We start from the raw sequence: 57,671 nt of genomic DNA on the forward strand, positions 1-57,671 counted from the left end.
CGACCCGATCCCGGGACTGTTCCAGTCCGGCGTCGCTGCCGGATTCCGCAGCGTCGGTATCGAACACCCCGGCATCACCTTCCGGCACCTCGACCTGGCCGCGAACGAATCGCCCGCCGGACAGGCCGCGAAGGTCGTCGGTGCGGTGCACTCCAGCGGTGAATCCGAGCTGGCTTTGCGTTCGGGCAAGCTGTTCGTGAAGCGGCTGGTTGTCGATCTGACAGCCGAAATAGGTTCACTGGGAACAGGTCTGGATCACGTGGTGATCGTCGGCGGCACCGGACAGCTGGGTCTTCGGTTCGCCGATCACCTGGCACGCACGGGTGCAGGCCGAGTCACGCTGCTCAGTCGCAGTGGCGAAACTACCGCGCTGGCACCGGAACTCGCACGGTTGCGCGCTATCGGCGCGACCGAGATCGTGGTGCGGTCCTGCGATGTCAGCGATCCCGCTGCCGCGGCAGCCTTCGGTGCCCAGATCGCCGATCGCCCAGTCAATCTGGTGCTGCACGCAGCCGTCAACTACGTCGACGCCGAACTCGACCAGATCACCGCCGACGCCGTGCACACCGCCGCCGCCGCGAAACTGCGCGGCCTGGACAACCTGATCGACGCCGTCCCGCTGACCGTGGACTGCCGGGTGCTGCTGTGCTCGTCGATGGCGGCGACGCTGGGTGGGCGCGGGCAGGTTCTGTACGCGGTGACCAACCGCATGCTCGACGTGGCGGCCCGTCGCCTGCGCGCCCGTGGCATCGCCGCGGCGAGCCTGCAGTGGGGGCTGTGGAGTGTGGCCGGTCCGCTCGATGACGCCGGGTTCGCCCGGGTCGAAGAGGCGGGCGTGTTCCCGATGGTGCCCGCCGACGCGATCGCCGCCGGGCTCGCCGAGTCGGTACGTGACGGGATGATCATCGCCGCGGATTGGGATTTCCTGCGCGAGGTGCTCGGTGCGTTCGGGCAGGCCAGTGTGCTGACCGGGCTGGAATCGGACCGTGTGTCGAATGTCGCGGGTGGGTTCGGCTCCGTTGGCGGGGCGCAGTCAGGCTCCGGGAACGGGGCGCGGACGGGCTCCGGGCCCTCCTGGTCCGGTGTGCAGTCGGGCTCCGCGACTGGGGGGCAGGCGGGCTCCGCGACCATGGCACAGTCGAACTCGGGGTCTGTGGCGCATTCAGTCGGGATGACCCCGGGATTCCGCGACGCACAGTCGAACAACGGCACCGGCCCGGGCGGATCGGGCTCAGCCGACTCGTCCGCCGCCGACGACGTCCCACTCGACTTGCGCATGCGCATCGAACTACTCAAGGTGATCGGTGGCGACAGCGCCGAATCCATCGACGCCACAATGCCATTGGTCGCGCTCGGCCTGGATTCCTTGCAGGCCTTGGACTTCCGTAAGCGCGTCAAAGCGGAGCTCGATCGCGATCTGCCGGTAGCGGCGATTCTCGGCGGCGCATCGCTCGACGATGTCGTGCTGCTCATGGCACGCAACACCAACCAGGGCTGAGGGGCCGAAGAACATGTCTGACACCGAAGCCACCCTGTCCGTCGCGGACCGCCGCAAACTGCTGCTCCAGCAGAAGCTGCGCGAACGCGGCATGGCCGCAGCAGTCACCGAACCCGTTGCGGTACCGCGTATTCCGGCAGGGGAGCACCGCCCGCTGACCCCCGGCCAGCGCCGCATGTGGTTCCTGCAAACCCGCGACGCGCAAGACACCGCCCTCAACATCTGCGTCGCCTACCGCCTCACCGGCCCCCTCGACGCCGACCGCCTGCACGCCGCCTTCGATACCGTCGTCGCCCGCCACGACATCCTCCGCACCACCTACGGCGCGGACGCCGAAGGCACCCCGTTCCAGGTCTTCGCCGCCGACGCCAAGGCCAAGTGGTCGAACCACGACATCTCCGACCTCCCCGAACCCAGCCGCGCCCGCCGCGTCGAGGTCCTGGCCCAACGCGAATTCGGCCTCCCCTTCGCCTTGGCCACCGAGCTCCCGCTGCGCACCACCCTGATCCGCACCGCAGCCGACGAACACATCGTGCTGTTCACCATCCACCACATCTGCTGGGACGACGACTCCTGGGCAGTGTTCTTCACCGAACTCAACGCCGCCTACCGCCTCAGCACCCCCGCGCTCACGGCGCAGTCTCATGGCGAAGCCAACGCCGCCACCGCTGCCCGCGCGGCACAGTCTCCGGACGAAGCCAACGCCGCAGGCACGACCCCCTCGGAAACCGTCCAGTTCGCCGCGATCGCCCCCATCGCCGAGCCCGCCGACGCCGACATCGCCTACTGGCGCGAAGCCCTCCGCCCCCTCCCCGAACCCCTCGAACTCCCCGGTTCCGCCGCCGCCGCCCCCGGCCGCCAGGCCAAACGCCGCACCCACCGCCTGCCCGCCGACCTGGTCACCCGCACCGAACAGTTCGCCCGCGAGCAGTCCGCGACCCCGTTCATGGTCCTGCTGGCCGGCTTCGACGCCCTGATCCACCGCTACACCGCCGCCGCGGACTTCCTCGTCTCCATCCCCGTCACGGACCGCCCCGCGGGCACCGAACAGCTCATCGGCTACTTCGGCAACACCCTGCTGCTGCGCGCGGCCATCGGCAACAACGACGGTTTCGCCACCCTCGTCACCGCGGTCCGCGACACCTGCACCGGCGCCTTCGAACGTCGCAGCGTCGGCATCGATCGTGTTGTGCGCGAAGCGAACCCGAACCGCGTCGCCGGTCGCGACGGCCTCGACCAGCTGGTCCGCCTCGGCTTCTCGGTGCGCAAGAGCGCTGACGGTTTCGCCATCGACGGCGTCACCTCCACCCAGCTCGAACTCGGCGCCGCCAGCGCCCAGGTCCCGCTGGCGTTCGCGGTGGTCCTGGACAACGACGGCACCGCCGTGGTGGAAGCCGAATACCAGACCGACGTGCTGTCGCAACCCCTCGTCGACCAGCTGCTCGAGCACTTCGGCCGCCTCCTGGACAGCGCCCTGCGCGCCCCCCGGCGCCGACTGCGCGACCTCGACATGCTCGGCGCCGCCGACCGTGCGGCCCTGCTCGACCGCTCGCACGGCGTCCTCGTCGACCAGCCCGCGACAACCCTCGTAGCCCTGTTCGAAAAGGCCGCCGCCGCGACACCCGACGCCCTCGCACTGCTGTCCGACGACACCGAACTCACCTACGCGGCCCTGCACGCCCGCGCAAATCGCTTGGCGCACTGGCTGATCGACCAAGGCGTCGGCACCGAAGACATCGTCGGCCTGCGCCTGGGCACCTCGGTGGACTTCATCGTCGCCCTGCTCGCCGTGCTGAAGGCGGGCGGCGCCTACCTGCCGATCGACCCCGCCTACCCCGACGACCGCATCGAGTACCTCGTCGAAGACGCGAAGCCCCGATTACTGCTCGGCCCAGTCGAATTCGCGTCTGCGGAAGAAGCGGCCGCGAGCAAGTCCGCCACAGCGCCCACCGACGCCGAACGCCTGCGCCCCCTGCTCCCGTCGAACCTCGCGTACGTCATCTACACCTCCGGCTCCACCGGCAAGCCCAAGGGTGTTCCGGTGCCGCACAACGCGATTGCCGAACACATCGTCTGCTTCAACGCCGACTGGGACATGACCCCTGCCGACCGGATGATGCAGTCCGCATCGGTGAGTTTCGACGCCTCCCTGGCCGACATCGCCCTCCCGCTCACCGTCGGCGCGCAGCTGATTGTCCCCAAGCCCAACGCTTTCCGCGATATCCGCTACGTCGCCGACCTGATCTCCCGTCGCGAGGTGACGGTCCTGCAGATGGTGCCGTCGATGCTGAGCACCTTCCTGCTGCTGCCCGAGATCAGCGAATGGCAGTCGCTGCGCCAGATTCCCGTCGGCGGCGAAGCGCTGCCCGGCGAGGTCGCCGACCGCCTCGCCAACACCCTCGACGCCGAACTGCGCAACCACTACGGCCCGACCGAAGCGGTGGTCTGCTCGACATACATGCCGGTCGAAGGCCCGCAGGGCACCGGCGTGGTGCCGATCGGCATCCCCAACCGCAACGTGTTCACCTACGTCCTGGACGAGGCACTGCAGCTGGTGCCCGACGGCGTGGTCGGCGAGCTGTACCTGGGCGGCGACCAGCTCGCCCGCGGCTACCTCGACCGCGCCGGCCTGAGCGCCCAGCGGTTCGTAGCGGACCCGTTCGCAGGGCCGGCCGGTGCTCGCATGTACCGCTCCGGAGACCTGGTGCGCCGCAACACCTTCGGCGAACTCGAGTTCATCGGCCGCGCCGACGAGCAGGTCAAGGTGCGTGGTTTCCGCATCGAACTCGGCGAAGTCGAGGCCGCGATCGCCGCACACCCCGCCGTCGCCCAGTGCGTGGTCGTGGTCACCGAAGACCCCGCGATCGGCGCGATGCTGGCCGCGTACGTGGTCCCCGCGCAGGGCTCCATCGACCTCGAACAAATCCAGACCTTCGCCGCCAGCGGACTCCCGGAGTTCATGGTGCCCAGCGCTTTTGCGGTGATCGCGGAGATCCCGCTCACCGTCAACGGCAAACTCGACAAGCGCGCCCTGCCGACCGCGACCCCCGCCGTCGCGCGCATCCACCGCGCCCCGGCCACCGCCACCGAACGCAAGGTCTGCGCCCTGTTCGGCAACCTGTTCAGCCTCGACGAGGTCGGCGCCGAGGACTCCTTCTTCGAACTCGGCGGCCACTCCCTGCTCGCCGCCCGCCTGGTAGCCCAGGTCCGCGCCGAGTTCGGCATCGAACTCGACGTCCGCGTCGTCTTCGACAGCCCCACCCCCGCCGCGCTTGCCGCGAACCTGGTCGCCCGCTTCCTGGCCGAATTCGACATCGACCTCGACGCGGTCGACAACGATTTCGCCGAAGAACCAGCCCCCGACAACGCGCAGGCTGCCCAGGTGTCGCTCGCCACGGAAGCCCCGCACGCCGGGTCCTCCAGCCCTGCGATCGAAGGCCCGCACGCCGGTTCCACCCGCCCTGCGATGGAAGGCCCGCACACCGGATCCACCCGCCCCGCGATCGGCGGCCGCCCCCGCAGCGACCGCCTCCCACTGTCCTACTCCCAGCTCGCGATGTGGTTCCAATACCGCATGGAAGGCGCCGGTTCCGTCGGCAACCTCCCGCTGGCGATGCGTTTCGACGGCCACCTCGACATCGCCGCATTGCGCGCGGCGTTGGACGACGTGGTCGCCCGCCACGAGTCCCTGCGCAGCACCTTCCCCGAACACGCGGGCGCGCCGTACCAGGTCGTGCACCCCGCCGGCGAGGTCCCGCTGCCGATCCGCGAGGTCGCCGCCGACCACCTCGCCACCGAGCTGGCCCAGATCGCCGACTACCACTTCACCCTCGACGGCGAACCCCTGCTCCGCGCCGAACTGCTGGTCCTGGACGCGAACACCCATGTCCTCTCGCTGCTGGTGCACCACATCGTCGCCGATCACGCCTCTTTCGGCGTGCTACTGGACGACCTGACAACCGCCTACCGCGCCCGCGAACAGGGCACCGCCCCCGCCTGGGAGCCCCTGCCCATCCAGTTCGCCGACTACGCCCTGTGGCAGCAGGAACTGTTCGACCGCTCCGCCCCCAGCGAGTTCGCCCAGACCCAGATCGACTACTGGCGCACCGCCCTGGCCGGCGTGCCCGACGAGATCGCGGTCGCCCACGACCGTGCCCGCCCCCGCGAACTCGGCAAGCGCGGCGAAGTCGTCACCTTCACCCTGCCCGCCGAGGTCCGCTCCGGCCTCGAACAGCTGGCAATACGCAGCGGCGCAACGGAATTCATGGTCTGCGAAGCCGCCGTCGCAACGCTGCTGCACGTGCTCGGCGGTGGCGACGACATCACCCTTGGCACCCCGGTGGCAGCCCGCACCGACCAGGCCACCACGAACCTGATCGGCCTGTTCGCCAACATGGTGGTGCTGCGCAACGACCTGTCGAACGCACCGACCTTGCGCGACACCGTGATTCGCGCCCGCAACGTGGTCCTCGACGCCAACGCCCATCAGGACCTGCCGGTCGAGCGTCTGGTCGAAACCCTGAACCCGCGCCGCTCGCGCTCACGAAACCCGCTGTTCCAGAGCATGATCCACTTCCGTGGCGCGGACTGGGCACCCACCACCGTGCCGTTCTCCACCTCGGGCGGCAGCACCGTCACCGTGCTGCCCGCCGACTTCGACGTGTCGTTCCTGGATCTGAACCTGAGCCTGAACGTGACCGCCGAGGGTGGCATGGACGTGCGCGTGGTCGTCAACGCCGACCTCTACGACCCCGCCACCGCCGCCCTGATCGCCGACGCACTGGCCGCCACCCTGCGCGCCTTCGCCCAGACACCGGACCTGCCGGTCGCCGACCTGCGCGTGCTACCGGCCGCCGACCTGGACCGACTGCTGGCCCCACCGGCACCGGCCGCCCCGCCGGTCGCGGCCTCGGAATCGTCAGCCGACTCCGACACCGAACGCACCCTCATCACCCTGATCGAGGAACTGCTCGACACCGAAGACGTCACCGGCGAGGACAACTTCTTCGCCATCGGCGGCGACAGCGTCATCTCCATCCAGTGGTCGGCCCGCGCCGCGGAACTGGGCCTGGCACTGACCCCCCAACTGATCTTCGAATGCGCCACCATCACCGAATTGGCCGCCGCCGTCGACGCGGCCGCCGGGGCGCAAACCGAAGAGCCCGAACAGGTTTCGCACGCGCCGATGAGCGCATCGGGCCTGGAAGCCGATGCCTTGTCCGCACTGACAGCCGCTTGGTCCGCACAGTGATGGCCGAGCAACTAGGAAAGGATCCAGCATGAGTGCGCCGCAGATCGAGGACGTACTCGCGCTGAGCCCGCTGCAAGAGGGGCTGTTCTCCCTGTCGCGGCTGACCGGCACCGAAATCGACCTCTACACCATGCAATTCGTGGTCGACATCGACGGCCCGCTCGACACCGCCCTGCTGCGCCGCAGCGCCCAGGCCATGCTCGACCGCCACCCGAACCTGCGCGCCGCGTTCTGGGACACCGACGTACCCAAGCCGGTACAGATCATCCCGTCGCGCGCCGAACTCCCGTGGACCGAACGCGACGCGCGCGCAACGGAATTCGACTCGATCGCCGAATCCGAACGCCGCGTCCCGTTCGTGCTGAGCCGTGGCCCCGCGCTCCGTGTGCTGCTGCTCAACGTCACCGACGCCCCCGAACCGCGCAAGCGGATGATCCTCACCGCACACCACATCCTCATGGACGGCTGGGCAGTCGCGGTCTTCTTCCAAGAACTGCTGGCGGTCTATCGAGCAGGCGGCACCCTCGACGGCCTGCCCGCCCCGCGCCCCTACCGCGACTACATCGGCTGGCTCGGCGCCCAGGACCACGACGCCGCCGCCAAGCGCTGGGCCGAATACCTGCAGCAGGTCAGCGCCCCGCTGGTGCTGGCAGACGGCACCGGAACGGCGGGCGTTCCGCAGATCACGCGACTCCGCTTGTCCGCCAACGAAACCGAACAACTGCAACAGTGGGCACGCACCAACGGCATGACGCTGAACACCGCCGTGCAGTTCGCCTGGACCCTGCTGCTCGGCCGGATCACCGACCGCCGCGACGTCGTCTACGGCACCACCATCTCCGGCCGCCCCGAAAAGCTCGCGGGCGTAGAAGGCATGGTCGGCCTGTTCATCAACACCGTCCCGGTCGTGCACCGACTCGACCCCGACGAGCCGGTAGTCGCGCAATGCGCACGCCTGCAACGTGATTCGTCCACCATGCGCGACATCGGCTACCTCAGCCTGTCGACCCTGCAGCGTGCGGCAGGCCACGGCGCCCTCTTCGACACCCTGTTCGTGTTCGAGAACGCCCCCATCGACGACGCCATCCAAACGGTGACGGCCCCCGACGGCGCCCGCTTCCGCCCCATCGAGATGGAAAGCCTCGCCCACTACCCGCTCACGGTCGTCTCGCACCTGAGCGACGGCGAACTCCTCGTCCTGGTCGAAGCCATCCCCGCCCTGCTCGGCCACCTCGACCCCGCCGACCTCGGCACCCGCATGCTCACCATCCTGCGCACCCTGCCGACCCTCGACACGACCGCGACCACCGACGCGATCGACCTGCTCACCCCCGCCGAGCACGCCGAACTCACCAGCGCCGCAACGGATATCGCACCCGCGCCGACAGCCACCCCCTGGGAACTGTTCGAACAGCAGACCGCAACCACCCCCGACGCTATCGCCCTGACCACCACCGCCGGAGAAGTTTTCACCTACCGCGCCTTGCACGACGAGGCGTGCCGCATGGCCGCCGAATTCGCCACCCACGGCGTCGGCCCGGAAACCGTTGTCGCCCTGATGCTCCCGCGCAGCCCCCGCTCGATCATCGCCATCCTGGCCACCTTCGCAGCGGGCGCCGCCTACGTCCCAGTCGACATCTCACTCCCCGCCGCCCGCATCGAATCGATTCTGCGCCAATCGAACCCGACGCTCGCCGTGACCATCGCAGATGCCGCAGCCGACACGCAGTCGGTCCAGACATTGGTGCTCGACGAGCCTGCCGTCGCGGCGCGGATCGCCGGCCGCCCCGTGCAGGCACCGGCCGTCCGCCGCGAACTCGACCACGCCGCCTACATCATCTTCACCTCCGGCTCCACCGGCGAACCCAAGGGCGTAGTCGGCACCAACGCCGCCCTGACCGGCTACTTCGCCGACCACCTCGAACGCTTCTACCGCCCCGCCATGGCCGAACTGGGCCGCCCGCTGCGCATCGCCCACGCCTGGTCCCTGGGCTTCGACGCCTCCTGGCAGCCCATGGTCGGCTTCTTCGCAGGCCAATCCCTGCACCTGTTCGACGGCGACGAAATGCGCGACGCCCACCGAATCGTCTCCGGCATGGCCGATTTCGATATCGACATGATCGACACCACCCCGTCGATGCTCGCCCAACTGGCGGCCGCGGGCCTGCTCGACCGCAAACTCTCGGTTCTGGCACTGGGCGGCGAAGCCATCGACACCGCCCTGTGGGCGAAACTGCGCGCCCTGCCCGACACCGCTGTGTACAACTGCTACGGCCCCACCGAGACCACCGTCGAAGCCGTGGTCGCCCCTGTCGCCACCTCGGAGATCCCCACGATCGGCACCGCCAACGGCGGCATGGTCGGCTACGTCCTGGACTCGCGCCTGCGCCCGGTCCCGCAGGGCATCGTCGGCGAGCTGTACCTGTCCGGCGTGCAGCTGGCCCGCGGCTACCTGGGCAAACCCGCCATCACCGCCGACCGATTCCTCGCCGACCCCGCCCGCCCCGGCCAACGCATGTACCGCACCGGCGACCTCGTGCGCCGCCTGCCCGGCGGTCGTTTCGGCTACCTCGGCCGCGCCGACGCCCAGGTCAAGGTGCGCGGCTACCGCATCGAGGTCGGCGAGATCGAGACCGCGCTGCGCCGCTCCGCCGACATCGATACCGCCGCGGTCACCGTGGTGCGTCGCGCCGGTGGTGCGTCGCTGGTCGGCTTCGTCGTCGGCAAGGCGGGCCGCGCGGTGATCGTCAGCCGCGTGCGCGCGGACCTGGCACAACGACTGCCCGCGTACATGATTCCCGCGCGCATCATCGTCATGGACCAGCTGCCTGTGAACGTCAACGGCAAGCTCGACGCCCCCGCGCTGAACGCGATTGCCGAACAGTCACTTTCGGCCGTCGACAACAACGCCGCCCCCGAAACCCCCACCGAGATCGCCCTGAGCGAACTGTTCACCGAACTCTTCGACGGCCGCACCCCCGGCATCGACGCCGACTTCTACGAACTGGGCGTCGACAGCATCGTCGCGATCTCCCTGGTCAACAAGGCCCGCCGTCGAGGCATCGCCCTCAACCCGCGAATGGTGCTGGCCTGCCCCACTATTCGCGAACTAGCGGCAGCCGTCGACGATGCCCCTGTCGCCGCCGCCCAATCCGGCACCGACTCCTACGGCGCGGTCCCGCCGCTACCGGTGGTCTCCTGGATGTACGAATACGGCAACTACCGCCGTTTCACTCAATCCGCACTCCTGCGCCTGCCCGCCGGAATCGACCGCACCACAATCGAATCCACCCTCCAAGCCCTACTCGACGCGCACGACACCCTCCGCGCAACCCTCACCGATACACCGGACGGCCCCCGCATGGTCACCCGCGCCCCCGGCGCAGTGAACGCCGCCGACCTCGTGATCGAAGCACCCCGCAACCTGTCCGGCAGCGAACTCGACTCTGCCATCACCGAATTCGCCCGCTTCGCCAACGACGCCATCGACCCCCGCACGGGCGATATGGTCCGCGCGGTGTGGTTCCCGACCGCGGAAACCGGTAACATCCTCCTGCTCACCGTGCACCACCTCGCGGTCGACGTCGTCTCCTGGCATATCATGCTCGATGCCCTGGCCGCCGCCTGGCAGCAGATCCAAGCAGGCACGACCCCGAAAATGCTGCCCGAGTTCACCTCCTACCGGCAGTGGTCCGAAGCCATGTGGCAACGAGCCTCGTCCCCGGAAGTCCTTGCACAGCGCGATTACTGGGCCACCCAGGTCCGCGAACCCGACGCGGCACTGGGCACCCGCCACCCCGAACCCACCACCGACACCTGGTCGACCCTGCGCGTCACCACCGCGGCAACTCCGGTGGCAGTCACCGAACGCCTCCTCAACCGCGTAGGCAAAGACGAGGGCATCCGCGAATTCCTCCTCACCGCCCTCGCGATGACCATGGCGTCGATCCACACCGACAACGGAAACGACCCCACCGCTGGCGCTTTGATCGCCCTCGAAGGCCACGGCCGAGCTGACGCCGAACTGGGCACCGACACAGCCAACACCCTCGGCTGGTTCACCAGCGTCTTCCCGGTCCGCCTGGGTGTAGGCGATAACGCAGTGGATGTCGCACGCGCACAAGCAGATCCGACGTCCGCCCGCACCCTCCTCGACGCGGTAGCCACCTACGTACGCGAAATCCCCAACCAGGGCCTCGACTACGGCCTCCTCCGCTACGTCACCCGAGCCCTCGAACTCCGCACCGCCCCCGAACCCCAGGTCGAATTCAACTACCTGGGCCGAATCGACCTCAGCGGCAACGAATCCGACCCCTGGTCCCTACTGGTCGGCGCACACGACCACGCCCTCCCACTAGACCCCGAACCCGACCTCCCCCTCCGCTACGCCCTGGACGTCATCGCAGGCATCGGCACCACCCCCGAAGGCCCAGCCCTGACCACCAACTTCCGCTGGAGCACCGCCCTCTTCACCGAATCCGACGCCGCCCACATCGCCGACCTCTGGACCAAGGCGATCACCACCCTTGCCGACGCACTGGACAGTTGATCACCAGGCTCTCAGGTAAACATCCGCCCAGAGCGATTCTGCAGGAAAGCCTGGTGATCGAGCGTCCAGGTTGTCGACGTCGGCGGGCAGACGAGGTCCTCGATCAGGTGGGTCATCGTTCGTGCATCGGCGAGCTGGTCGGTGCCGACGATCGGCCCCTTACCCAGTGGGCACTGCGCTGAGCTGGACAAACCCTGCCAAACGCACAACCGCGGCAGCTATCGCCGTTCGGTGAACGTGGCGATGTGGTTGTCCACGCGGTGCTGGAGTTCGGCGGGTGGGCCGGGGATGACCGGTGATCGTGGACGCGACCGACGCAGATCCGGGTTGGGTGTTGCGCAGGCCGTCGGGGTCGACGTCGACCGAGCTCATCGCAGGTAGCTGCGGTTGCGAAAGTAGTCGCCTTCTTCGTCGTCGGAATCATCGATGAGAGTTTCCGGGGCCTCCACAACGGGTTCGGGCATCGGCGGCGGGGGCGGGGTCAGGCTGGCGATGAGGTTCTTCATGCTCGGAGCGCCGGGGACCAGGTCGGATAGGTCGGGCATCGACGCGGAAAGTGGTGCGAGAGCTTGTGTTTGGGCCTGTGTGGTTTGGCGGGTCAGTTCCGTGAGGGCTTCGGTGACCGAACGGCCCAATGATTCGGGTGTCGTGCGTTTGAACGCGTCGGCGGCGATGTGGACTTCCGAGACGCCCGCGATCGTGCCCGATGCGCGGACCAGGCCGTCCTGCGACCACACGCTCACCAGCGCCGAGGCTTGGGCTTGGGCGTCGAGCAGGGCGGACTTCTCGGAGTTGAAGGTGTCCAACATCGAATCGATCTGCGCGCGCAACGCGTCGTTTTCCGCCCGCGTGGGGGCCGACCAGTCGTTCATGAAGCCTCGATCCGATAGACAGCACGTTCACAAGGTTGGACGCGCCGACCCGGCTTTCGATTGCACTGTGTGAGGTAGATCTCGCACAATCTCGCGATATCCGGGTCGCTGGAACACCTTGTCGGCCGCCACGATACGCGCGCCCGGACGCCGAGCAAGAGCGTGCGGCGGCCGGTCGGATAGCGCCGACGTTCCGGTGGAGTGCCCTCACGGATTCGTCGGTGACGACCCCTCCTTCAGTAGAGCGAATTGCTCGATGAAGTGTGGATGTGCGCGTACTGCGAGCCCCCGCCGATCGGCAGTGCGACGCGCATTCAACGTTGGCTGGACGCGGTTGAAGAGGGTGACCAGCACGATCATGCCGGTCGGAATCCAACCCGGAAAGATGGCTATCGCGAAGTACTTGGCTAGGTCCATTCGGCCGGCTTGTTGCGCGGCAAGTGCGCCGATCACAGTGCAAATGGCCGCGAAAACCCCAGCCAGAAACGCAAAACTGTACAGGCTGGTACGAAGTCGGCACCAACGGCACATGGGTAGCCGCGCATGCAGGACGGAATCGGCGTCGGGTATCCGAGATACGGACTTGTTCAACCCTTTCGTCAGCAACCCCTCGTCGCCGACGTAGGACTCCTTCAGTCCGTACGAGGTGGTGTATTGCTGCGTTCCATCGAAGGTTATTGCGGTATCAGACCATTTGTCAGCAGAGCGGCCGTGCTGAATGCATATCGGCGGCAATTCGTCGGTCAGCGTGAAACGTGAAAAACGGTGGTCTGCAACATTTCCCGACTCCACGGCCCTGCCTGCACCTATTACTACCTCGTCACGCCGCACAATCAAACCAACCACCCACGGTCGCGTCGATCCTGGAAATAGAGATCATCGTCGTCCGGGTCGTCCGGTGTAACGACCTGTTCTCGGTTTGGCTTGCGGGTGCCGGGTATTACTCGATCGGTGGCGGATGTAGCGCCCGACGGCCCGGATGATTCCGGAGCTGCTTCGGATAACCGTCCTTCGGCTGTCTGCGAATCGTGGGATGGCACATTTCGCAGTCGCTCGAGTTCGGCGGCTTCGTCCGCCGCCAGCCTTGCTCGATCCGCATCCGATAACTCGGAAAACTTCTTCATCGCCGTCGGCACCACTGCATCAAGGATGCGATTGAAACCCTCGCCCTGTGCGAATTCGCGAACACCCTGACGGCCAGCGAGGACCTCCGCGATCTGCTGTTTGAACGCAGGATCGGGTGAGCTTGCCGAGAGCGCACGCAACGCCGCGCTGAGCTGTTTGGACACTGCAGGGTCACCGTGCGCTACATCGAGAATCGGTTCAGGCTTGCTCATCATGCCCCCTGATGATCGTACGTGGCGCCGGCCAACTGAGGAATCGACGTAGAACTGACAGATGCTGCACCACCGACGATTATCGCTGCGGCCGCCTCGCTTGCGAAGACCAGCTCGGTGAACTTGCCGAGCACCTTTTGCCATGATGCGATCATCTGGGCTACCTCGTAGGCTCCAGACGCCATAGTGAAAGCTGATCCGACTGCACCTACTCCTGTGCTTGCCATCGCGGCCGACGCTGCAGCCTTGATAGCCCAGATTATCGCAAAATCGTAGATATCCTGGATCTTCCCGCAGATAAACTGCGCCATATAGTACGACGAAAGTGCATACTCATCGATTGTTGCGCTGACGTCTTTCAATGCGACCGCGCTTTCCGTCAATGCAGTCGACAGGTTCTTGAAGTAATCCTGGGCAGATTCGGCGGCATTGCCGTTCCAGGACGAATCGACTGTGCGTGAAGCCTGCGAAATTGCTGCCGAATACTCGCGTATATAATCGGACATATTGCCAACTGCCGCGCCTGCGGTTTGTAAGGCCTGCCAGTCACCAGCAAATTTGTTCGTCGTGTCTTTCAGAATATCGATGCCGAAAGTAGCATTCAGGATGTAGTTCACCCAATAGCTGGGTGACACGATATTGCCGTTGATAATCAGTTCGACTAGATCTGGTATCGGATCATTTGGGGATGGTGCAGAAAGGGTCGAGATCGGCATTGCCGATGGTGATCCAGTCACTTTTCGGACCCCCCGTAAGTCTTGTCCAACGCCGCCGCCGTCGCGTAATCGGTGGTTCGGTACATAGTCGCGGATTTGTCGAGCTCGGACGCTGCGGTCGATGTGACCGTACCGAGAGTCGCGAAGTTTGCTTTCAGGTCTTGAAGCAATTGCTGCACGGTGCCGGAGACGCTCGGGAGGAATGCTCCACCCGCACTCTCATCGATGTTCAACCACTGCTGAGCATAGGGGGTTGCCTGTTCGTGGTCCGTGGCCAACGTTCGCAGTTTCGAAGCGAACTCCTCGAGTTGGCTTGGATCTACCTCGAGCTCATCTGTTGACATCCACTACCCCCCATTTCAGATCTGACTGCTGACTCACCTAGTTGGACGCAACGGAGCCCGATTCGTTCCATGCAGTGACGAATGTCACTCACGATGGGTTCGGTTGCGGTGCCTGTAGTCTCGGTGCCGATCGAGATTTGTACGGGTCGGAGGGAACCGATCGGGGGTGCGGTGCGTCCAAGGTCGTAGGGCCACTGTGGGGCCGTCGGAGAACAGGGAGTCTTGTGCGAAGCGCTGGTGTGATGCGGGCAGCTGTTGGCGCTGTCGTGGTTGTTGCTGTTGTCAGCGGGTGCGAGGGGGGTGGGGAGAAGGGGGCTGCGCAGCCGGCTGCGCGGGATTTGGATTCGATTGTTGTGTTCAATGTTTGTAGTGAGTTGGGGGATGAGGTGCTGCGGGGGGCCGGGTTGGATCCGGCGACCAAGGACGTCGTGACTGACCCGCCGAGTGGGCCGTCGACTTGGCGCGTGTGCAACTGGGAGCCGAGTGACGACCGATATGGCAGCGGCCGACGGAGTATCGGGGTGTACTCGACGAGCCACACGTTGGCCGACACCCGCGCCAAAGCTAGTCTGGTCGACCTCGAAGACATCAAGGTCGGCGCGCGCTCGGGCCTTACGTTCCGCGAGAAGAGCTCGCCAGACCGATGCTTCGTAGCGTTCGAGGCAGCACAAGGCATGTTCGAGGTCGACGTAGCCTGGTTGAGCAACGAGGGACCTCGCGTCGGAGACCCGTGTGACATGGCGGCCGATTATGCGGCCGGCCTCGAGCCGCATTTACCGAAGTAGGGGGCAGTTCGTGACGGATCAGACAACGTACTGGCGGAACCTGAAGCAGCAGGCGGTCGCCGGGGACTTTCGGATGGAAGAGGGGCTGGGCGAAGCACTTCGCGCTGCTTGCGAAACCTATGTTCACGACCTGGAGAAGCTGAAGGGTAAAACGCAGCAGCTCGCCCACCTCGACGGGTGGGGCGGCCTCGACACCGCCAAGGCCCTGAAGGCGAAGTTCGAGGAGAAGGCAGTCTCCGGCAGCGCGAGTGACCCGAACGATTCCGCAGACAAACGCCTCGCCTCGCACATCGAGATCGCGCAACTCATGCGCGACACCTTCGCCGCCGCGATCGGCAAGTTCCAGGCCGTCGACGGCCAGAACGCCGCCGGTATCGCCGCGACCGGACAGGGCCTCTGATGCCGGTACCTTTGATCGCGATCGCCGTGGTAGCCATCGTTGCCGTCGCCGCCGAAGGCGCAGCTGTGCACGACGGTCACAGCGATTCCTTCGACGCGGCGGCAGCTCGTGGCGAGCTCGGTGTCACCGCGAATGATCAATGGGGCGGCGATCGTTCGATCATCCAGTCCGAACGTAGTCGGCTGGAGTCCGGATTCGACGGCGAGTGGGCGAAGCCGATTCTGGACGGACGATTGCAAGACATCGGCAGTCTGTCGCACCTGGATATCTGGAATGCGTTGAACGGCGAGGGTGGTTGCCCGCCTGTGGCGGAAGGCTCGATCAATGCGGGCGCTGATGGTTGGCGGCGGCTGGTGACCGGGATGACCGACGCGGTGACCGACTTCCGCAGCCGGATCGATGCCGCGATCAACGAAGGCTGGTCGGGCACGACCGCCAATGCCGCCATCGACGGAGTGCGCGCGTATGCCACCGAGGCGGAGAAGCTGCCGACGACATTTCAGATGGTCGCCAATGGGATCGACCTGATGCAGGGCGCGTTGGCGCAAGCGAAGATGGCGATCGACAAGCCGAAAGAGGTTTCGTGGGACCAGGCGTTGGTCGCCGCGATCCCGGGCACTGACTTTCTCAAGTCCGATCAGCACCTGGCCGACGAGGCCGAACAGGCCGCGCGGGAAATCCTGGAACGCGTATACAAACCGCAAGCCGTGATCGCTGACGAACGAACGCCGATTCTCGCGGTGGCCAAGAACCCGTTGGGTGACGGCAACATCCCCGGCGGCGGCAACAACGGCGGCGGGCCCGGTGGTGGTTCGACCGGCGGCGGTTCCAACGGTGCCAACCCCGGCGGGGATCCGAGCACCCCGCAGGCGGCATCGCCGCAAGCCGCAGACCCAACATCGCAAACGCCGCAAGACAATACAGCCGGCAACGGCACCGATGATGCCGACGACGACACCACGCCCACGTCCGCGACCGACCCGACCGTGCCTGCCTCGACACCGCAGACCCCGGCGACCGCGCCCGGCGCCGGTTCACCTGGCGCCGGTTCACCTGGTGGCGGTTCACCTGGTGGCGGTGCGCCCAGTGGTGGTTCGCCAGGTGGCGGTGGTTCGCCGGGCGGTGGTTCGCCCGGTGGTGGTGCGGTGGCCGCCCCGATCGCTGGTCGTGGCGTGCCCGGTTCACCGTCGGCAGGGACTCCCGCCGCGGCTTCCGCTGGTAAGGGTGCCGGCGGTCGAGGCATGTCCGGGATGCCGGGGATGATGGGTGGCGGCGGTGGTCGCGGTGGCGGTAAAGACGATGACAGCGAACACAAGATCCCCGATTACTTGATCCAAGATCGCGAAAGCGAGCTCATCGGCCGGCTTCCGCCGACGTTGCCGCCGGGCGGTGTGATCGGCGCATGACACACCAAATGCGTTGGCAGCTCGACAGTCTCGGCTTCAACATCGCGGTCGAGGCCAACGGCCGCGACAGGTTGCCCTACCCGTTGCGCTACCGTGCCGAATTCCCGGAAACCGCTGACGAATTCGCGCGCAGACGTGCGGGTAGCGCGCAAAGGCTGCAGCAGGTCTACGACGATTCCCTGCATCGTTGCCTGGAGATTTTGCTGGAACCGCAAGCGCGGGTGGAGGTTCTGGGTTTCTACGGGCCGGGCCAGACGAAAATGGTCGGAATTCACGCTGGCATCATCGACTCCGAAGCTGTTGTGGCATTTCAGGTTTCCGAGCGGGACAATCGTGGTGGCGGTGACATCGTGATCAGTGGTCACCCTGTCGGGTCGCTGGCAGCCGAGATCGTCGCGTTGCTGCCGCGGTGCGTCGGCGGTGTCGAACCGCGTTTCGAGGGCAGGCGCAGCGACCTGAACACCGCGGTGCACGCTCGTCATCCGACCCGGCTGTCGCCGATCGAAAAGCTCCAGCGTTTCCTGAACCGCCAGCGTGTCGGCACCGGCGCGATCACGGTCTACCCGGGCTTCGAAATCGACGCCCGCCCCACCGACGACGGCGTCGCCTTCCAATGGCTGGACTACCCCGACGACGGCCGCTACCTGATGCAACACCACGACGCCGAGAACTTCACCGTCATCCCCGGCCCCGCCGACGAGATCACGCGCCGCCTGCAAACCCGGATCAACGCCATGGTCGACCGAGTCCGCCCCACCCGCTGACCGCGAGGAGCCCCATGCCCGCCGAAGACCTTCCCGCCCAGCAACATTCGACGCTGGACGAGGCCGCCGCCGAGATGTCGGGCATGTTCCAACAACTGGTCCACGACACCGACGCGTTCGGCGACCGCATCACCGACCTGTGGCGAAGGGCCCTACCGGTAGCCGAGGTCAGCGGCCTGAACCTGCTCGGCACAGCCACCGCGATGACAGCCCGCCTACACGCCCTGGGCCCCCACGGCGACCCCCTCGAACAAGCCATGATGCTGACCATCGCCTGGGCCGACCGAGCCAAAGCTCAACTCCAAGCCCAGGTCGACGACATCGAAGAATTCCGCACCCAACTCGGACTCGACACCGAATCACCCAACTGAGCTCGCCGGGAGCAGAGGCTCACGCGAGCTTGCGGAGATCGAGAATCGCAGATTTCGGCGATGTCCGACCACTTAGCCAGATATCCAGCTGGGCGAGAGTCTCCAATGTCGGCTTGTCCGTCGCATCGTGCCGCAGCCCTCGCGATGCCAGCCACTGGTTCACATCACGCCACAACCACAGACCACCTGCCGCCAGGTTCGTCGGCAGGGGGAAGGGTTGCGTTCCGCACCGCTGGCCGCGCACCCAGTTCCCGACTGCTTGCCGAGTGACTTCGGCGCGATCGGCGATATCTTGCCTGGTTACCAGGTCCGCGTAGGTGCGGACCACGTCGATACCAGCGGACTCGAGCACTCGCACGGCATGGACTCCCGCTGCGTGGGCCGACCCCCCGGCGGCGGTGACGGTGATCAGCGTCAGCCCGCTGTGCCGCTCGACGAGGCAATCGAGGCATCAGTCGGGCCGGTTCAATCAGACGAGCGGCTTCTTCGCTGGATCTCGGACTGGATCTCCTCCAACTCGGCGAGGCCGACGGCGTGATCTTCGATCTCGCGGCGTGCGTTCTCGAACCTTTCGTACCGTTCAGTCGAGATGCGGGTCGCTTCGTCGGCAGAGACGGTGCCCGCGTTGCGGAGAACGCTGCGCTCGTTGAAGTCGAGGAACTTGTCCGTCGTGGTGATCCAGTCGTTCATCCGGATCTGCTCTCGGCGTTCGGCGCGGTCTTCGGCGTAGTCGAGGAACATTGTCGTCAAGCGGTTGAGCTGCTTGATCTCACGCTCGTTGAGGTAGTTCTTCGCCACGTTGACATCACCCTTGCGCACACACGCGCCTTTCCACGTGGTGAGTCCCATGTTCGGCTGGCTGGCATCGCCGCGACTCACGACGAGCTCGGCCGCTGTATGCCCGCACACCGCGTACAACAGTTTGTTCTGGATCGTGGCGAAGAACGTCTGCGCCAGCTTGGATTTCGGGTCGTAATCGACGCTCGACGTTGCGAACACATCGCGCACCTTGACGTAAAACCGCTTCTCCGACGCACGGATCTCGCGGATACGCTCGAGAAGCTCGTCGAAGTAGTCCAGGCCCTGGGGGTCCTTCAGTCGGGCGTCGTTCATCGCAAAACCCTTGATCAGGTACTCCCGCAGAACGGTGGTCGCCCAGCGACGGAACTGCACACCTCGCGGTGACCGCACGCGGAAGCCGACCGCGAGGACCACGTCGAGGTTGTAGTGGTCGACCTCTCGGGTGACCTGGCGATCGCCTTCACGGGCAACTATTCGGAATTTCCGAACAGTTGCCCCCATCACACATTCGCCGTCGGCGTAAATCGTCTTGATGTGCTCATTGACCGTGGGCACGCCCTTGTCGAAGAGCTCGGCCATCTGGCGCTGGGTGAGCCACACCGTGCCGTCGACAGTGCGAAGCTGCACCTCAGCTCGGCCGTCCTCGGTGTTGTAGACGACGAAGTCGCCGACGCCGGCGGGGGCCGCAGCATGGAGCGCGTTCAGATCATCAGAGCTCGTCATCGAATTCCTCCTGCTTGATGTGTACCGGACGGTGCTGACAAGTGCGGTCGAGGACCGGGCTTCGCCCGCGCTGTGTTGGACCGAATGGAGCACCCAAGGGTGCCGGTGTCGTAACCATCCCTGCCCGCTTCCCCGCACCGAACCCCGATTTACGTTCTCGGCCAACACCATTGGCCCCACGCCTGTTTCGGCGTGTGGCGATGTCGGACCTGGGCGAAGGTGTGCACTCCCGAACCGGCCAGGTGCGTACGTGCGAGGCGTACGACGAAGGTTCTCGCAGGAGGCTGGGTGGCAGGGTTGTCTGTCCCTCGGTCGGGCTCTCCAGTAACGACCGACAGGAGCGGCCGGGCCCGGACACGACACAGGTAGCCCGCCGTCAGGGTGCGGATAGACCCCTGGAACGACGAAAGCCCGGCATCAAGAGACGCCGAGCCGTTGCATGTAGGATTTCGCCCTACGGTGCGAACAGCTAGTGACTGTTTCGTACCCAGGCCGTTCGGTGAGTTGGCGCTCGCCGGGCGGCCGTTCTTGTTCGTGTGACGCTACACACTGCGGGCCCGCGTAGCAACTGGCGAGTTTCCGCTCTGGCCAGCGACTTCCGCGAGAACACCCCGCACCGCGACCTCCCCGCTGACGTGCGCGCCCGCAAGCCGGTGTGCCGAAGGTAGCCTGGGGCACCGATTGTCAGTGCTGGTTCGAGGGGGACGTGGTGCGGGAACTCGCTGTCTTGGTGTCGCTGTGTCTGATGCTCACGTCATGCGGTTTCATCGCCGCGCGGAATGAACCGGATTGCCCGGTCGGGACCCTGGACGTGGATCCACGCGGGGAGGAGCTGGGCAATTTCGTCGCACTGCAGAACGAGGTGCGGGCGGTACTGGCGAACGGGCAGGCGCCGACGACTATGCGGGAGATCGGCGAGCGTGTCGGCTGGTCGATGGAGTGGGATCGAATGATCCCGCTCGAGCACACATCGACGCCGGCCTCGGTTCGTGCGGCCGCCGGCCTCGACGATCCAGCCCTGTGCATCGAAGGGATTCCGAGCCGGGATCCGTTCGCACACAAGGTGTCGTACCCGAATTCGCTGTTCCTGTCCGGCGGCCAGCCGGTCGAGCGCGTCGAATGGTTCAGGCCGAATCCGCTGATCAGGTACGGGGCACGCGGCTACCTCGAGCCGGATACCGAGTTGATCATCGTCGGAAGTCAGCTGGTGCCGGTCGAATGACCCATGCTCGGCACGCGGACATCGTGCCTGGCCAGGTCGAACGCGGTGGCGCGGCCGATCAAGAGAATCCTTGTACCTCCAGGTACCAGATCGTTTGGTCGCCGCCCATTCCCTTGGTTACTGCCGACTTCGGGCTCACGAGGGAGTCTGGAGTGGCGTAGGTCAGCCTCTTGACGATAGGGCCTCGATCCCTGTCGTCGTAGGCAAGAACAACCTTGCCCTCGTGTACGAACACCTGCGTCGTTGATTCGGAGTGGGTGTGCAACCCGGACCATTTCGCTCCGTCTGTCCCCAGCGCTCGGTTGAGCTTGTCGCTGGTGTTGGGGGAGCTGAAGCTGTACATGCGGTCCCATTGGCCGATCTGAATACCGGACGACGCGACGATGTCGCCCAATCGGGCCGTTCCTCGTTCTTCCAGGAGTCGAGCGAAAGCCGCCGTTAATGCGGGATTACCACCCTGAACGGAGATTTGTTCACCGCCCGACGAAGAACTGCATCCCGTTGCGGGGGCCAAAATTATCGTGGCTACCAACGCCGCCAGCAGACGGCCGCTCATCCGTTTCCGAGTACGCACGGCGATCTCGGCTGACGTGGTGTCGCGAGAGAGGATCGCGTCGCGGACGACGTCGGACTCCCTGCTTGTGCACAGGCCCCACTGATCTTCCGTTAGAGAAGTGATGTCGAGAAGCGATCCATGCGCCATGAACCGATAGTTTCATGCGGGCGACCGATAATTTAACTCAGATTGAAACTATCGGTCGCTCGAGGGAGGTTGTCGGTCGGCAGGTGGATGGTTCGTCAGCGGGCAGGCGAGCCCACGATGATGCTGCCGACGTTGCATTCCTCGAGTTCATCGATGCCAGTCGCGGCGGCGAAAGCGCTTGTGTCGCTGAAACCTTGGGCGACCACGCCGAGGTTCATGGCGGTGGCGGCGAGGTAGACGGTCTGCATGAGGACGCCGACGTGTTTGAGGATGTTGGCGTAGGCGACCTGTTCGTAGCTCCACATCACCCGGCCCGCGCGGGCCGAAACCAACAGCAGGACTTGGGGTTGCGCGCCGCCTGCGAGGGTAGCTGAGGTGGATTTGAGGAGTTTTTGGACTGCGGGGGAGTCGGTCGCGGCGACGGGGCGAAGGGCGTGGTCGGCTGAATCGTAGTGGTACATGCCGTTTTCCAGGCCTGCGACGTTGCGGACTACGGGGTAGATCTCCAGTTCGTAGGCTTCGCCGCCGGAGGGGTAGGGGCGGGAGCCGTCTTCGCGGGTGCGGGCGGTGCGGAACAGCAACTCGCCCAACTGGTTCGAGGTGATGGGGGCGGCGTCGTCGAAGGCGCGGGTGGAGATGCGGTCTTCGATGGTGGCGGCGAGGCTGGGGTCCGACAGGCGAAGGGAGACCAGGTCGGGCTTGGTCAGGGAGATCGGATCGCCGGCGAATGGTGTACGACGCGAAGGCAATTCGGGGAACTGGCCTTCGGCCCAGCGGGTGGGACCGAAGTCGTCCCAGGTGATGGTGCGTGCGCCCAGCGTGCTGCGGCGGTGGAACCACAGGTCGGGGGTGTTCCAGGAACGGGTGGTGAACTCGCGTTCCTCTTCTTCGCCGTCGACCAGGAAACCGCACCACTGCAGGTCCGCCATGAACTGGGTTTTCACCGCGGCGGGCACGGGGGAGTCGGCGGCCATGGGGCCGTCGAGCAGGGCAAGCAGGCGCGGGTCGTGGATGCGCAGGTCGCACCAGGACTGCGGGTGTTCGAGCACGAAACCCTGGCTATCGCGGTGCAGGACAGCGAATTTCGACAATGCCGCCGACCACGCGGGCAGCGCCGCTTCGGGGCGCGGGGCGGGGTCGGCGAAGGGGCGGATGCTGTAGAGGTCACGGCCGCCGTCGCGCACGGTGACCGACAGCCAGCCGCCGTCGGTGAGCTTGCGCATCAGGGCGGTGATGTCGTCGCCCGCCGCCGCGGTCGCCATTTCGGCGGCGGTCGCGGGACCCTGGTTGAGGGTTTTCAGTGCCTGCAGCGCACCCGCGCCCAGACCGGTCAGCTTCTCGTTGCGCGGCGGATTGAGCAGCACCGCGCCCGCAGGGGTCGTGAGGCAGGTGACGCCCGCGCGCAGGGCGAAGCGGGTCTGGGCGGGGTAAGCGGAGGCGAGCACGGTGAATCCTCGGGGTCGAACTTGGTTGGGGCAGAGCCTATTTCGCGGCGGCGGCGAACGCGGGCTCGAGCTTGTTCAGCATGTACGGCACCGACAGTGCGGTGGGCTGGTTGATCGCGCTGATCTCCTGCGTGGTCAGAAACACCACCGAACCCTTGCGCACCGACGGCAGGTCGGCGTAACCGGGCAGCTGCCGATACTTCTCGTCCAGGCCTGGGGAGTAGCCGGCCAGCAGCAGGTCGGCGGTCAGCTCGTCGACGCGCTCCGGCGACAACGCCAGACGACCCTGGGTGGCGGGCAGCGCGGCGAGGTTGGCGGGGATGCCAAGACCCAGCGCGGTGAACACCTTCGCCGAACCGTCGCTGGGGTCGGTCAGCACCATCAGCTGCGCGGGGCTCGCGAGCCAGGTGCTGGCGAAGGTCTTGCCCTTCAGGCCGGGGTTGGCGGTGGCGATGGCGGCGATCTTGTCGTCGACGTTCTTGATCACCGCGGTCGCGTCGGACTCCTTGTGCAGCACCTTGCCCAGCGCGCTGACCTGGTCCTGCCACGGGGTGACGGCGTCCTTGGTCAGCGCCGGCAGGGTCGGGGCGACCTTGGACAGGTCGTCGTAGGTCTTCTGATCGGCGATGAACGGATCGGCCAGGATCAGGTCCGGCTCCAGTGCCGCGACCTGCTCGGCGATGCTGCCGGTGGTGTTGAGCGGCTTGGACTGCTTCAGCGACTCCGGGGTCCACGGCGGGGTGCTCTTGGACACCGCGGAGACATTGTCGATGTAGCCGACGGGGACCACACCCAGGGCCAGGGTGCTGTCGAGCCACTGGTTGCCCAGGGCGACGATCTTCTTCGGGGTGCCGGGGACGGTGGTCTCGCCGCGGGCGTGCGTGATGGTCACCGCTTCGCCCGAGGTGGCCGTATCGTCGGTGGAACCGCAGGCCACCACGCCGAAGGTGAGGGCACCGGCGAGCGCGGCCACAGCGGCGCGCCGCCAGCCGCGCGAAGTCCGAACAGTCGTCATGGGGCATCCTCCGTCGAGCAGGTTTCTGCGTAAGTCAGCCTAGGCTAACCTACGTCGGTTTCCGGGGAGGAACCCTGTCCTAGAGGGCCACGCGTTGATCCTGCGGCATGAACAGCTTGTCGGTGTCCTTCACCTCGAACGTGGTGTAGAACTCGCTGATATTGCGCACCACCTGGTTGCAGCGGAACTCGTTGGGGGAGTGGGTGTCCTGCAGTGAAGCCAGCGTGGCCTCCTCGGTCTGCTTGTCGCGCCACTGCCGCGCCCAGGAGAAGAACATCGACCGGTAGTCGGGCTGCTCGCCGGATCGCTGCGCCACCTTCTGATAGGCGGCCAATGCGATCTGCAGGCCGCGCAGATCCGCCAGGTTCTCGCCGACGGTCAGTGGGCCGTTCACGTGCTGACCCGGCGGCGCACCCTCGGGAACGAGCACGTCGTACTGCGCGATGATCTGGTCGGTCTTGGCTTGGAAGGCCGCGAGATCCTCGGGCGTCCACCAGTCGCGCCGGTTGCCGTCGCCGTCGTACTTGGAGCCCTGGTCGTCGAAGCCGTGGCCGATCTCGTGACCGATCGTGGAACCCACCGCGCCGTAGTTGACCGCGTCCTGGGCGTCCTTGTCGAAGAACGGCGGCTGCAGGTAGGCGGCGGGGAAGACCATCTGGTTCATGGTGGGGCTGTAGTAGGCATTCACCGTCTGCGGCGACATGCTCCACTCCATCCTGTCCACCTCGGTGCCGAGGCGGGCGAACGCGCGCTTGGACTCGAAAGCGTTGATGGCCAACAGGGATTCGATCAAATGGCCGCGCGTGATCTTCACCGACGAATAGTCGACCCACTTGTCCGGGTAGCCGATCTGGGTGGACAGCTTGTCCAGCTTGGCGATCGAGGCCTCGCGGGTGGGCTTGGTCATCCAGGTCGAATTGGCGAAGTTGTCGCGGTAGGCGGCGGTGACGTCGGCCACCATCTCCAGCGCGCGATCCTTGGCCGCGGGCGGGAAGTGCTTGTCCACGTACAGCTTTCCCAGCGGTTCGCCGAGATTGCTGTCGACCACGCCCACCGCGGAGCGCCACATCTCCGGCTTCTCCTCGAGCCCGCTCATCACCCGGCCGAAGAACTCGAAGCGCGGGTCGGCGATGGATTTGGGAAGGAACCGCGCATACGAATCGGCCACATGCATCTTCAGGTACTCGCGCCACTGGGCGATATCGACCTCACCCCACAGCTGCGCGGCCGCGGTGACGAACGACGGCTGACCGACCACCATCTTGTCGAACAGCGACTTGGGTCGGTCGGTCATTCCGGCCAGCCACGGATCCCAGTCGAACTGCGGGCCCAGCGCCGTGAGCTCCTGCCAGCTCATCAGGTTGTAGGTGGCGTCGGTGTTGCGCAGGCGCACGCTGTCCCAGTGCGCGGCGGCGATGCGCTTCTCCAGATCGAGCATCCGCTGAGCCACCGCGGCCGGATCGGGCAGGCTCAGGCCGGCGGCGAGCTGCTCGAGATAGACCTGATAGCCCGCGAGCTGCTCGGCGAACTCGGGCTTGCGGTAGTACTGCTCGGTCAGGATGAGACCGGACTGGCCGACGCTGGGGATATAGGCCTTGGAATTCTTGCGGTCGACCCCGATGCCCATCCCGATCAGCCCGGCGATCGGCGCCTCGGCCATCACCTTCGCCAGCTCGGGCTTGCCGGGCGCCTGGTCGATCGCGGCGAAAATGGCCGCCAGCGGTGTGGTACCGAGGCGCTCGATCTCGTCGAGGTCGAGGCGCGCGTCGTACAGATCCTTGATCTGCTGCGCCTCGGTACCTTGCTTCGGGTCCTTGATGCCCTCGATGATCGCGCGCAGCTGATCCAGGGTGCGGTCGTTGGCGTCGGTGATCGCGCCGACCGAGGCCTTGTCCGGCGGGAGCTGGTAATCGCGCAGCCAGGTGCCGTTGACATGGCGATACAGGTCGTCTTGCGGACGGATGGCGGGATCGCCGCCGACCATGTCGACACCGGTAAGCTTAACCTCGGTAGCGTCGGACGAGCACGACGCCAGCGCGGCGGCCACGGGCACCAAGCCCATGGCGATCAGGAATGCGCGGCGATCCAGACCGGACGATGTCACAGATAGTTCCTTCCCCGATGCGATGCCGCACCCCGATGCTTGTTGCGATCCAGCTCGCACAGGCTACCGGCGCGGCGCCCTCTGGGCCGGGGTAGCGACCAGAAGTGACCCCGATTGGGTTCTTCCAGGCGGTTCGCCTACACTAGAACGGTTGCCTGCGGGAGCTCTGTTCTCGCAATCCGGCAGCGAACCCCCAGTGGAAGGTATTTCCGCTGGCAGGCGCGCGTCCGGTGGGCAACTGACCATGTGCGACGGGTCGGCAATCCGGCGTACGTATACATCCAGGTCCAGGAGGTGCTGAAGTGATTCAGCAGGAGTCGCGACTGCGCGTCGCCGACAACACCGGGGCGAAGGAAATCCTTTGCATCCGCGTGCTCGGTGGCTCGTCGCGTCGCTATGCCGGTATCGGTGACATCATTGTCGCCACCGTGAAGGACGCCATCCCCGGCGCCAACGTGAAGAAGGGCGACGTCGTCAAGGCTGTCGTCGTTCGCACCACCAAGGAACGTCGTCGTCCCGACGGTTCCTACATCAAGTTCGACGAGAACGCTGCCGTGCTGATCAAGCCGGACAACGATCCTCGCGGCACCCGCATCTTCGGCCCGGTCGGCCGTGAGCTGCGCGACAAGCGCTTCATGAAGATCGTTTCGCTGGCCCCGGAGGTGCTCTGACTATGAAGGTGCACAAGGGTGACACCGTGCTCGTCATTTCGGGCAAGGACAAGGGCGCGAAGGGCAAGGTCATTCAGGCTTTCCCCGCGACCGGCAAGGTTCTCGTCGAAGGCGTGAACCGGATCAAGAAGCACGTCGCTGATTCCGCGAACCAGCGTGGCGCCTCCTCGGGTGGCATCGTCACTCAGGAAGCCCCCATCCAGGTTTCGAACGTGATGATCGTCGACTCCGACGGTAACCCGACTCGCGTGGGCTACCGCACCGACGAAGAGTCCGGCAAGCGCGTCCGGATCTCCCGTAAAAACGGGAAGGACATCTGACATGACTACTTCTGAGCAGACTCAGCCCCGGCTGAAGGCGCGCTACCGCGCCGAGATCAAGGACGCGCTGAACGGCGAGTTCGAGTACGCCAACGTGATGCAGATCCCCGGCGTCGTCAAGGTCGTCGTGAACATGGGTGTCGGCGACGCCGCCCGTGACGCGAAGCTGATCAACGGTGCCGTCAAGGACCTCGAGCTGATCACCGGCCAGAAGCCCGAGATCCGCAAGGCCACCAAGTCCATCGCGCAGTTCAAGCTGCGTGAGGGCATGCCGATCGGCGCGAAGGTCACTCTTCGTGGCGACCGTATGTGGGAGTTCCTGGACCGTCTCGTGTCCATCGCGCTGCCCCGTATCCGCGACTTCCGCGGCCTGTCGCCGAAGCAGTTCGACGGCAACGGCAACTACACGTTCGGCCTCGCGGAGCAGTCCATGTTCCACGAGATCGACGTCGATTCCATCGACCGCCCGCGCGGTATGGACATCACGGTTGTCACCACGGCGACCAACAACGAAGAAGGCCGCGCGCTGCTGAAGCACCTCGGCTTCCCGTTCAAGGAGAACTGAGCACATGGCTAAGAAAGCACTGCGCATCAAGGCCGAGGCGAAGCCGAAGTTCGCGGTTCGCGCCTACACCCGCTGCCAGCGTTGCGGTCGCCCGCACGCGGTCTACCGCAAGTTCGGCCTGTGCCGTATCTGCGTCCGCGAAATGGCGCACCGCGGTGAGCTCCCGGGCGTGCACAAGAGCTCCTGGTGAGCTTGCGCTCCTCGTGAGTGCACCTGCCGCCTAGGCGAATATCGAACGAAGGCACGGACTTCCGACTCGGAGGTCCGTGCTTTCGTGCGTTGTAGGGGTTTGTGGGATGTCACCGACTTTGGATGAAATGTGGGCATTTCACTGCGTGGGGGTGGGTGGGTGTGTTCTTTGGGCGGATGAAGAAGTTCGTCGCAGTCGCAGCCGTTTCCGTCGCCCTGTTCGGGGCGCCCGCCGTCGCATCCGCCGCCCCTATCGCTGATTCCGGGTCGGGAGGGTCGGGGTCTTCGGAGGGGGAGTTGATCTGTTCGCCGTTGGCGGGGATCTTGTTCGCTACCGGAAGTGTGGAGAAGCCGCCGCTGTACGACATTCTCTGCATGCTCACCTGAACGGGGAGTGGTCGATTCCGCAGCTGGTGCCTGCCGGTGGGAGTTGGGCGGTGAACAGGTAGTCGCGTTTGAGGTGTTCGGCGCAGGTGCTCTGGATGTACATGGAGCTGTGGCCGGCACCTTCGATGACTACTAGCTGGGCCCGGTTCAGTTGGGCCGCACCGGCTTTCGCGCCGTGCAGGGGAGTGGCCGGGTCGTATCTGCTGTTGAGGACGAGGATCGGGGCGGCGGTTTCGCGGTTCCATGGACCGGTGTAGCGGTCCCGGTCCTCGGCCTGCCAGAACGCGCAGGGGGTGGCGTTGAAGACCGCGGTTCGCCCGAAGTAGCGGGAGTGCAGGTCTTCGGCTGCCGCTGTCGCGCTGTAGACGGCGGGGTCGCGCGGGACGGTGCTGTCGGCGCATTGGATTGTGTAGAAGGCTTCGACGCGGTTGGCGGGGTGGTCGGCGGCGAAGACGGAGTCGGGGACTCGGGTGGGGAGCACCGTGGTCGCGTCGAACAGGTTCTGCAGCAGGATCGCCAGGTCGGGGTAGGTTTCGGGGCGAGAAAGGCTGCCCGCCGCGCCGACCACTTCGGCGAACGACCATGACTTGCCGTCGATGACGATCGGGGCGAGGCGGGCGCGTTCGGCCAGGGCGATCCATTTGAGTTTGGGGTCGCCCGCGGCGAAAGCGCAGCGCTGTCCTGCGGCGGAGCAATCGCGCAGGAAGGTGTCGAAGGTTTCGGCGATGCCCGTGGCTACGCCTTGGCGGGTATCCAGCGGCAGGTTCGCGCCGTTGACATTGCCCTCGAAGTCCAGCGAACCGTCGAACGCCATCGCGCGGACCCGGCCGGGGAACATGTTGGCGTAGATCGCGCCGACCTGGGTGCCGTAGGAAATGCCGTGGTAGGTCAGGGTTTCGTCGCCGACCGCGCGGCGCAGCAGGTCCAGGTCGCGGGCGGTGTTCGCGCTGGAGGCGTGGTTCAGGATGGGGCCGGCGTTGCGTGCGCAGCGGGCGGCGATGTCGGCGGACGCGGCGAAGAACGCGGGTTCGTCGGCTGCAGTGGCGGGGGTGCCGGGGAACGCGTCGAGGTAGGCCGCCTGCTCGGCCGCGCCGGTGAAGCACTGGGTGCCCGCGCTGCGCGAGACCGAGCGCGGATCCCACGAGACAACGTCGAACCGGGCGCGCAATTCGTCGGAGAACAACCACGGCCAACGGGCTCGCTCACGCAGCCGATCCACGCCGGAGGGGCCGGGCCCGCCGAAGTTGACGAACAACGTGCCGATGCGGCGGGCCGGATCGGCGGCGGGCAATTTGATGACGGCCAGGTCGATCTGGGCGGCCTGTGGGCGGTTGTAGTCCAGCGGCACCCGCGCGGTGGCGCACTCGAAGCCGTCCGCGCAGCTCTCCCAGTGCAACGAGGGCGTGGCTGCCGCGTCGGCGAGCGGGTCGACGTAGGGATCGGCCGATGCGGGTGCGGCGAGCGCGCCGATCCCGAGTAATACGGCGAAGAAGAAGGCCGTGCCCCGACGACGTGCACGGTGGGAAGACAACGGCCGAGCCTCCTGCGCAGATCCGACGAACCTCGCGAAGTTACCACACACGTGAGCCGGGCTCACGAGCGCAAAGTCATTGTGATCGAACACAATTCGCGCCGATCGGCCGAACGGACGGTGCGATAGCCGCAGGTCACGCCGGACATATTCGGAATATATTGCGAATTGTTCGGTTACCGCAGCATTACCGGCATCTGATAATCCTGTGCATTTTCGGAGAATGTGATCCGCGTGGTGGCGAACAATGTGTTCCGTGGCTACGGTCGAGGTCGTTGCGTGCAGTGCAGCATAAAGATGGGCGTCAGCGTCGATCCCTTGCCGGACAATCGCAGAGGATGTGAGTTCGTGACCCTGATCACTGAAAACAAGCCCCGTGACGTGGCCCACCGGCCGCCCCTACGCGGGATTCCAGCAGGCGCGATGCCGATAGTGGCATTTCTTTCCATTCTCGCCGGATTCATCGGCGCGGCCGCGTATACGCATTCCGCCGGATATTTCGTGACATTTATGACCGGTAATACCGAACGTGCCGTTCTCGGCTGGTTCGACAATGATCACCTGCTCGCCACCGGCGCCATCACCCTGCTTTTCTCGTTCGGGCTCGGGGTGTTCGTCGCCTCGCTGCTGCGGCGCAAGGTGTGGCGCAGCGGTCACTACGGGGCATCGGTGGTGACCACCGTCGCGCTGGCCGTCGCCGCGGTGGTCGACTTCGCTCTCGATCGCACCGGTGGTCAGGAGGTCGGCTTCATTCCGATCGCGTTCGTCGCCTTCGCGGTCGGCGCGCTCAACACCGCGTTCGTCAACAACGGCGAGGTCAGTGTGCCGCTGAGCTATGTCACCGGAACCGTGGTGAAACTGGGCCAGGGCATCGAAAGCCATGTCAGCGGCGGCAGTTCGCGCGACTGGCTCGGCTACGGCATGCAGTACGCGGCCTTCGCGGTCGGCGCCCTGCTCGGCGGGCTGATGAGCCTGGTGGTGGGTGGTGAGATGATGTTGATCGTCGCCACGGGGGTCTCGGCGTCGGCGATCGCGATCACCTACAGGGCCACCGGGGCGGCTCACACCGCCGCGTGACCAACGTCGCCGCACCCCGGGTTTGGTCCTGACCACGGCATTGCCTACACTAGAGCAGTTGCCTGGGCAGATCTGTGTCCGCTCCACGTTCGGCGTGAGTGGACCCCCAGGCGCCGAGAGCTCGCAAGAGAACTCATCCGGTCGGTAAGTGCTGACCGGACCAGCCGAATTGTTGTAGGCCCACGGTCACCTGCGCGCAAGCGTCGGAGATGTTGCATGGGAACCGCAGCGAGAAAGGTGTCGAGGTCAAACCATGACCATGACTGATCCGATCGCAGACTTCTTGACGCGTCTGCGCAACGCCAACTCGGCGTACCACGATCAGGTGAAGGCTCCCCACTCGAAGATCAAGGTGAACATCGCCGAGATCCTCAAGCGTGAGGGTTACATCGCCGATTACCGCACCGAAGACGCGACCGTTGGCAAGGCCATCGTCGTCGATCTGAAGTACGGCCCCAGCCGTGAGCGCAGCCTGCAGGGCCTGCGTCGCGTGTCGAAGCCGGGTCTGCGTGTGTACGCGAAGTCCACCAACCTGCCCAAGGTCCTCGGCGGCCTCGGCGTGGCGATTATTTCCACGTCGACCGGTCTGCTCACAGACCGTCAGGCGGCCAAGCAGGGCGTCGGGGGCGAAGTCCTCGCCTACGTCTGGTAAGGGAGGTCAGGACTAATGTCGCGTATTGGTAAGAAGCCCATCGAGATTCCGGCCGGCGTCGACGTCACAATCGACGGCCAGGTTGTCACGGTCAAGGGGCCCAAGGGCACCCTCTCGCACACCGTGGCCGAGCCCATCGTCGTCACCAAGGGTGAAGGCAATGAGCTCGAGGTTGCTCGTCCCAACGACGAGCGCGCGAACCGTTCGCTGCACGGCCTTTCCCGCACCCTGATCGCGAACATGATCGAGGGTGTCACCAAGGGCTACGAGAAGAAGATGGAAATCTTCGGCGTCGGTTACCGCGTTCAGGCCAAGGGTTCGAACCTCGAGTTCGCCCTCGGTTACAGCCACCCGGTGCCGATCACGGCCCCGGCAGGCATCACCTTCGCGGTGGAATCGCCCACCAAGTTCTCGGTGTCCGGGATCGACAAGCAGGCGGTCGGTCAGATCTCCGCTGTCATCCACGGACTGCGTAAGCCCGACCCGTACAAGGGCAAGGGCATCCGCTACGCCGGCGAGGTCGTTCGCCGCAAGGTCGGAAAGACGGGTAAGTGATCATGGCGCAAACTGCTAACCAGAAGGCGAAGCGGATTCCGCTGGGCAAGGACGCTTCCACGAAGCGTCGTCTGTCCAAGACCCGTCGTCACTTCCGTCTTCGTAAGAAGGTCGAAGGCACCACCGCGCGTCCGCGCCTGGTGGTCAACCGCTCCGCGCGCCACCTGCACGCTCAGCTGATCGACGATTCGGTGGGCCGCACCATTGCCGCCGCCTCCTCGATCGAAGCCGACGTGCGTGCGCTCGAAGGTGACAAGTCCGCCAAGGGCGCGAAGGTCGGTCAGCTGATCGCCGAGCGTGCCAAGGCTGCCGGTATCGAGGCGGTCGTGTTCGACCGTGGTGGTCACGACTACCACGGCCGTATCGCGGCGCTGGCCGATGCCGCTCGTGAAGGTGGGCTGAAGTTCTGATGACTGAATTTGCGAACGAAGGGAACGTCTGATGCCGGGACGTCAGCGGCGCGATGGCGGCGGCGGACCCGCCGGACCGAACAACAACAACAACAGCAACGCCGGTGGCCCTGAGGGCAACCGTCGTGGCGGTGGCGATCGTCGCGGCGGTAACGACCGTGGCGGCAACGCTGCCGAGAAGAACCAGCTCGAGCGCGTCGTCGCGATCAACCGCGTCTCCAAGGTCGTGAAGGGTGGTCGTCGCTTCAGCTTCACCGCCCTCGTGATCGTCGGTGACGGCAACGGTCTGGTCGGCGTCGGCTACGGCAAGGCCAAGGAAGTTCCCGCGGCCATCCAGAAGGGTGTCGAGGAGGCTCGCAAGAGCTTCTTCCGCGTCCCGATGATCGGCTCGACCATCGTCCACCCGGTTCAGGGTGAGGCGGCGGCCGGTGTGGTCATGCTGCGTCCGGCTTCGCCCGGTACCGGTGTGATCGCCGGTGGTGCGTGCCGTGCCGTGCTCGAATGTGCCGGTATCCACGACATTCTGTCGAAGTCGCTCGGTAGCGACAACGCGATCAACGTCGTTCACGCGACGGTGGCCGCGCTCAAGATGCTGCAGCGTCCCGAAGAGGTTGCCGCTCGTCGCGGTCTGCCGATCGAGGATGTCGCTCCGGCGGGCATGCTGCGTGCGCGTGCGGGACAGGGAGCCTGACATGGCTGATCTCAAGGTAACTCAGATCAAGAGCACGATCGGTGCCAAGTCGAACCAGCGCGACAGCCTGCGGACGCTTGGTCTGCGGAAGATCCGCCAGTCGGTGGTTCGTGAGGACAATGCTCAGAACCGCGGTCTGATCAACGTCGTGCGCCACCTCGTAACAGTTGAGGAGGTCTAGACATGACCATCAAATTGCACCACCTGCGTCCTGCTCCGGGCTCCAACACCGCCAAGACTCGCGTCGGCCGTGGTGAAGGTTCCAAGGGTAAGACCGCCGGTCGCGGTACCAAGGGCACCAAGGCACGCAAGAACGTCCCCGCGGCGTTCGAGGGTGGCCAGATGCCGCTGCACATGCGTCTGCCGAAGCTTCGCGGCTTCACCAACCGCTTCCGGGTCGAGTACCAGGTTGTCAACGTTGGCCGCATCGCCGAACTGTTCCCGCAGGGCGGCACCATCGGTAAGGCCGAGCTCGTCGCGGCGGGCGCCGTTCGCAAGAACGAGCTCATCAAGGTTCTCGGCGACGGCGAGATCGGTGTCGCCATCCAGGTGACCGCCGACAAGGTGACCGGAGCCGCCAAGGCGAAGATCACCGCAGCCGGTGGCACTGCCACCGAACTGGCCTGACGGTACTGTAGTTATCAGTCGCACCGGACGAGCCTGTGAGCTCGTCCGGTGCCACTGTTAGAGTCACACAACGTATTGTCTGCCAAGACTCGTCATGTGCTTCCCGCATGGCATGACCATGTCGTTCGCCAGGAGGATTTGTGCTTTCCGCCTTCGTATCGGCCTTCCGGACTCCGGACTTACGGCGGAAGATTCTCTTCACGCTGGGGTTGATCGCGCTGTACCGGTTGGGTGCCGCGCTGCCGTCCCCCGGTGTTGATTACCGTGCGGTCCAGGACTGCGTGAAGATGGTGTCCGGCGGTGAATCCGCCGGTATCTACCAGCTCATCAACCTTTTCTCCGGTGGCGCGCTGTTGCAGCTGTCGGTGTTCGCGATCGGCATCATGCCGTACATCACCGCGAGCATCATCATCCAGCTGCTGACCGTCGTCATCCCGCGGTTCGAGGAACTCCGCAAGGAGGGCCAAGCCGGCCAGACCAAGATGACGCAGTACACCAGGTACCTGTCCGTCGCTTTGGCGGTGTTGCAGGCCACCGGTCTGGTCGCACTCGCCGCGCGCGGTCAGCTCCTACAGGGCTGCCAAGAGGACATTCTCGCCGACACCAGCGTCTTCGGCATGATCATCATCGTTTTGGTGATGACCGCCGGTGCCTGCCTGGTCATGTGGTTCGGCGAGCAGATCACCGAGCGCGGTGTCGGTAACGGCATGTCGCTGCTCATCTTCGCCGGTATCGCCGCGCGTATCCCGATCGACGGCAAGAACATCCTCGACACCCGCGGCGGCCTGGTCTTCGGCCTCGTGTGTGCCGCGGTGTTGGCCATCATCGTGGCCGTGATCTTCGTCGAGCAGGGTCAGCGCCGGATCCCGGTGCAGTACGCCAAGCGCGTGGTCGGCCGCAAGATGTACGGCGGTTCGTCGACGTACCTGCCGCTGAAGGTCAACCAGGCCGGTGTCATCCCGGTGATCTTCGCGTCCTCGCTGCTGTACCTGCCCAACCTGGTCGCCCAGCTCACCGGGTCGAGCACGGCGACGGAGCCGAGCTGGTGGCAGGAGATCATCCAGAAATACCTGGTGAATCCGTCCAACCCGGTCTACATCGCGATCTACTTCGGGTTGATCGTGTTCTTCACCTACTTCTACGTCGCGATCACCTTCAACCCGGAGGAACGCGCGGACGAGATGAAGAAGTTCGGCGGCTTCATCCCGGGCTACCGGCCCGGTAAGCCGACCGCGGACTACCTCAACTACGTCCTGAGCCGCATCACCCTGCCTGGCTCGATTTACCTCGGTCTGGTCGCCGTGCTCCCGAACCTGTTCCTCGACATGGGCAATTCGGGTGCGGTGGCGAACCTTCCGTTCGGCGGTACCGCGGTGCTCATCATGGTCAGCGTGGGTCTCGACACGGTCAAGCAGATCGAGAGCCAGCTGATGAATCGAAATTACGAAGGGTTCCTCAAGTGAGAGTTGTTCTGCTCGGTCCGCCGGGTGCCGGCAAAGGTACTCAGGCCGTCCTGCTGTCAGAGAAGCTGGGCGTTCCGCACATCTCCACCGGAGACCTCTTCCGCGCGAACATCAGCCAGCAGACCGCCCTCGGTCGCGAGGCGCAGAAGTACATGGACGCGGGCGACCTGGTCCCCAGCGACGTCACCAACCGCATGGTCGAAGCCCGCGTGGGCGAGCCCGATGCCGCGAACGGTTTCGTGCTCGACGGTTACCCGCGCACGGTCGACCAGGCCGACGCGCTGAAGAAGATCCTCGAGCACTTCGGCGCCGAACTCGACGCCGTGCTGTGCTTCGTGGTGCCCGAGGACACCGTGGTCGAGCGGATGCTCGCCCGTGGGCGCGCCGACGACACCGAGGACGTCATCCGCAACCGGCTGCGGGTCTACCGTGAGGAGACCGAGCCGCTGCTCGAGTACTACGACGGTCTGGTCGTGACCGTCGACGGTATCGGCGAGGTCGACGAAGTCAACGCCCGCGCGCTCAAAGCGCTCGGCAAGTAATTCTGGGATCGGAGTACTGAGGCCGCATGGTCTTCAACCGGAAGAAGAAGGTCGTGCCGTTCCGTTCGGCGGGCGAGCTCGATGCCATGCAGGCAGCGGGCGCGATCGTCGGCGCGACGCTGGTGGCCGTTCGCGCGGCCGCCAAGCCCGGCGTTTCGACGCTGGAACTGGACGCGGTCGCCGAGGCGACGATCCGGGACGCGGGCGCTGTCCCGTCGTTCAAGGGTTACCACGGCTTCCCCGGTTCGATCTGCTCCTCGGTCAACGATCGGGTGGTGCACGGGATCCCCTCGGCTTCGGAGATTCTCACCGAGGGTGATCTCGTGTCCATCGATTGCGGTGCCATCCTCGACGGTTGGCACGGCGACTCGGCCTGGACGTTCGGCGTGGGCAACATCATCGAGGCCGATCGGCTGCTCAGCGAGGCCACCAAGCTGTCGATGGAAGCCGGGATCGCGGCCATGCTGCCCGACAACCGGCTCACCGACGTCTCGCACGCCATCGAGTTGGGCACCCGCGCGGCCGAGCAGTTGCACGGTCGCAAGTACGGCATCGTCGACGGTTACGGTGGCCACGCCATCGGCCGCGAGATGCATATGGATCCGTTCCTGCCCAACGAAGGTGCGCCCGGCAAGGGCCCGCGCCTGGTGGTCGGGTCGGTGCTGGCGATCGAGCCGATGCTCACGCTGGGCACCGTCGACACCAAGACCCTCGAGGACGACTGGACCGTGGTGACCACCGACGGTTCGCGCGCGGCCCACTGGGAGCACAGCGTCGCGGTGACCGAGGACGGCCCGCGCATTCTCACGCTGCGCCCGGAATAGTTCGACTTTCTCGCGAGGTGGGCCTGCCAATCCGGGGTGTTGTCGGTGGTGTCCTGTATCTCTGAGTAATGAGATCTCGCATCGCGTTGATCGTCTGCGCTGCCACGGCGCTGCTGGCCGCCTGTGCCGAGCCGCCGTCGGACGCGCGCTATACCGGATCGGGTAACACCTACGGCACGGCCAACGCCGGTTTCGAGACCTGCATGGTCACCGATGCCGGCGGTGTCGACGACAAGTCGTTCAACGAATCCGGCTGGAACGGGGTCAAGGCCGCGATCGACGCCAATCCTGGCGTCTACGGTTCCTACCGTCAGTCCAACAGTTCTGCCGACTACGAACCCAACCTGCGGGCTTCAGCTGATGACGATTGCGATCTGGTGATCGGCGTCGGTGGGTTGATGGCGGAGTCGGTGGCGCAGGTGGCCAGCGAGTATCCCGATCAGCGGTTCGCGATCGTTGACTCACATGTCGACATGGGCAATGTGTACTCGATGGAGTTCAACGCGGCTCAATCCTCTTATCTCGCAGGGTATTTGGCGGCAGGCATGTCCAAGGCCGGCCGGGTGGCGACCTGGGGTGGCATGCAGATTCCCGCCGTGACGATCTTCATGGACGGGTTCGCGGCCGGGGTGGCCGGATACAACAAGGTGCACGGGACTGATGTCGCGGTGCTGGGCTGGGATGTCGCGGGTCAGAACGGGTCGTTCACCGGCAACTTCGACGATACGAGCGCGGGTCGCTCGCTTACCGAGAACTTCATCGCGCAGGGTGCCGATGTGATCCATCCGGTGGCGGGGCCGGTCGGGATGGGTGGGGCGTCGGCGGTGCAGGACGCGTCGGGGGTGAGCATGATCTGGGTGGATTCCGATGGGTACGAGGCGGTTCCGGAGTACAAGGACATTATGTTGTCCTCTTCGATGAAGGACATCTCCGCCGCTGTTCGGGTGGCCATCGACAATGCCTTCGCGGGGGGCGTCAAAGACGGTCGGTATGTGGGCACGTTGAGCAATAACGGGGTCGGACTCGCGCCGTTCCACGACTTCGACGCGAAGGTGCCCGAGTCGCTGAAACAGGAGCTAACCGATATTCGCCGCGACATCGTCGACGGCAAGATCGTGATCAATTCCCCTGCCGCGCCGAAGCTTTGAGGAGACTGCTATGCGACTCGAAGTTGTCGGGCTGACCAAGGCGTTCGGAACTTTTCTCGCCGACGACAATGTCGACCTGGTCGTGGAACCGGGGCAGGTGCACGCGATTCTCGGCGAGAACGGTGCCGGTAAATCGACGTTGATGAACATGCTCTACGGCATTCTCGAACCGACCAGCGGGCAGATCCTGATCGACGGTGTGCCGGTGCGATTGCGGTCGCCCAGTGACGCCATCGCGGCGGGAATCGGGATGGTGCACCAGCACTTCAAGCTGGTCGGGCCGTTCAGTGTCGCCGACAATGTGCAGTTGGGGCGCGAGCATGTGAGGCGTGGGAGTCTGGATCGGGCGACCGCGCGGCAGTCCGTGCGCGAGGTGTCCGAACGGTACGGGTTGGCGCTGGATCCGGATGCGATCTGTGCGGATCTGCCGGTGGGTGTGCAGCAGCGGGTGGAGATCGTGAAGGCGCTGTCGGGCAAGACCGACCTGCTGATTCTCGACGAACCCACTGCGGTGCTCACCCCGCCCGAGGTCGCCGAGTTGCTCGAGATCATCCGCAATCTCACCAGTGCGGGGATGTCGGTGATCTTCATCAGTCACAAGCTCAAAGAGGTCAAGGCGATCGCGGACACGATCACGGTGTTGCGGCGCGGCAAGGTGGTGGCGCAGGCGTCGCCGTCCGATTCCGAGGCGGAGCTGGCGGCGGCGATGGTCGGCCGGTCGGTGGTGCTGACTGTGGACCGGCCGCCCGCGCAGCCGGGGGAGGTGGCGCTGGACGTCAAGGATTTGACGGTGCTCGGTGAGCGCGGGACGGCGATGCTGGATGGGCTGAATCTGCAGGTGCGGTCGGGTGAGATCGTCGGGTTGGCCGGGGTCGAGGGGAACGGGCAGACCGAGCTGGCCAGGGCGGTGCTGGGAACCGTTGCACCCGACAGTGGTTCGGTGGAGATGGGCGGGGTGCCGGTGACCGGGTGGGATCCGTATCGGCGGATCGTCGCCGGGCTGGGGTACATCCCGGAGGATCGGGGACTCGACGGGCTGGCGGGCGATTTCACCGTCGCCGAGAATCTCGTGCTCAACCAGTATCGCGACAAGCCGCTGTCGAACAGGGGAGTGGTCGACAGCGCGGCGGTGCGAACACTGGCCGAGAAGGCCATCGCCGATTTCGATATTCGGACAAGGGGGCCGGGGGAGGTGGTGTCGGCGCTGTCGGGCGGTAATCAGCAGAAAGTGGTGATCGCACGCGAATTCTCCAGGCCCCGTTCGGTTCTGGTGGCCGCGCAGCCCACCCGTGGCGTGGATGTCGGCGCCATCGAGTTCATTCACCGTCGTCTGGTCGCCGAACGTGATTCCGGGACCGCGGTCTTGCTCATCTCCGCGGAGCTGGACGAGATCCTGGCCCTGTCCGACCGCATCGCGGTGATCCACAACGGGCAGATCGTCGGCGAGGTCGACCCGGATACGCCGCGCGAGATCATCGGCCAGCTCATGGCAGGCCACCGTCCCACAGACCCCGCGAGCTGAGGACATCCATGCCGAGTACGACGATCGAGCCGGACATCGACTCTTCCGGCGAACGCAAACCCAAACGGGACATCGGCCGCACCTTCCTCGGGTACGTGACCGAGGCCAACAGTGTGATGGTGACGGTCTATTCGTTGCTGCTGGCCTTCGCGATCGGCGCGCTGCTGATCATCTTCTCCGACGCGTCGGTGCGTGGGGCCTGGGGTTACTTCTTCCGCAAGCCGTCGGACGCGCTGAGTTTCTCGTGGCAGGCGGTGAGCACCGGGTATCGCGACATGTTCGAAGGCGCGATCATCGACATCGGCCGACTGCAACAGTATTTCGACGGTGAGGCCACGCTGGCGCAGGTGTTGCGGCCGATCTCGGAGACGCTCACCTATGCCACGCCGTTGATCTTCACCGGTCTTGCGGTCGGGTTGGCGTTTCAGGCCGGGTTGTTCAATATCGGTGGGCACGGGCAGTTCATTCTCGGGATGCTCGGCGGGGTGATCGTAGGGTTCTCCCTCGACCTGCCGCCGCTGTTGCACGTGCCGTTGGCCTTGCTCGCCGGTGCGTTGGCCGGTGGTCTGCTCGGCGCGGTTCCGGGTTACCTGAAGGCGAAAACCGGTGCGCACGAAGTTATTTCGTCGATCATGCTCAACAACATCGCCACGTTCTTCTTGATCTGGGCGTTGGGGACCACGTTCATTCACTCCACGACCTCGCAGGAATTGGTTTCCAAGCAGGTGGACGTGTCGGGTCGGTTGCCTCGGCTGCTGGGCTGGGCGGGGTCGGGGTTGCGGGTCAGCGTCGGGTTGCTGATCGCGTTGGCGCTGGCGGCGGGAATCTGGTGGTTGCTGCGCAAATCGACATTCGGGTACCGGTTGCGGGCAGTCGGTGCGAACAACAACGCGGCCGAAACCGCCGGCATCGACATCGGGCGGACCTTCGTCACCACGATGGGGGTGTCCGGCGCGCTGGCCGGGTTGGGTGGGGCGGCGCTGGTGATGGGGCTGAATCCGTACACGGTGAATCCGGGCACGGTCGCGGAGTTCGGGTTCGACGGGATCACCGTCGCGCTGCTCGGGCGGGCATCGCCGGGTGGGGTTGTCGCGGCGGCGTTGCTGTTCGGTGCGTTGAAGTCGGGCACCTTGCACATGCAGCCCGCCATTCCGGTCGAGATGTCCACGCTGTTGCAGGCGGTGATCGTGCTGTTCGTGGCCGCGCCCGCCCTGGTGAAAACCCTGCTGCACCTGCGCACACCGCGCGGTGGGCTCAACGCTTTGGAAGCGAGGGGCTGGTGAGTACTTCGACGCCGGTCGTCGTGCCCGAGGATGTGCGCCACAGTGCGGCCGGGGCTGTGCTCGCGGTGCTCGGGTCGGGGTTGGTGATTTTCGGGCTGCTGTTCATCGGGGACCGCACGACTACGTTTCGGCTGGATCAGACGTCTGCCAGCAGCTGGACTCTGCCTACGCTGGCGATCGTTGTGACTCTCGGGGTGCTCACGGCGTTGATCGGGGGTGTGCTGCTGGCTCGGGCATTGTCGTCGCGGGTGCACGCGGTGCTGGTGGGGGTCGCGGTGGTGGCGTTGGTGATCGCGGCGCTGTCGTGGGTGGTGACGCCCGGGGTGGGGTTCCCGGTGGAGTTCGTGTTGGCGTCGACGCTGTTCCTGGCGTTGCCGTTCATCTTCGGTGCGTTGTCCGGGGTGGTGTGTGAGCGTTCGGGCGTGATCAACCTGGGCATCGAAGGGCAGTTCCTGGCGGGTGCTTTCACTGCTGTGCTGTTCTCGTCGATCACCGACAATCCCTATGTCGGCATCCTGGCCGCGGTGATCAGCGGGATGGTGTCGACGTTGCTGCTCGCGTGGTTGGCCACTCGGTTCGCGGTGAACCAGCTGGTCACCGGCGTGATCCTGAACCTGCTCGCGCTCGGACTCACCGGGTTCCTGTTCGAACGGCTCATGCGCATGGACCATTCGCTGAATCGGCCCAGCACGGTGCCGCGCATCGGCGAATTCCTGCACGACATCGGACTCGGCTTCCTGACCGACATCCCCCTGCTCGGCCCGATCCTGTTCGACCAGATCCTGTTCGTCTACGTGGCGCTGGCCTGCGTGTTCGGCCTGTCCTACCTGCTGTTCCACACCCGCTGGGGCCTGCGCACCCGCGCCATCGGCGAACACCCCGCCGCCGCCGACGCCGCGGGCATCGACGTGAACCGCCTGCGCTTCTGGAACGTCACCTTCGCAGGCTCCCTGTCCGGCTTCGGCGGCGCCTTCTTCACCATCGCCAACAACGTCGCCTTCAGCAAGAACATGACCGCGGCGCTTGGCTTCGTCGCCCTCGCGGTCATGATCGTGGGCCGCTGGAAGCCGGTGGGCGCACTGTTGGCCGCACTGCTGTTCGGCTTCTCCAGCGCACTGGAACGCTTCCTCAACACGATGCCCGGCAACCCGATCCCCACCGAGTTCTTGGGGATGCTGCCGTATGTGGTGACGTTGGTGGTGGTGGCGGGGTTCATCGGGAAGGCGATCGCACCTGCCGCCGACGGGATTCCATACCGTCCGGGGGACAAGTAGGTCAGCCTTCGAGCAGGACTGTGACCGGGCCGTCGTTGGTGAGGTCTATGTGCATGTGGGCACCGAAGGTGCCGGTGGCTACCGTGGCGCCGAGTTCGCGCAGGGTTTCGGCGAAGGTGTTGACCAGGGGTTCGGCGATGGTGCCGGGGGCGGCGGCGTTCCAGGCGGGGCGGCGGCCCTTGTTGGTGTTGGCGTAGAGGGTGAACTGGCTGACCACCAGGATGGGGGCGTTCAGGTCGGCGGCGGAGCGTTCGCCGTCGAGGATGCGCAGGCGGAAAGTCTTGTCGGCCAGGGTTTTCGCGGTGGCTTCGGTGTCGGTGTGGGTGGCGCCGACGAGGGCGAGCAGGCCGTGGGGTGCGCCGGTCGCGACGGGATCGATGCGGCCGACGACCTGATCGTCGACGGTCACCTGGGCGGTGGTCACACGCTGCAGCAGTACTCGCACAGTCACCGATCATGCCGGGCGCGGGAGGCCCACGAAATCCGGGGCCGCCCATTCCGGTTCAGGCGGTGTGAGGGATTCAGAATGAGGATTGTAATCCCTTGTGGTGCACGAATTTACGGCACGTACGCGGTGGGATAGTTTGACACTCATGACCGAAGATCAACAGCAGCAACGCAAGAATCTGTTCCTGATGGGTCTCGCCGCACTGGGGGGTGTCGGCCTGTTCATCCTGATGTTCACGGTGTTCGGCATGGAGCCGAGCAGCGTGACCGGCGCCATCACCACGGGCCTGCTGGTCGCCGCGGCCGGTTGCTTCGGCAGCGCGGCCCGGATCAAGCGGGACGCCCGCCGCAACTCCTGACATGACGAAGGGCGCTGCGACCTGGTGGGAAGCAGCGGGTTCCAAGATTCGGACGCATGGGAAACAGCGGGGATGCGCGGTACTGCAAGATTTTTGGGGCTTTTCGCCGCGGCGATGCTGGTAGCGGTCGGCTGTTCGTCCGAGCCCTCGGGGGATGCCGCGGCGCCTGAACCGGTTGTCGATCTCGCGAAACTGGACGTCGGTCCGTATCCGAGGGTCGCACGGGAGATCACTACGACGCCGTCGTGGGCGTTGGCTCGGTATCTGGAGGGTATGCGGCTGAGTTCGGTGTTGCCGTTGCCGGTGGAGATCGATCCGCAGTTCGTGGTGCCGCAACCCGGCAGCCGGGCGTTTCCGAGGCCGGGGGAGAACCTGGCCAAGACCTTCCGTGACACGTTCGACGAAGACACGAAAGGCCTGGTGGCAGGCTTTTTTACCGGGGCCAGGTCGCACGAGGACCCGAGTATCTCGCAGGAACTGTCCGTCCACGCGATGCTGTTCGAATCGGTCGGTGCGGCGCAGTCGGCCGCCGTCGCGCTCCATCGCCGGGGCCACGGGCCCGATGTCGTGGCGGAGCCGATCAAGTCCACACGCCATCCCGACGCACTCATGCTGTGGCGCGATGACGAGCAGCGTGTCACGGGGTGGATGGCAACGGGTCGATTCGTCGTCAAGGTCACCTCGCGCAGTGAAGAGAATGTGGAACTGAAGATCTCGGATCAGGCCGCCGTGCTCCCGATCGCCGATAAGGCACTGACAGTCACCGCGGAGCGCCTTGCCGCTCATACGCCGACACCCGTGGACCGGTTGCAGTCGATACCCGTCGACCCGGACAAGATGCTCGCGCGCACCCTGCCCATCGGGCGCGAAACCGGTGCCGATCCGGTGTTTCCCGTTGTCCGCGACGGGCATGGGGCGCTACACGGCGCCCTCGACTTCGCCAACACCCGTCGTGGGTACGAGCAGGCCGGGGTCGATCGTGTGTCCGAGGACAAGAGCACGGTGTATCGCACCAGGGACGCGGCCGGCGCACGGCAACTGCTGGTCGAGTCGGGCCACGACAAGTTCTTGCGAACTGTCCAGACTCCCGCCGGATTGGCCGCAGCGACTTGCTACGAGAGTCTCAGACCGAAGACGGTCTCCCGCTACTACTGCACGGTGAGTCATGACCGCTATGCCGCGGTGGTGTCATCGAACCAGATCGCTGATGCGCAGCAGGCGATCTCGGCCCAGTACGCGATCTTGGTGAGCACGCGATGAGAGTCACGCGAAGGCGAACTGCTGGATACGGATTGGGGCTGTTGCTCGCTGTTGCGCTCGCGGTCTCGGCCACCGGCGCGACGGTGCAAGGGCAGGCGGCTGCTGGCGAAATCGATGTCAGGAAACTCGACGTGGGGAAATACCCCGTCCTCCCGCTGGACTTCCGGGAAGACAAGTATTACCACTCGCTGAAGAAGGGGCAGTCGCTGGCTATCGCGCGGCTGGCGGGCAGCGTGGCGTTGGGTACCGATATCGATGCGGGGTTGCGGTACGGCGTGTCCAGAGGTTCGATCGGTTCAAGAGCCGTTGACTCGTCCTCAGCTGGTCTCGGTGGAGTGCTCGCCGATGCCACGCAGGCTGTCGCCGACAAACACGGGATGATGTTCGGGTTCTCGGCGAGAAGCCGGTCCACACCGCAGCGGGAAAATACCTACGCGAGTTCAGCATTGGAAGCAGAACCCGACAGCGGTGACACCACCGCGGTGGGGGTCACTGTGTTGCAGTTCCCCGATCAGCCCCGCGCCCAGGCGGCGGCTGTCGAACTCGAGCAGGCCGACTTCGGCCTTGCGCCAGACCTCAACGCGGCGGTCGCATTGGGCAAATACCCTGCCGCCCAGGGGCATTGGCGTCCTGGCGTGCGATCGATGGTGGCGACGATGGCTCGCGGACAGTATGTTGTGCATGTTTACGCCGTCACGCCACGGCCCGATCTGGCGGCGCTACGGTCGTTGACCGAGCGCACCCTCGACGTTCAACTACCCCTGCTGGACGCGTTGCCTCCGCTGTCGGCACGGGAAATGCTGCGCCAGGACCTGGATCCTGACGGTGTGATCCGTCGAATTCTGGACACGCGAGGCACCTTCACGGGGCCAACGTTCAGCGGGTCGGGCAACATCACCGCAGTGCTGGTTCCGCGGACGTTCCTGCAGATCACCGAAGACCGACAGGAATGGCGGCGCGTGATCGACCTGGGCGGCATCGACCGGATCGGCATGATCAATGACGGTGCACTGTTGCTTCGAGCGCGTGACCGGCCCGCCGCAGTGCAGGTATGGGAAGCACGCAAGGACCTGCCGACGACCACGCCATTGGCCGGTCCGCCTGGCCTGCCGGATACGCACTGTTTCAACAACGCGCAGGAGGACTCGCCCGCGGAACCGTATGTGTCGATGCAGACGAAGTACCTGTGCGTCCTGCATTACGACCGCTACGTCGCCGTGGTCATGAGCAATCAGATCTCCGACGTGCATCAACGGGCCTCGGCCCAATACGCGATGCTGGCCAACAGCGCCTATCTATAAGGGGTTTCGATGACTCTGCGACCAGGCGCCGTGATCGGCGGATATCGGATCGAGCGGGTGCTCGGCACGGGTGGGATGGGTTCGGTCTACCTTGCCGCGCACCCGAGCCTGCCTCGGCACAACGCACTCAAGGTGCTCAACCCGGAGCTGACCCGAGACGTCGAATTCCGGGCGCGGTTTCAGCGCGAGGCCGACCTCGCGTCCAGCCTCGACCACCCCAATATCGTCGCCGTCAACGACCGGGGTGAAGCAGGCGGTTATCTCTGGATCGCGATGCAGTACATCGACGGCACCGACGTCGCGGCAGAACTGGTCAGGGATCCGCGGTCGATGACACCGCCGCGGGCGCTGCGGATCATCAGCGAGGTCGGCAAAGCCCTCGACCACGCGCACCGTCGTGGACTTCTGCACCGCGATGTCAAGCCGGCCAACTTCATGCTCTCGTCCTCCGCACACGACGACGAGCGTGTGCTGCTCACCGATTTCGGGGTGGCGAAGTCGCTGGCCGATACCAGTGAGATCACTGCGGCGGGTGCGATCCTGGCGACGATCGCGTACGCGGCACCAGAGCAGTTGCTCGGCGGTCAACTCGACCATCGCACGGACATCTATGGTCTGGGCTGTGCCCTGTACAAGCTGTTGACCGGGGCGAACCCGTTTCCGGCGATGCAGCCGGCTGCCGTCATGGCCGGGCATCTCTACGAGGCGCCACCCCGGCCGAGCGCTGTCAATCCACGGTTGCCTCAGGCCATCGACGACGTGATCGCCATCGCGATGGCCAAGGACCCCGCTGGTCGGTTCAACAGCTGTCGCGAATTGAGCGAGGCGGCAGATCAGGCTCTGACGGGCGGTGTGCGGCCCACTCCCGTGCCGTCGGCCGGGCGTCCTGCTCGTGTGCAGCGCATCCGACTACCCCGTGTACGTGTGCTGCTGGCCGCGGCGGTTGTCGGTGCGTTGGCTGTCGGCGCAGGTGTGCTGGTGCTTCGGCCCAGCGGCGGCGAACCGGCCTCGGCGGCTGCGAGCACCATGTCTTCCGCGGCCACGGGTCCGATGACCGCAGCACAGGTTCGAGCCGACAATCCGCAGTTCGCGGGCAAGACGATCGGCATCGTCGATGTCAGCGCACGCGAGTCGGTGAGCGGCGGTTCGGGCCAGGAGTTGTCGCATGCGATGTACCTGACGGGAACGCCGCAGTCGGCGCTGCTCGAGTCGATCGGCTTCGCGTACTACAGCGGATTCGTCCGCGTCGGGGACGAGGTGTCACCACGGGTTCTCGATACTATGGCGAAGTACCACGCGCTCGGCAACAACTATGCGGCCGACTACCTGCTGGTGATCCGCAGTGACCCGGACTCGGGAGCGGGGTCACTGCTCGGACTCGATTACAAGATCACCACTGTGCCCGCGAAGGTCATCGTCGTCGACGACCCGAAAGCCGTTGTCGCGCTGCGAAATTACGTGGCTGGTTCGGATCAGGTGGCGCTGGAGTCGCTGGTGCCCATCCTGCGTCGACACATCACCTGACAGCAGCCTGCCGGGCGTGGATCAGTTCTTGCCGAAGAACAGGATGTTGGTGCCGTAGTCGGTGAGGGGGGCGGTTTCGGCGGCTTGGCGGATGCCTGCGCCGGGGAGTTCGGTGACTTTCGCGAACATTTCGGCGTTGCCGAAGGCTGCTCGGACCTGGGTTTCGGAGGCATAGTCGGCGCCGTAGTCGGCCAGGGTCGCGAAATCGAGTGGGGCCAGGGGGGTTTCGAGGGGGGCCTGGCCTGCGGGGCGGCCTAGGGCGGCGTATTGGGTGGCGACGCCGTTGTCGTAGAGGCACAGTTCGTAGGAGATGTTTTCGATGGTGGCTACTGTGAGGACCGGCCACTTCGCTGAAAGGGCGACGGCGAGTGGGTGTTTGCCCAGGGCGCCGATTTCCCAGTTGAGGCTTTTCACCGAAATCCAGCTGCCCGAGGACTTTTCGACGAGTACGACGTCTGCGCCGAGTTCGGTGTCGAGGTTGGTTTTGGGTTCTTTGACGCCCCAGTGCTTGTCGTGCACGCCGGCGAAACGGCCCGCGTCGACCGGCTCGGCGCCGTCGGCCGCGTAGGCGGCGGCGATGGCGGTGCGGACCTGATCGAGTGCGTCCGGTGCTGAGCAGCGGACCGCGATCGCGCCGTAGGTCGCCGAGATTTCCACCGGGCGCGACGGGGGCTCCGGCATCGCCCCTGCGGCAAGGGGCTTCAGGCCGACAAGGGCAAGGCGCCAGTTGATCTCGTCGATGGTGGCCAGGTCGCCGCCCGACTGGTACAGGATCTGCTGTTGGGTCAGTCGGCCCGCGCGCTCGAGGGTCGGGCCGCCCAACTTCACCAACGCCTGGGTGGTCTTGATCGTCAGGTCGAGTTCCTCGACGCGGGTTTCCCGCAACTTCGCGGTACTGGCGGTCGTGGTCACTTCCGCGTACAGCGTGCGGTAACTCGCGATGGCCTGCTTGCGCGAACGGCCGACCATCAGCGTGCGCAGCAACGTGCTCAGGCTGGCCAGGTACTTGCCGGGCTGCTCGTGATCGCGCGCGTACATCGCCGCGCGGATCCGCACCGCGGACTCGGTCGCCGCGACCGCCGCGTCGTGATCCAGACGCATCAGCCAGACACCGCACTTGGACAACCCGTCGGCGCACATCGCCGACACATCCGGGTAGTCCTGCGCGACCTGGCGATACGCCGAACAGGCGCTGCGAATGGTGTTGGTCGCCAACTGTCGATGCCCGACCAGCCGGGTGGCCTGCTCGAACAACTTCAACGCGTCCTGCAGCGCACCGGCGTATTCGTAGGAGACATACCCCTCGACCAGCCAGTGCAGCCGGATCGCCACGGCTTCCTGCGCGGGCTCCAAAGCCTCGGCGGTGCGGTCGCGGCCCGACGGATCGTCGCGGGTGGCGAGCAGGCCCTGGGCGAACTCGGTGAGCGAACCGGCCAGGCGCAGGTAGTCGTCGGGGGTCTGGCTGCGGGTGGCAGCCCGGTCTGCGGCGACGCGCCGTTCGAGGCCGCTCAGGTCGGTCATGAGCAGTTCCATCGCGACGTCAATTCGGCCCCATCATCGTTCGTGCGCCGGCCTTCTGCGGCCGTTGTGCAATCGGTCAAGTCTGTCACAGATCGGTGACGACCGTCGGTCCGTTCCGGATGCCACTCACACTTGCTGGTGCCATGCTCATAACGGAAGGTTGGTGCGCGGCATCATCGACGCAGCGGTACTGCTCCGATCAGTTGCTGTTCGGCGGGAGTAGTGACTTGTCGCACCGTCGTCCGCGTCGCGGGCGTGTACACGGTCACCGACTGTAGGTCATTCGGGTGTTGCACAATCGTCACGTCAGCATCGAATTGATGGTCGTGGGAGATCCTGTCGCGCACCGTGATCACCGTCGCGGAGCCAGGAGGAGTGGTCGTGGGGACACCATCGAACACGATCATGATGGCGGCTGGGTGGGGTGTATTCGCCGACATGGTCTGGTGGCGAGCACTGTTGGTGATCGATGATGCCAATGAAATGGCGTGCGGCGCTGACACATTGGCGATCATGCGTTGCCAAGCTGCCGGGCGCGAGGTGTACACGACTGCGCCTGCGCCGAGCGCGATGGCGCGAAGAATTGTCTGCTGGGCCAGCGGCAGACTGGCGATAATTTCGATACGCCGCGAGCCTGAGCCGATGAGCGGTACAGCTACTCCACTACCGGAGGCGCTGGCACCGATGAGTTGGCCGCACCCCGCAGTGGGGACAGCGACATCGGACAGTGCCGTCGCTGGTCCGCGGTAACCCGCCTCGTAGATGTTGTTGGGGTCGAACGCCAAAGTATCCATGAGCGCCCACATTTGGCGGCGTGGCAGCTTCCGCAGTCCTTCCACCGGCGGGACGTCCCACTCGCCGATGGTGTCGTATCGCACGCGGGCGTCGACCTCGATATTGTCGCGTTCGGCGCCGGTACGGGCATAGGTCTCGCTGACTGGGCGTAGTCGGACCGTCACCGTCGTTGCCAGGCTGTGGACCGCCCAGAGCTTGGCGAGGCCGTCGGAATTGAATAAGTCGTTACCGATTTTATAGGTGGTGAGGTGCACCTTGCCATGCGAGAGCGAGTTCGCGGATTCCTCGAACTCCTCGGCCGGTACCCCGCGGGTCACCTCGCGGAGCGCAGCGGTCATCTCGGAACTGGTGAGGACTGAGGCTGTAATTCCCTGGGCGGCTAGGCGGTTGGTTACCCGTCGGGTAGCGGTGATGGCCGAGCGAAGTACTCCTTCGGGGCCACCACCGCGGTTCTGGACAGCCTTGGCGTTGGCCAGCGGATTCAGCCGTACCAATATCCACACCGTCCGGTGTGCGATGGCAGGTAGTGGGCCGAGGATCTCGTCGTACATATGTCCGAGATGCGCCACACTGGCGGCGTAACCGGATGCCACCGCGTCGGTGCCCGCTGTTCGAGTGCCGGTGCTGATGACATCCACCGAATCCAGTTCGACATCGTATTGTCGTAGGCAGTTAGCGATGTCGATGAGTGGCAGCATCTGGTCGGTGCTCAGCGAGCCACGCCGGAGCAGTGTCAGCGTGTCCGGCGGCGGGTCGATGCGCAGCATGGTGGTGATCAGGGTGCCGTCCCAGCGCACTCCGTAGCTGCCGCCTTCGGGCAGTGGAAGATCGACGATGGCCTCATCATCAACCTGGGGACGGTGGCGGAACTGACGCCACCGGTAGGCCACCCAGCGACCCACGCGCAGGCCCATCGGGGTGCCGCCGATGGGGGTCAGGCCGATGACAGCAGGCACTGCGCCCGCACTCACCGCCGCCCACCAGGGCGCGCCGAAGGCGATCACGACTAGGGAAGTCGCCACGGCAAGTAGGGCGACGGGGATAACCAGTCGCAGCGGCAGGTTCCGCAATAGCCACAGTTCATTCGAGCGGAGTTCGGCGGGTTCCGTGCTCACCCGGCGATGTCTTGGCCGGTCGCCGAGGGGTTCTGGCCGCGCCGGGTCTGAAGCGGGTCGCGATGGCACCGGCTGGTGACGCCCGCCCGGTGGGCGGCCAGACTCCCGGGGTGGGGGGGTACCTGTGCCTGGCCGACGCGCGGGAGCGCTTCGTTCGACGACATCGGCCGGATTGTTCAAAGAGCTGTTCACTGCATTCCCCCGAAATAGACCGTGCGCTGCCGAATTCTGTCCTCGACCACGTCTAGCGATGTACCCAACTCGTCGCGCTCGATCAGGACGTCGCGGATGACAAACCGAGCGAGCTGAGGATCGTCTCCAGCGCCGCCTTCATGTCAGCTGCCTCGATCCGCATCAGCACCGACTCGTCGACTGCACTGAGATCAATGGAGTCATCGTTGGCGAGCCGGAATTCGCGTTCCTCCTCAGCAGCTTCGATCAAGTTGCGGATGAAGCGGCCGTTACCGGCGAGGTCAACGCCACGACGTGGTTGGCCGCTCTGGTCGGTGCTCTCCATGTCGTAAAGCCGCTGGCAGACCTGGATGAGTTGCTGGAGCGCGCCTTCGGACAACTCTGAATCTCGTTTGTCACCGATGACCTTGCCGATTTGGCCAAGTTCCTCAGCGCTATAAGACGGGAACTGGAGACGCTTGGCGAAGCGGGAGGACAGGCCGTCGTTGGCGGCCAGGAAGCGGTCGATCTCCCCGTCGTATCCGGCGATGATGACCACCAGGCGGTCGCGGTCATTCTCCATCCGGGCTAGGAGCGTGTCCACCGCTTCCCGGCCGAAGGCGTCCCCGCCGGACAGCCCGACCTGGATCAGCGTGTAGGCCTCGTCGATGAACAGCACTCCATCCATCGCGGTATCAATGAGCGCCTCGGACTTGATAGCCGTGGAGCCGAGGGCCTGACCGACGAAGTCTACGCGTTTGGCCTCGACGACCTTGTCGGTCTTGAGGATGCCCAGACCGCAGTAGATCTTGGCGACCACGCGAGCAATGGTGGTCTTGCCGGTGCCCGGCGGCCCGGTGAAGGCCAAATGCTGACCGCGAGCCGAACTGGAAAGCCCCTTCTCCGCACGGATTTTGGCTAGCTGAGCACTGGACTGCAGCTTTGCTACTTGATTCTTGACCGACGCCAGGCCGATCTGCTTGTCGAGTTCGGCGCGCGCGTCGGCCAGAATCTGTTTGGCGCGATCCTCGTGTTCGGCCTGCTCCTTCGCCAACACCGCAGAGGCGGAAGGGATCGCCCACTTGTCTGTGCGAGCTTCGATGGCTTCGCGGTTGGTGACGGTGATCCGAAAAGTACGGTCCCGCATGGCAATTGCGTTTGCCTCGAAGTCGGGCACCTGCGAGTACACCTTCTCGAACAGCGCCTGCGCCTGGTCGGGTTTGCCAGCCTCACGCAGGCAGAGGCCGCGGCAGAACATCGCGGCGGTGCGGGCGGCCGGGATCGGGCCAGCCTCGGCCTTCTCCATCCGCTGAATCGCCTCGCCGAACAGGCCCAGTTGCGCGCAGGCGGTGCCGACCATCACATGGGCGCCGGCCGCCATGTAAGGATCGTCCCATTCTGCGGACGCCGCCAGGATGGTCATGACATCGGACCAACGCTGCGTGTTGTAGTGCATCACCGCGCGCACGTAGGCGGTGGCGCGATTGTCGATCTCGAACTCCGGATCGACGGTGCGAGCCTTGCGGTGCGATTCGAGTTCGTCGAGCACCCGTTCGGCTTCGTCGTACTCCTTGGTCGAGATGAGTTGGGCGGCGTAGGCCAGCCAGATCTCGGTGAAATTCGCCAGGGGATAGTCGATGTAGAGACCGGGTTGAAAACGTCCGGCCAGCGTACGCGGCGGTAGACCAAGACGACGCTGTTCGCGGTACAGCGTCGTTGTGCTGGTCTTGTGCAGATTGTGTAGGACGTCCTCGGTGATCTCGCCCGCGACAGCGCGTCCGAGCCACGCGTCGCACATACCGGGATCCCATTCGGTGGCACGCTGGAAGGCTAGTTTTGCGTACTCCAGATCGCGAGTCGACTCCTGTCCGTCGATGCTCAAGCCGAGCGATAGCATGCCGGCGTCGAACGCGCGTTGCGCCTGGCGAGTGTCGATCATGTGGTCAGACCCCGAATTCGTTGAACGAGAGAAGCTTTCATCGTTACCCCCACCAAGCTAGTGCTATCGCACTGACGCCGACTGTCGGATACATTATGTTTGATCGCCCCCTGTGGGCAACTGTAGGACGAAGTAGGAGTTGTTCAGGAGTGACAGCACAGTCGACTGGTGGCGTTCGCGCCGCTGAGCCCGAATTGTGCCGCGTGTCCGTCATCGGGGGGAACACCCAGCTCGACGTCGGCCTACCGGCCAATGTACCGATTGCCGCGTTCATCGGCGACCTGGTGAAGCTAATCGAATCACGTGATCCCGCTACGGCAGGGGAGGAGGACGGGGGGGAGCCGTTCAAGGTCGCGCACTGGACGTTGGCCAGGTTGGGCCGTGACATGATCCCAGCCGCTCAGACGCTCAACGATGCCGAGATCTACGACGGTGAATTGCTGGTGTTGCGCTTGGTCTCCGACAAGGAGTCACCAGCGCTGTTCGACGATGTCATCGACGCCGTATCACGGCTCACCGCTGAGGATTTCCGCAGTTGGTCGGCGACCTCGGCGCGCTGGACCGGACTGATGGTCGGCGTGGTCGCGACGGTCTTCGCGCTGCTACTGGCCGGGATCGCGCGCGGGCACGGTGACGCCTTTATCGCGCCCGCGCTGCTCCTCGGCGGCGCAGGGGCGGCACTGGTAGCCGCCGTAATCGCGGTGCGGAAATACGCGGACGAGTTGACCGCGACAGTTCTCATGGTGTGCCTGCTCTTGCTCACTTTCGCGGGTGCGGGGCTGCTTGTTCCTGGCGAAATCGGTCCTCCGCACGCGTTGTTGGGTGGTTCGGCCGCGTTGCTTGTCGCGATCGTGGGGTACCGACTGGTCGGCGCGGGAGCGGCGGTTGTTTCCGCCGTCGTCACCCTGTTGATCTTCGCGGGATCCGCAGCGGCTGTGCGTTTGATCTGGGACACCGACTTGCCGAAACTCGGTGCTGGCGTGCTGGTTGTCGCGTTGGTCCTGCTCACCGCGGTGCCGCGGCTCGCTGCGTTACTCGCACGCCTGCCCGTCCCTCCAGTGCCTACCGCCGGCGCCGCTATCGACCCGGCCGATCATGAACCGCGGCCGACTATCGAAGGTATCGGCGCGATCGGCGCCACGGTGTTGCCCTCGGCGCATGGGCTCGGACAGCGCGCGCGTGCCGCTAACCACTTCCAGACCGGGATAGTTTTCGGCGCGACCGTCGGCGCGGTTGTCGGAGTCCTCGCCGCTGCTGACCTGTCCGGCTCTGTTCGCTGGCAGGGCATCGCGTTGGCTGTCGTCGTTTCCATCATTCTGTGTCTGCGCGGCCGCTCGTTCGCCGATCTTGCGCAGGCTACCGTCTTGATTGTCGGCGGTTGCGTCACCTTCATGGCGTTGCTGGTACTCGTCGCTCTGGGCGATGATGACCTGCTGCTGCTCTCGGCCGGTCTGCTGCTCGCCTTCGTGGTTGGAGCCGTCGGATTCGGCGTGATCGGGCCACATATCGAGGTGACGCCAGTGACTCGTCGGCGCAACGAACTCTTCGAATACGGCCTGATCGTATCGATTTTGCCGTTGGTGCTGTGGGTTTTGGGGGTCTACTCGATGGCACGGAACTTCAGTCTATGAGCTGGCTGTTCGGAGCCGGGGCGCGAACGTTCTGTGCGGTGACTGTGCTCGGGGCCGCGTTGCTGGGTCCAATCGGATCCGCTGCGGCGCGGCCTGTGCAGAGTGTCAATCCGCCGGTTATCGACCTCGGTGCCTTGGGGGAAGCGCAAGCCATCAGCGGAAATCCGGCCCCCCTGCAGGAGACCGAGATGCACGCCCTCTGCCAAGAACCAACGCTGAAGGGGGACGTGCGCAACGCGCCCTTCGCGCAGAAGGTGCTCGATCTATCGGCTGCCTGGCAGTTCAGTCGTGGCGAGGGCCAGAAGGTTGCGGTCATCGATACCGGGGTCAACCGGCATCCGCGACTGTCCGCGTTGCAGAGTGGCGGCGACTATGTGTCCAACACCGATGGCACAGAAGACTGTGATGGGCACGGCACCATGGTGGCGGGAATCATCGCCGCCCAGCAGAGTAACGACGACGCATTTCATGGCGTCGCGCCGGCGGCCGAGATTCTCAGCATCCGTCAGCTCAGCCTGGCGTATCGGGCTAAAGATAATCGGAGTGGTGCGCAGGAGGGCGCGATCGACTCATCTGGTTACGGCAATCTGCTCACCCTCGCGGGCGCGGTCGTGCGCGCGGTTGACATGGGTGCCACGGTGATCAACATCTCCGAAATCGCCTGCGTCGCTGCGGGAACTGAGACCTCCGACCGGCAACTGGGTGCGGCAGTGCGCTATGCCTATGACCACAACGTGGTCGTGGTCGTCGCTGCTGGCAATGTCGGCGGCGGATGCGAGGATCAAAACGACGGCGTCGGATGGGCCAAAGTGAAAACCGTGGCTACACCGGCGTGGTTCAGTCCTTACGTACTGTCGGTGGCCTCGGTGGACCCTAACGGGGACCCCTCCGAACACAGCTTGAACGGCCCATGGGTTAGCGTCGCGGCCATCGGGCGCGATATTGTCTCGCTCGACAGCAAGACCGGCAAGTCTGGGTTGGTCGACGCGGTCATGGGCAAGAACGGCTGGCAACCCATCGAGGGAACCAGCTTCGCAGCGCCCTATGTGGCGGGGCTCGCCGCGCTGGTGCGGTCCCGATTCCCGGCCTTGACCGCACAGGAAGTCATGGACCGAATCACTCGCACCGCGCATTCGCCTGGTCAGGGACGCGATGATCGCGTCGGGGCTGGTCTCATCGACCCGCTCGCCGCCCTCACCGCGCAACTGCCGGAACAGCCGATCAGCGAAGGTGCCGATCAGTCTCGCGCCTTCCCCGAACCTCATTCCTCCAAGGGCCCCGACTCACTGCCGAGGGCAGTCGCCACCGTCGGATCCATCACTTGTCTCGCCGCGCTTGTCATCGGACTCGCTATTTCGATTCCGTTCCGCCGCGCCAACCGCAATGACGAGTTGCCCGATTTCGATTCGTAACGACCGGAGAAAAACCTATGGTTACCGAAGGTTTCGTGCGCCGAACCCGCATTGCGCCGCCGCGCGCACCGGGTGGCGAAACGGCGCTCAACGCACCGCCGGAGATCCCGAGGGCGGTGCCGGCTCCGCTACTGAGCAAACTCATGCCGGTGGTGATGATCGTTGCCCTGATCGGGATGCTCTTCATTTTCGCCAGGATGGGCCGTTCCATGCTGTCGAACCCCATGATGTTGATGTTTCCCATGATGATGGTCATGTCCATGGCTGGCATGATGATGGGGCAGCGTGGTGGTAGCGGCAAGAGTGCTGCCGAACTCAACGAGGAACGCAAAGACTACTTCCGGTATTTGGACCAGACTCGGCGCGAGGTACGTCGCACAGGCGCCAAACAGTTGGAAGCCTTGGTGTGGAGCCATCCAGCACCGGATGAACTGCCGTCGATCATCGGTAGTCTGCGGATGTGGGAGCGGCGGCCCAACGATCCAGATTTCGGGCACGTCCGGGTCGGTATCGGCACCCACCGATTGGCTACAAAACTCGCGCGCCCAGAAACTGGGCCGGTCGAAGATCTAGAGCCCGTCTCCACCGTAGCGTTGCGCCGTTTTGTGCGATCCCACTCAGTGGTACACCATCTGCCGACCGCGATCTCATTGCGCGCGTTTCCGGCCATCAATATCGAGGGTTCAGCGGAATCCACCCACATGTTGGTGCGTGGCATGCTCATGGAACTCTGCGCATTCCACGGGCCCGACCACGTGGCAGTCGCCATCATTTGTGCCGATCCCGACTCGGAGGAGTGGTCGTGGGCGAAATGGCTGCCGCACCTGCAACATCGCACAGAGGTCGATGGGATGGGCATGGCCCGCATGATGTACGGGTCACTCGGTGAATTGGAAACGACGCTCGCGGACGACCTGCTAGAGCGCGGGCGATTCATGCGCAACGCACCGCCGACGAAGGACCGTCTACATCTGGTAGTCGTTATCGACGACGGGTACGTCAATGGCTCCGAACGCCTCGTCAGCGAATCCGGACTCGATTCTGTCACCGTAATCGACCTGGCTGCCTCAGCGAGCGGTCTCGGCGCCCGACGTGGTCTGCAATTGGTCGCGTCCGAGGGCGAAGTTCTCGCCAAAAGCGCCAATGGTGCCGAGAAATTCGCCACTGCCGATCAGGTATCCATCGCGGAGGCAGCGGCGTTCGCCCGCGGTCTGGGACGCTACCGACTGGCCACCGCAGCACAGATTGTCAGTTTGGGTGACAGTTCCTCCACGACGGCGGATCCGGGTCTCATGGCGCTGCTGAAGATTCCCGATGCCGCGCAGATCGAAGCGTCGAGGGTATGGCGACCGCGGGTCAAACGTGAACGACTGCGAGTGCCAATCGGTGTCACACCTGATGGATCGCCCGTTGATATCGATATCAAGGAGTCGGCCGAACACGGTATGGGCCCACACGGCCTGTGTATCGGCGCGACCGGTTCAGGCAAGTCGGAATTCTTGCGCACCCTGGTGCTTTCGATGGTAACCACGCACTCGCCTGACCAGTTGAACTTGGTGCTGGTGGACTTCAAAGGCGGCGCGACCTTCCTCGGTTTGGATCCACTTCCACACGTCTCCGCCGTCATTACGAACCTCGAGGAAGAACTATCGCTGGTCGACCGTATGCGAGACGCCTTGGCCGGCGAGCTCAACCGCCGCCAGGAACTCCTGCGTGAAGCTGGCAATTTCGTCAATGTGACCGCGTATGAGGAGGCCCGCGCCGCAGGTGTAGCGCTCGACCCGCTGCCCGCGCTGTTCATCGTGGTCGACGAGTTCTCCGAACTTCTCGCACAGAAGCCGGACTTCGCGGACCTGTTCGTCATGATCGGTCGACTTGGCCGCTCGCTGGCTGTGCATTTGCTCCTCGCTTCCCAGCGATTGGAGGAGAACAAGCTGCGAGGTCTCGACACTCACCTGTCCTACCGGATCGGTCTACGCACCTTCTCCGCCAACGAATCACGCGCTGTGCTGGGCATTACCGATGCTTATCACCTGCCTGGTGTGCCGGGTGCGGGATATTTGAAGAGCGATGCGTCCGATCCGCTCCGGTTCAACGCGTCCTACGTGTCGGGGCCCTATGTCGCGCCGCGTGCCACGCGGCAGGCAGACGGCAGGGCA

General features: G+C 65.2%; 50 protein-coding genes (2 of these 50 only partly in view). 34 read left to right on the forward strand and 16 right to left on the reverse strand.

What is annotated here, in order from left to right; all coding sequences use genetic code 11:
* The 3 genes in view from ACFWU5_RS05620 to ACFWU5_RS05630 are tightly spaced (at most 28 nt apart) and all read left to right on the forward strand, a layout consistent with a single transcriptional unit that may run on beyond the window.
* A protein-coding gene (locus ACFWU5_RS05620) for an acyltransferase domain-containing protein (protein ID WP_379241394.1) crosses the window boundary here: on the forward strand, positions 1–1,498 show its final stretch. It extends 2,198 nt beyond the left edge of the window; only the last 1,498 of its 3,696 coding nucleotides appear in the window; its start codon lies beyond the left edge, outside the window; its stop codon occupies positions 1,496–1,498.
* Between the two features lie 13 nt (positions 1,499–1,511).
* Positions 1,512–6,749: an amino acid adenylation domain-containing protein gene (locus ACFWU5_RS05625; RefSeq protein ID WP_379241395.1), complete on the forward strand. Its 5,238-nt coding sequence runs from the start codon at positions 1,512–1,514 to the stop codon at positions 6,747–6,749.
* Positions 6,750–6,777: 28 nt separating this feature from the next.
* The gene (locus ACFWU5_RS05630) at positions 6,778–11,298 is read left to right on the forward strand and encodes an amino acid adenylation domain-containing protein (RefSeq protein WP_379266299.1); all 4,521 of its coding nucleotides are present in this window, start codon (positions 6,778–6,780) and stop codon (positions 11,296–11,298) included.
* A 368-nt stretch (positions 11,299–11,666) separates the two neighbouring features.
* Here ACFWU5_RS05630 and ACFWU5_RS05635 read toward each other — a convergent pair whose 3' ends face one another.
* The 5 genes from ACFWU5_RS05635 to ACFWU5_RS05655 all read right to left on the reverse strand — a co-directional run bounded on the left by ACFWU5_RS05635 (position 11,667) and on the right by ACFWU5_RS05655 (position 14,567).
* On the reverse strand, positions 11,667–12,170 hold the full coding sequence (locus ACFWU5_RS05635; RefSeq protein WP_379266300.1) for a YbaB/EbfC family DNA-binding protein: 504 nt from the start codon (positions 12,168–12,170) through the stop codon (positions 11,667–11,669).
* Positions 12,171–12,377: 207 nt separating this feature from the next.
* Positions 12,378–12,962: a hypothetical protein gene (locus ACFWU5_RS05640; protein ID WP_379266301.1), complete on the reverse strand. Its 585-nt coding sequence runs from the start codon at positions 12,960–12,962 to the stop codon at positions 12,378–12,380.
* 41 nt (positions 12,963–13,003) lie between these two features.
* Positions 13,004–13,507 (reverse strand): hypothetical protein, encoded by a 504-nt coding sequence (locus tag ACFWU5_RS05645; RefSeq protein WP_379266302.1) that lies wholly within the window; start codon positions 13,505–13,507, stop codon positions 13,004–13,006.
* Positions 13,507–14,223: a WXG100 family type VII secretion target gene (locus ACFWU5_RS05650; protein ID WP_379266303.1), complete on the reverse strand. Its 717-nt coding sequence runs from the start codon at positions 14,221–14,223 to the stop codon at positions 13,507–13,509. Before ACFWU5_RS05650 ends, ACFWU5_RS05645 begins: the two co-directional genes overlap by 1 nt.
* Positions 14,224–14,240: 17 nt before the next feature.
* Complete coding sequence (locus ACFWU5_RS05655) at positions 14,241–14,567, reverse strand: type VII secretion target (protein WP_379266304.1); 327 nt, start codon at positions 14,565–14,567, stop codon at positions 14,241–14,243.
* A gap of 242 nt (positions 14,568–14,809) precedes the next feature.
* On the opposite strand from ACFWU5_RS05655, the gene ACFWU5_RS05660 reads away from it, so the two are divergent.
* The 5 genes from ACFWU5_RS05660 to ACFWU5_RS05680 are packed head-to-tail and all read left to right on the forward strand — an operon-like array spanning position 14,810 to position 18,293.
* Positions 14,810–15,352, forward strand: a complete 543-nt coding sequence (locus tag ACFWU5_RS05660) for a DUF3558 domain-containing protein (protein ID WP_379266340.1) — start codon at positions 14,810–14,812, stop codon at positions 15,350–15,352.
* A gap of 10 nt (positions 15,353–15,362) precedes the next feature.
* On the forward strand, positions 15,363–15,752 hold the full coding sequence (locus ACFWU5_RS05665; RefSeq protein WP_379266305.1) for a hypothetical protein: 390 nt from the start codon (positions 15,363–15,365) through the stop codon (positions 15,750–15,752).
* Complete coding sequence (locus ACFWU5_RS05670; RefSeq protein ID WP_379266306.1) at positions 15,752–17,158, forward strand: hypothetical protein; 1,407 nt, start codon at positions 15,752–15,754, stop codon at positions 17,156–17,158. Before ACFWU5_RS05665 ends, ACFWU5_RS05670 begins: the two co-directional genes overlap by 1 nt.
* On the forward strand, positions 17,155–17,922 hold the full coding sequence (locus tag ACFWU5_RS05675) for an ESX secretion-associated protein EspG (protein WP_379266307.1): 768 nt from the start codon (positions 17,155–17,157) through the stop codon (positions 17,920–17,922). Before ACFWU5_RS05670 ends, ACFWU5_RS05675 begins: the two co-directional genes overlap by 4 nt.
* Before the next feature lie 14 nt (positions 17,923–17,936).
* On the forward strand, positions 17,937–18,293 hold the full coding sequence (locus ACFWU5_RS05680) for a hypothetical protein (RefSeq protein ID WP_379266308.1): 357 nt from the start codon (positions 17,937–17,939) through the stop codon (positions 18,291–18,293).
* A gap of 19 nt (positions 18,294–18,312) precedes the next feature.
* Here ACFWU5_RS05680 and ACFWU5_RS05685 read toward each other — a convergent pair whose 3' ends face one another.
* Together ACFWU5_RS05685 and ACFWU5_RS05690 are read right to left on the reverse strand one after the other, a co-directional pair.
* Positions 18,313–18,651: a hypothetical protein gene (locus ACFWU5_RS05685; protein WP_379266309.1), complete on the reverse strand. Its 339-nt coding sequence runs from the start codon at positions 18,649–18,651 to the stop codon at positions 18,313–18,315.
* Positions 18,652–18,758: 107 nt separating this feature from the next.
* Positions 18,759–19,988 carry a virulence RhuM family protein gene (locus ACFWU5_RS05690; protein ID WP_379266310.1) on the reverse strand — a complete coding sequence of 410 codons (1,230 nt, stop codon included), beginning with the start codon at positions 19,986–19,988 and terminating at the stop codon, positions 18,759–18,761.
* Positions 19,989–20,526: 538 nt separating this feature from the next.
* Between ACFWU5_RS05690 and ACFWU5_RS05695 the strand changes: the two genes are divergently transcribed.
* On the forward strand, positions 20,527–21,039 hold the full coding sequence (locus ACFWU5_RS05695; protein WP_379266311.1) for a hypothetical protein: 513 nt from the start codon (positions 20,527–20,529) through the stop codon (positions 21,037–21,039).
* A 58-nt stretch (positions 21,040–21,097) separates the two neighbouring features.
* Here ACFWU5_RS05695 and ACFWU5_RS05700 read toward each other — a convergent pair whose 3' ends face one another.
* From ACFWU5_RS05700 to ACFWU5_RS05715, 4 genes are all read right to left on the reverse strand, one after another.
* The gene (locus ACFWU5_RS05700) at positions 21,098–21,742 is read right to left on the reverse strand and encodes a hypothetical protein (RefSeq protein ID WP_379241398.1); all 645 of its coding nucleotides are present in this window, start codon (positions 21,740–21,742) and stop codon (positions 21,098–21,100) included.
* Between the two features lie 95 nt (positions 21,743–21,837).
* Positions 21,838–23,187 carry a SagB family peptide dehydrogenase gene (locus tag ACFWU5_RS05705; RefSeq protein ID WP_379241399.1) on the reverse strand — a complete coding sequence of 450 codons (1,350 nt, stop codon included), beginning with the start codon at positions 23,185–23,187 and terminating at the stop codon, positions 21,838–21,840.
* Between the two features lie 37 nt (positions 23,188–23,224).
* On the reverse strand, positions 23,225–24,202 hold the full coding sequence (locus ACFWU5_RS05710; RefSeq protein WP_379241400.1) for an ABC transporter substrate-binding protein: 978 nt from the start codon (positions 24,200–24,202) through the stop codon (positions 23,225–23,227).
* 79 nt (positions 24,203–24,281) lie between these two features.
* Positions 24,282–26,306 (reverse strand): M13 family metallopeptidase, encoded by a 2,025-nt coding sequence (locus ACFWU5_RS05715; protein WP_379266312.1) that lies wholly within the window; start codon positions 26,304–26,306, stop codon positions 24,282–24,284.
* 302 nt (positions 26,307–26,608) lie between these two features.
* Here ACFWU5_RS05715 and rplN point away from each other — a divergent pair, with 302 nt between their 5' ends.
* From rplN to ACFWU5_RS05735, 4 genes are read left to right on the forward strand one after another with little or no spacing between them, the layout of a single operon-like run.
* Entirely contained in the window at positions 26,609–26,977 is a 369-nt protein-coding gene (gene rplN, locus ACFWU5_RS05720; RefSeq protein WP_056818394.1) for a 50S ribosomal protein L14, read from the forward strand.
* A 2-nt stretch (positions 26,978–26,979) separates the two neighbouring features.
* Entirely contained in the window at positions 26,980–27,297 is a 318-nt protein-coding gene (rplX, locus tag ACFWU5_RS05725) for a 50S ribosomal protein L24 (protein WP_379241403.1), read from the forward strand.
* A gap of 1 nt (position 27,298) precedes the next feature.
* Positions 27,299–27,862, forward strand: coding sequence for a 50S ribosomal protein L5 (gene rplE / locus ACFWU5_RS05730; RefSeq protein ID WP_379241404.1), 564 nt, complete (start codon positions 27,299–27,301; stop codon positions 27,860–27,862).
* A 4-nt stretch (positions 27,863–27,866) separates the two neighbouring features.
* The gene (locus ACFWU5_RS05735) at positions 27,867–28,052 is read left to right on the forward strand and encodes a type Z 30S ribosomal protein S14 (protein WP_056818387.1); all 186 of its coding nucleotides are present in this window, start codon (positions 27,867–27,869) and stop codon (positions 28,050–28,052) included.
* A 378-nt stretch (positions 28,053–28,430) separates the two neighbouring features.
* Here the strand turns inward: ACFWU5_RS05735 and ACFWU5_RS05740 are convergent, their stop codons facing one another.
* Positions 28,431–29,969 carry an alpha/beta hydrolase gene (locus ACFWU5_RS05740; protein ID WP_379241407.1) on the reverse strand — a complete coding sequence of 513 codons (1,539 nt, stop codon included), beginning with the start codon at positions 29,967–29,969 and terminating at the stop codon, positions 28,431–28,433.
* 348 nt (positions 29,970–30,317) lie between these two features.
* Between ACFWU5_RS05740 and ACFWU5_RS05745 the strand changes: the two genes are divergently transcribed.
* From ACFWU5_RS05745 to ACFWU5_RS05810, 14 genes are all read left to right on the forward strand, one after another.
* Positions 30,318–31,046, forward strand: a complete 729-nt coding sequence (locus tag ACFWU5_RS05745; protein ID WP_379241408.1) for a YoaK family protein — start codon at positions 30,318–30,320, stop codon at positions 31,044–31,046.
* Positions 31,047–31,299: 253 nt separating this feature from the next.
* The gene (gene rpsH, locus ACFWU5_RS05750; RefSeq protein WP_056818383.1) at positions 31,300–31,698 is read left to right on the forward strand and encodes a 30S ribosomal protein S8; all 399 of its coding nucleotides are present in this window, start codon (positions 31,300–31,302) and stop codon (positions 31,696–31,698) included.
* Between the two features lie 15 nt (positions 31,699–31,713).
* Positions 31,714–32,253: a 50S ribosomal protein L6 gene (gene rplF / locus ACFWU5_RS05755; RefSeq protein ID WP_379235514.1), complete on the forward strand. Its 540-nt coding sequence runs from the start codon at positions 31,714–31,716 to the stop codon at positions 32,251–32,253.
* A 2-nt stretch (positions 32,254–32,255) separates the two neighbouring features.
* Positions 32,256–32,663 (forward strand): 50S ribosomal protein L18, encoded by a 408-nt coding sequence (gene rplR, locus ACFWU5_RS05760; RefSeq protein ID WP_379266313.1) that lies wholly within the window; start codon positions 32,256–32,258, stop codon positions 32,661–32,663.
* Positions 32,664–32,694: 31 nt separating this feature from the next.
* Positions 32,695–33,354, forward strand: coding sequence for a 30S ribosomal protein S5 (rpsE, locus tag ACFWU5_RS05765; protein WP_379235516.1), 660 nt, complete (start codon positions 32,695–32,697; stop codon positions 33,352–33,354).
* 1 nt (position 33,355) lies between these two features.
* The gene (rpmD, locus tag ACFWU5_RS05770) at positions 33,356–33,535 is read left to right on the forward strand and encodes a 50S ribosomal protein L30 (protein WP_056819257.1); all 180 of its coding nucleotides are present in this window, start codon (positions 33,356–33,358) and stop codon (positions 33,533–33,535) included.
* A 2-nt stretch (positions 33,536–33,537) separates the two neighbouring features.
* Positions 33,538–33,981 (forward strand): 50S ribosomal protein L15, encoded by a 444-nt coding sequence (rplO, locus tag ACFWU5_RS05775; protein WP_379266314.1) that lies wholly within the window; start codon positions 33,538–33,540, stop codon positions 33,979–33,981.
* A 140-nt stretch (positions 33,982–34,121) separates the two neighbouring features.
* Positions 34,122–35,444 (forward strand): preprotein translocase subunit SecY, encoded by a 1,323-nt coding sequence (gene secY, locus ACFWU5_RS05780; RefSeq protein WP_379241410.1) that lies wholly within the window; start codon positions 34,122–34,124, stop codon positions 35,442–35,444.
* Positions 35,441–35,986 carry an adenylate kinase gene (locus tag ACFWU5_RS05785; RefSeq protein ID WP_379241411.1) on the forward strand — a complete coding sequence of 182 codons (546 nt, stop codon included), beginning with the start codon at positions 35,441–35,443 and terminating at the stop codon, positions 35,984–35,986. The genes secY and ACFWU5_RS05785 overlap by 4 nt, the downstream gene beginning before the upstream one ends.
* A gap of 26 nt (positions 35,987–36,012) precedes the next feature.
* On the forward strand, positions 36,013–36,810 hold the full coding sequence (map, locus tag ACFWU5_RS05790) for a type I methionyl aminopeptidase (RefSeq protein ID WP_379241412.1): 798 nt from the start codon (positions 36,013–36,015) through the stop codon (positions 36,808–36,810).
* A 68-nt stretch (positions 36,811–36,878) separates the two neighbouring features.
* The gene (locus ACFWU5_RS05795; RefSeq protein WP_379241413.1) at positions 36,879–37,958 is read left to right on the forward strand and encodes a BMP family protein; all 1,080 of its coding nucleotides are present in this window, start codon (positions 36,879–36,881) and stop codon (positions 37,956–37,958) included.
* Positions 37,959–37,968: 10 nt separating this feature from the next.
* Positions 37,969–39,480 carry an ABC transporter ATP-binding protein gene (locus tag ACFWU5_RS05800; protein WP_379241414.1) on the forward strand — a complete coding sequence of 504 codons (1,512 nt, stop codon included), beginning with the start codon at positions 37,969–37,971 and terminating at the stop codon, positions 39,478–39,480.
* A gap of 8 nt (positions 39,481–39,488) precedes the next feature.
* On the forward strand, positions 39,489–40,763 hold the full coding sequence (locus ACFWU5_RS05805; protein ID WP_379241415.1) for an ABC transporter permease: 1,275 nt from the start codon (positions 39,489–39,491) through the stop codon (positions 40,761–40,763).
* Positions 40,760–42,037: an ABC transporter permease gene (locus tag ACFWU5_RS05810; RefSeq protein ID WP_379241416.1), complete on the forward strand. Its 1,278-nt coding sequence runs from the start codon at positions 40,760–40,762 to the stop codon at positions 42,035–42,037. The genes ACFWU5_RS05805 and ACFWU5_RS05810 overlap by 4 nt, the downstream gene beginning before the upstream one ends.
* A gap of 1 nt (position 42,038) precedes the next feature.
* Here ACFWU5_RS05810 and dtd read toward each other — a convergent pair whose 3' ends face one another.
* Complete coding sequence (dtd, locus tag ACFWU5_RS05815) at positions 42,039–42,482, reverse strand: D-aminoacyl-tRNA deacylase (RefSeq protein WP_379241417.1); 444 nt, start codon at positions 42,480–42,482, stop codon at positions 42,039–42,041.
* A gap of 148 nt (positions 42,483–42,630) precedes the next feature.
* On the opposite strand from dtd, the gene ACFWU5_RS05820 reads away from it, so the two are divergent.
* From ACFWU5_RS05820 to ACFWU5_RS05835, 4 genes are all read left to right on the forward strand, one after another.
* Positions 42,631–42,843: a hypothetical protein gene (locus tag ACFWU5_RS05820; RefSeq protein WP_379241418.1), complete on the forward strand. Its 213-nt coding sequence runs from the start codon at positions 42,631–42,633 to the stop codon at positions 42,841–42,843.
* Between the two features lie 72 nt (positions 42,844–42,915).
* Entirely contained in the window at positions 42,916–44,103 is a 1,188-nt protein-coding gene (locus ACFWU5_RS05825) for a hypothetical protein (protein WP_379241419.1), read from the forward strand.
* Entirely contained in the window at positions 44,100–45,404 is a 1,305-nt protein-coding gene (locus tag ACFWU5_RS05830) for a hypothetical protein (RefSeq protein WP_379241420.1), read from the forward strand. Before ACFWU5_RS05825 ends, ACFWU5_RS05830 begins: the two co-directional genes overlap by 4 nt.
* A gap of 9 nt (positions 45,405–45,413) precedes the next feature.
* Entirely contained in the window at positions 45,414–46,928 is a 1,515-nt protein-coding gene (locus tag ACFWU5_RS05835) for a serine/threonine-protein kinase (protein ID WP_379241421.1), read from the forward strand.
* A 21-nt stretch (positions 46,929–46,949) separates the two neighbouring features.
* On the opposite strand, the gene ACFWU5_RS05840 is transcribed toward ACFWU5_RS05835, so the two are convergent.
* The 3 genes from ACFWU5_RS05840 to eccA form a co-directional block, all read right to left on the reverse strand.
* Positions 46,950–48,449: a hypothetical protein gene (locus tag ACFWU5_RS05840; RefSeq protein WP_379241422.1), complete on the reverse strand. Its 1,500-nt coding sequence runs from the start codon at positions 48,447–48,449 to the stop codon at positions 46,950–46,952.
* Between the two features lie 173 nt (positions 48,450–48,622).
* A complete protein-coding gene (gene eccE / locus ACFWU5_RS05845) occupies positions 48,623–50,359 on the reverse strand; it encodes a type VII secretion protein EccE (RefSeq protein ID WP_379241423.1) in 1,737 nt (578 codons plus the stop codon).
* 274 nt (positions 50,360–50,633) lie between these two features.
* Positions 50,634–52,469 (reverse strand): type VII secretion AAA-ATPase EccA, encoded by a 1,836-nt coding sequence (gene eccA / locus ACFWU5_RS05850; RefSeq protein ID WP_379241424.1) that lies wholly within the window; start codon positions 52,467–52,469, stop codon positions 50,634–50,636.
* 203 nt (positions 52,470–52,672) lie between these two features.
* On the opposite strand from eccA, the gene eccD reads away from it, so the two are divergent.
* The 3 genes in view from eccD to eccCa are tightly spaced (at most 17 nt apart) and all read left to right on the forward strand, a layout consistent with a single transcriptional unit that may run on beyond the window.
* A complete protein-coding gene (eccD, locus tag ACFWU5_RS05855) occupies positions 52,673–54,100 on the forward strand; it encodes a type VII secretion integral membrane protein EccD (protein ID WP_379241425.1) in 1,428 nt (475 codons plus the stop codon).
* Positions 54,097–55,512, forward strand: a complete 1,416-nt coding sequence (gene mycP / locus ACFWU5_RS05860) for a type VII secretion-associated serine protease mycosin (RefSeq protein ID WP_379241426.1) — start codon at positions 54,097–54,099, stop codon at positions 55,510–55,512. The genes eccD and mycP overlap by 4 nt, the downstream gene beginning before the upstream one ends.
* Before the next feature lie 17 nt (positions 55,513–55,529).
* On the forward strand, positions 55,530–57,671 hold the 5' portion of the coding sequence (gene eccCa, locus ACFWU5_RS05865) for a type VII secretion protein EccCa (RefSeq protein WP_379241427.1). 1,890 nt of this gene lie beyond the right edge of the window; 2,142 of the gene's 4,032 nt are visible here — the first part of the coding sequence; it begins with the start codon at positions 55,530–55,532; its stop codon lies beyond the right edge, outside the window.

The organism is Nocardia sp. NPDC058640, from assembly GCF_042716995.1.
Lineage (GTDB): Bacteria > Actinomycetota > Actinomycetes > Mycobacteriales > Mycobacteriaceae > Nocardia.

What these genes read in the sequence shown, in the direction of transcription:
- ACFWU5_RS05625 (WP_379241395.1), top strand. Translation starts at nt 1,512, where the DNA reads ATGTCTGACACCGAAGCCACCCTGTCCGTCGCGGACCGCCGCAAACTG.
- ACFWU5_RS05630 (WP_379266299.1), top strand. Translation starts at nt 6,778, where the DNA reads ATGAGTGCGCCGCAGATCGAGGACGTACTCGCGCTGAGCCCGCTGCAA.
- ACFWU5_RS05635 (WP_379266300.1), bottom strand. Translation starts at nt 12,170, where the DNA reads ATGAACGACTGGTCGGCCCCCACGCGGGCGGAAAACGACGCGTTGCGC.
- ACFWU5_RS05645 (WP_379266302.1), bottom strand. Translation starts at nt 13,507, where the DNA reads ATGAGCAAGCCTGAACCGATTCTCGATGTAGCGCACGGTGACCCTGCA.
- ACFWU5_RS05650 (WP_379266303.1), bottom strand. Translation starts at nt 14,223, where the DNA reads ATGCCGATCTCGACCCTTTCTGCACCATCCCCAAATGATCCGATACCA.
- ACFWU5_RS05655 (WP_379266304.1), bottom strand. Translation starts at nt 14,567, where the DNA reads ATGTCAACAGATGAGCTCGAGGTAGATCCAAGCCAACTCGAGGAGTTC.
- ACFWU5_RS05660 (WP_379266340.1), top strand. Translation starts at nt 14,810, where the DNA reads ATGCGGGCAGCTGTTGGCGCTGTCGTGGTTGTTGCTGTTGTCAGCGGG.
- ACFWU5_RS05670 (WP_379266306.1), top strand. Translation starts at nt 15,752, where the DNA reads ATGCCGGTACCTTTGATCGCGATCGCCGTGGTAGCCATCGTTGCCGTC.
- ACFWU5_RS05675 (WP_379266307.1), top strand. Translation starts at nt 17,155, where the DNA reads ATGACACACCAAATGCGTTGGCAGCTCGACAGTCTCGGCTTCAACATC.
- ACFWU5_RS05680 (WP_379266308.1), top strand. Translation starts at nt 17,937, where the DNA reads ATGCCCGCCGAAGACCTTCCCGCCCAGCAACATTCGACGCTGGACGAG.
- ACFWU5_RS05690 (WP_379266310.1), bottom strand. Translation starts at nt 19,988, where the DNA reads ATGGTGTTGGCCGAGAACGTAAATCGGGGTTCGGTGCGGGGAAGCGGG.
- ACFWU5_RS05700 (WP_379241398.1), bottom strand. Translation starts at nt 21,742, where the DNA reads ATGGCGCATGGATCGCTTCTCGACATCACTTCTCTAACGGAAGATCAG.
- ACFWU5_RS05710 (WP_379241400.1), bottom strand. Translation starts at nt 24,202, where the DNA reads ATGACGACTGTTCGGACTTCGCGCGGCTGGCGGCGCGCCGCTGTGGCC.
- rplX (WP_379241403.1), top strand. Translation starts at nt 26,980, where the DNA reads ATGAAGGTGCACAAGGGTGACACCGTGCTCGTCATTTCGGGCAAGGAC.
- rplE (WP_379241404.1), top strand. Translation starts at nt 27,299, where the DNA reads ATGACTACTTCTGAGCAGACTCAGCCCCGGCTGAAGGCGCGCTACCGC.
- ACFWU5_RS05735 (WP_056818387.1), top strand. Translation starts at nt 27,867, where the DNA reads ATGGCTAAGAAAGCACTGCGCATCAAGGCCGAGGCGAAGCCGAAGTTC.
- rpsH (WP_056818383.1), top strand. Translation starts at nt 31,300, where the DNA reads ATGACCATGACTGATCCGATCGCAGACTTCTTGACGCGTCTGCGCAAC.
- rplF (WP_379235514.1), top strand. Translation starts at nt 31,714, where the DNA reads ATGTCGCGTATTGGTAAGAAGCCCATCGAGATTCCGGCCGGCGTCGAC.
- rplR (WP_379266313.1), top strand. Translation starts at nt 32,256, where the DNA reads ATGGCGCAAACTGCTAACCAGAAGGCGAAGCGGATTCCGCTGGGCAAG.
- rpsE (WP_379235516.1), top strand. Translation starts at nt 32,695, where the DNA reads ATGCCGGGACGTCAGCGGCGCGATGGCGGCGGCGGACCCGCCGGACCG.
- rpmD (WP_056819257.1), top strand. Translation starts at nt 33,356, where the DNA reads ATGGCTGATCTCAAGGTAACTCAGATCAAGAGCACGATCGGTGCCAAG.
- rplO (WP_379266314.1), top strand. Translation starts at nt 33,538, where the DNA reads ATGACCATCAAATTGCACCACCTGCGTCCTGCTCCGGGCTCCAACACC.
- map (WP_379241412.1), top strand. Translation starts at nt 36,013, where the DNA reads ATGGTCTTCAACCGGAAGAAGAAGGTCGTGCCGTTCCGTTCGGCGGGC.
- ACFWU5_RS05795 (WP_379241413.1), top strand. Translation starts at nt 36,879, where the DNA reads ATGAGATCTCGCATCGCGTTGATCGTCTGCGCTGCCACGGCGCTGCTG.
- ACFWU5_RS05800 (WP_379241414.1), top strand. Translation starts at nt 37,969, where the DNA reads ATGCGACTCGAAGTTGTCGGGCTGACCAAGGCGTTCGGAACTTTTCTC.
- ACFWU5_RS05805 (WP_379241415.1), top strand. Translation starts at nt 39,489, where the DNA reads ATGCCGAGTACGACGATCGAGCCGGACATCGACTCTTCCGGCGAACGC.
- ACFWU5_RS05820 (WP_379241418.1), top strand. Translation starts at nt 42,631, where the DNA reads ATGACCGAAGATCAACAGCAGCAACGCAAGAATCTGTTCCTGATGGGT.
- ACFWU5_RS05825 (WP_379241419.1), top strand. Translation starts at nt 42,916, where the DNA reads ATGCGCGGTACTGCAAGATTTTTGGGGCTTTTCGCCGCGGCGATGCTG.
- ACFWU5_RS05830 (WP_379241420.1), top strand. Translation starts at nt 44,100, where the DNA reads ATGAGAGTCACGCGAAGGCGAACTGCTGGATACGGATTGGGGCTGTTG.
- ACFWU5_RS05835 (WP_379241421.1), top strand. Translation starts at nt 45,414, where the DNA reads ATGACTCTGCGACCAGGCGCCGTGATCGGCGGATATCGGATCGAGCGG.
- ACFWU5_RS05840 (WP_379241422.1), bottom strand. Translation starts at nt 48,449, where the DNA reads ATGACCGACCTGAGCGGCCTCGAACGGCGCGTCGCCGCAGACCGGGCT.
- eccA (WP_379241424.1), bottom strand. Translation starts at nt 52,469, where the DNA reads ATGATCGACACTCGCCAGGCGCAACGCGCGTTCGACGCCGGCATGCTA.
- mycP (WP_379241426.1), top strand. Translation starts at nt 54,097, where the DNA reads ATGAGCTGGCTGTTCGGAGCCGGGGCGCGAACGTTCTGTGCGGTGACT.